52 protein-coding genes and 1 pseudogene (1 of these 53 only partly in view) are annotated in these 57,150 nt (G+C 48.0%); 29 read left to right on the top strand and 24 right to left on the bottom strand.

Annotation, left to right across the window (positions count from 1 at the left end; genetic code table 11):
- Together AC5JR3_RS17245 and AC5JR3_RS17250 are read left to right on the top strand one after the other, a co-directional pair.
- On the top strand, positions 1 to 880 hold the final stretch of the coding sequence (locus AC5JR3_RS17245; protein WP_495847922.1) for a S8 family serine peptidase. 1,217 nt of this gene lie to the left of the window's left edge; the window shows 880 of its 2,097 coding nt (coding positions 1,218–2,097); its start codon lies beyond the left edge, outside the window; the stop codon is at positions 878 to 880.
- A gap of 19 nt (positions 881 to 899) precedes the next feature.
- Complete coding sequence (locus AC5JR3_RS17250; protein ID WP_495847781.1) at positions 900 to 1,574, top strand: acetoacetate decarboxylase family protein; 675 nt, start codon at positions 900 to 902, stop codon at positions 1,572 to 1,574.
- A 329-nt stretch (positions 1,575 to 1,903) separates the two neighbouring features.
- On the opposite strand, the gene AC5JR3_RS17255 is transcribed toward AC5JR3_RS17250, so the two are convergent.
- The 3 genes from AC5JR3_RS17255 to AC5JR3_RS17265 all read right to left on the bottom strand — a co-directional run bounded on the left by AC5JR3_RS17255 (position 1,904) and on the right by AC5JR3_RS17265 (position 5,052).
- The gene (locus AC5JR3_RS17255; RefSeq protein ID WP_495847782.1) at positions 1,904 to 2,329 is read right to left on the bottom strand and encodes a hypothetical protein; all 426 of its coding nucleotides are present in this window, start codon (positions 2,327 to 2,329) and stop codon (positions 1,904 to 1,906) included.
- Positions 2,330 to 2,525: 196 nt separating this feature from the next.
- Positions 2,526 to 4,505 carry an FHA domain-containing protein gene (locus AC5JR3_RS17260; RefSeq protein WP_495847783.1) on the bottom strand — a complete coding sequence of 660 codons (1,980 nt, stop codon included), beginning with the start codon at positions 4,503 to 4,505 and terminating at the stop codon, positions 2,526 to 2,528.
- 7 nt (positions 4,506 to 4,512) lie between these two features.
- A complete protein-coding gene (locus tag AC5JR3_RS17265; RefSeq protein ID WP_495847784.1) occupies positions 4,513 to 5,052 on the bottom strand; it encodes an FHA domain-containing protein in 540 nt (179 codons plus the stop codon).
- A gap of 100 nt (positions 5,053 to 5,152) precedes the next feature.
- Here AC5JR3_RS17265 and AC5JR3_RS17270 point away from each other — a divergent pair, with 100 nt between their 5' ends.
- On the top strand, positions 5,153 to 5,581 hold the full coding sequence (locus AC5JR3_RS17270) for a hypothetical protein (protein WP_495847785.1): 429 nt from the start codon (positions 5,153 to 5,155) through the stop codon (positions 5,579 to 5,581).
- On the opposite strand, the gene nfi is transcribed toward AC5JR3_RS17270, so the two are convergent.
- On the bottom strand, positions 5,564 to 6,232 hold the full coding sequence (gene nfi, locus AC5JR3_RS17275) for a deoxyribonuclease V (protein ID WP_495847786.1): 669 nt from the start codon (positions 6,230 to 6,232) through the stop codon (positions 5,564 to 5,566). The genes AC5JR3_RS17270 and nfi overlap by 18 nt on opposite strands.
- A 287-nt stretch (positions 6,233 to 6,519) precedes the next feature.
- Complete coding sequence (locus AC5JR3_RS17280) at positions 6,520 to 8,079, bottom strand: S-layer homology domain-containing protein (RefSeq protein ID WP_495847787.1); 1,560 nt, start codon at positions 8,077 to 8,079, stop codon at positions 6,520 to 6,522.
- A 435-nt stretch (positions 8,080 to 8,514) separates the two neighbouring features.
- On the opposite strand from AC5JR3_RS17280, the gene AC5JR3_RS17285 reads away from it, so the two are divergent.
- The gene (locus AC5JR3_RS17285; protein ID WP_495847788.1) at positions 8,515 to 9,240 is read left to right on the top strand and encodes a hypothetical protein; all 726 of its coding nucleotides are present in this window, start codon (positions 8,515 to 8,517) and stop codon (positions 9,238 to 9,240) included.
- A gap of 85 nt (positions 9,241 to 9,325) precedes the next feature.
- Here the strand turns inward: AC5JR3_RS17285 and ispD are convergent, their stop codons facing one another.
- Positions 9,326 to 10,015, bottom strand: a complete 690-nt coding sequence (gene ispD, locus AC5JR3_RS17290) for a 2-C-methyl-D-erythritol 4-phosphate cytidylyltransferase (RefSeq protein WP_495847789.1) — start codon at positions 10,013 to 10,015, stop codon at positions 9,326 to 9,328.
- Between the two features lie 325 nt (positions 10,016 to 10,340).
- Here ispD and AC5JR3_RS17295 point away from each other — a divergent pair, with 325 nt between their 5' ends.
- Both AC5JR3_RS17295 and AC5JR3_RS17300 read left to right on the top strand, forming a co-directional pair.
- Positions 10,341 to 11,303: a glycosyltransferase family 9 protein gene (locus AC5JR3_RS17295; protein WP_495847790.1), complete on the top strand. Its 963-nt coding sequence runs from the start codon at positions 10,341 to 10,343 to the stop codon at positions 11,301 to 11,303.
- Between the two features lie 227 nt (positions 11,304 to 11,530).
- Entirely contained in the window at positions 11,531 to 11,764 is a 234-nt protein-coding gene (locus AC5JR3_RS17300; RefSeq protein WP_495847791.1) for a hypothetical protein, read from the top strand.
- A gap of 76 nt (positions 11,765 to 11,840) precedes the next feature.
- Here the strand turns inward: AC5JR3_RS17300 and AC5JR3_RS17305 are convergent, their stop codons facing one another.
- Entirely contained in the window at positions 11,841 to 13,340 is a 1,500-nt protein-coding gene (locus AC5JR3_RS17305) for a protein kinase domain-containing protein (protein ID WP_495847792.1), read from the bottom strand.
- A 267-nt stretch (positions 13,341 to 13,607) separates the two neighbouring features.
- Between AC5JR3_RS17305 and AC5JR3_RS17310 the strand changes: the two are divergent.
- Positions 13,608 to 13,928: pseudogene (locus AC5JR3_RS17310) on the top strand (DUF29 family protein); the annotation flags it as partial.
- Between the two features lie 123 nt (positions 13,929 to 14,051).
- On the opposite strand, the gene AC5JR3_RS17315 reads toward AC5JR3_RS17310, so the two are convergent.
- Entirely contained in the window at positions 14,052 to 15,062 is a 1,011-nt protein-coding gene (locus AC5JR3_RS17315) for a type I glyceraldehyde-3-phosphate dehydrogenase (RefSeq protein WP_495847793.1), read from the bottom strand.
- Between the two features lie 147 nt (positions 15,063 to 15,209).
- Positions 15,210 to 15,920 carry a nicotinate (nicotinamide) nucleotide adenylyltransferase gene (nadD, locus tag AC5JR3_RS17320; protein WP_495847794.1) on the bottom strand — a complete coding sequence of 237 codons (711 nt, stop codon included), beginning with the start codon at positions 15,918 to 15,920 and terminating at the stop codon, positions 15,210 to 15,212.
- Positions 15,921 to 16,049: 129 nt separating this feature from the next.
- Between nadD and AC5JR3_RS17325 the strand changes: the two genes are divergently transcribed.
- Positions 16,050 to 17,654: an Hsp70 family protein gene (locus AC5JR3_RS17325; protein ID WP_495847795.1), complete on the top strand. Its 1,605-nt coding sequence runs from the start codon at positions 16,050 to 16,052 to the stop codon at positions 17,652 to 17,654.
- Positions 17,655 to 17,669: 15 nt separating this feature from the next.
- On the opposite strand, the gene AC5JR3_RS17330 is transcribed toward AC5JR3_RS17325, so the two are convergent.
- Both AC5JR3_RS17330 and AC5JR3_RS17335 read right to left on the bottom strand, forming a co-directional pair.
- The gene (locus AC5JR3_RS17330) at positions 17,670 to 18,182 is read right to left on the bottom strand and encodes a L,D-transpeptidase (protein WP_495847796.1); all 513 of its coding nucleotides are present in this window, start codon (positions 18,180 to 18,182) and stop codon (positions 17,670 to 17,672) included.
- A 317-nt stretch (positions 18,183 to 18,499) separates the two neighbouring features.
- Positions 18,500 to 19,132: a bifunctional 4-hydroxy-2-oxoglutarate aldolase/2-dehydro-3-deoxy-phosphogluconate aldolase gene (locus AC5JR3_RS17335; protein ID WP_495847797.1), complete on the bottom strand. Its 633-nt coding sequence runs from the start codon at positions 19,130 to 19,132 to the stop codon at positions 18,500 to 18,502.
- A 174-nt stretch (positions 19,133 to 19,306) separates the two neighbouring features.
- On the opposite strand from AC5JR3_RS17335, the gene AC5JR3_RS17340 reads away from it, so the two are divergent.
- The 7 genes from AC5JR3_RS17340 (at position 19,307) to AC5JR3_RS17370 (ending at position 25,372) form a co-directional block, all read left to right on the top strand.
- Positions 19,307 to 20,212 carry a DUF2382 domain-containing protein gene (locus AC5JR3_RS17340; RefSeq protein ID WP_495847798.1) on the top strand — a complete coding sequence of 302 codons (906 nt, stop codon included), beginning with the start codon at positions 19,307 to 19,309 and terminating at the stop codon, positions 20,210 to 20,212.
- Between the two features lie 138 nt (positions 20,213 to 20,350).
- Positions 20,351 to 21,256, top strand: a complete 906-nt coding sequence (locus tag AC5JR3_RS17345; protein WP_495847799.1) for a DUF2382 domain-containing protein — start codon at positions 20,351 to 20,353, stop codon at positions 21,254 to 21,256.
- 251 nt (positions 21,257 to 21,507) lie between these two features.
- Positions 21,508 to 21,960: a SufE family protein gene (locus AC5JR3_RS17350; RefSeq protein ID WP_495847800.1), complete on the top strand. Its 453-nt coding sequence runs from the start codon at positions 21,508 to 21,510 to the stop codon at positions 21,958 to 21,960.
- Between the two features lie 193 nt (positions 21,961 to 22,153).
- On the top strand, positions 22,154 to 23,158 hold the full coding sequence (locus AC5JR3_RS17355) for a CobW family GTP-binding protein (protein ID WP_495847801.1): 1,005 nt from the start codon (positions 22,154 to 22,156) through the stop codon (positions 23,156 to 23,158).
- A 242-nt stretch (positions 23,159 to 23,400) separates the two neighbouring features.
- Entirely contained in the window at positions 23,401 to 23,790 is a 390-nt protein-coding gene (locus AC5JR3_RS17360; RefSeq protein WP_495847802.1) for a hypothetical protein, read from the top strand.
- A 126-nt stretch (positions 23,791 to 23,916) separates the two neighbouring features.
- Positions 23,917 to 24,285 (top strand): hypothetical protein, encoded by a 369-nt coding sequence (locus AC5JR3_RS17365; RefSeq protein ID WP_495847803.1) that lies wholly within the window; start codon positions 23,917 to 23,919, stop codon positions 24,283 to 24,285.
- Positions 24,286 to 24,301: 16 nt separating this feature from the next.
- Positions 24,302 to 25,372, top strand: a complete 1,071-nt coding sequence (locus tag AC5JR3_RS17370; RefSeq protein WP_495847804.1) for a WD40 repeat domain-containing protein — start codon at positions 24,302 to 24,304, stop codon at positions 25,370 to 25,372.
- A gap of 88 nt (positions 25,373 to 25,460) precedes the next feature.
- Here the strand turns inward: AC5JR3_RS17370 and AC5JR3_RS17375 are convergent, their stop codons facing one another.
- Positions 25,461 to 25,982 (bottom strand): ferric uptake regulation protein, encoded by a 522-nt coding sequence (locus AC5JR3_RS17375; RefSeq protein WP_495847805.1) that lies wholly within the window; start codon positions 25,980 to 25,982, stop codon positions 25,461 to 25,463.
- A gap of 486 nt (positions 25,983 to 26,468) precedes the next feature.
- On the opposite strand from AC5JR3_RS17375, the gene clpX reads away from it, so the two are divergent.
- Entirely contained in the window at positions 26,469 to 27,809 is a 1,341-nt protein-coding gene (clpX, locus tag AC5JR3_RS17380) for an ATP-dependent protease ATP-binding subunit ClpX (protein ID WP_495847806.1), read from the top strand.
- A 96-nt stretch (positions 27,810 to 27,905) separates the two neighbouring features.
- The gene (locus AC5JR3_RS17385) at positions 27,906 to 28,457 is read left to right on the top strand and encodes an REP-associated tyrosine transposase (protein WP_495847807.1); all 552 of its coding nucleotides are present in this window, start codon (positions 27,906 to 27,908) and stop codon (positions 28,455 to 28,457) included.
- Between the two features lie 42 nt (positions 28,458 to 28,499).
- Here the strand turns inward: AC5JR3_RS17385 and crtH are convergent, their stop codons facing one another.
- Positions 28,500 to 30,041: a carotenoid isomerase gene (gene crtH / locus AC5JR3_RS17390; protein ID WP_495847808.1), complete on the bottom strand. Its 1,542-nt coding sequence runs from the start codon at positions 30,039 to 30,041 to the stop codon at positions 28,500 to 28,502.
- Positions 30,042 to 30,384: 343 nt separating this feature from the next.
- On the opposite strand from crtH, the gene upp reads away from it, so the two are divergent.
- From upp to AC5JR3_RS17405, 3 genes are all read left to right on the top strand, one after another.
- Entirely contained in the window at positions 30,385 to 31,041 is a 657-nt protein-coding gene (upp, locus tag AC5JR3_RS17395; RefSeq protein WP_495847809.1) for a uracil phosphoribosyltransferase, read from the top strand.
- A gap of 136 nt (positions 31,042 to 31,177) precedes the next feature.
- Positions 31,178 to 31,525, top strand: coding sequence for a ssl2009 family thylakoid membrane protein (locus tag AC5JR3_RS17400; protein ID WP_495847810.1), 348 nt, complete (start codon positions 31,178 to 31,180; stop codon positions 31,523 to 31,525).
- Between the two features lie 136 nt (positions 31,526 to 31,661).
- A complete protein-coding gene (locus AC5JR3_RS17405) occupies positions 31,662 to 31,922 on the top strand; it encodes a YggT family protein (protein ID WP_495847811.1) in 261 nt (86 codons plus the stop codon).
- 81 nt (positions 31,923 to 32,003) lie between these two features.
- Here the strand turns inward: AC5JR3_RS17405 and AC5JR3_RS17410 are convergent, their stop codons facing one another.
- Positions 32,004 to 32,441: a hypothetical protein gene (locus AC5JR3_RS17410; protein ID WP_495847812.1), complete on the bottom strand. Its 438-nt coding sequence runs from the start codon at positions 32,439 to 32,441 to the stop codon at positions 32,004 to 32,006.
- Positions 32,442 to 32,664: 223 nt separating this feature from the next.
- Between AC5JR3_RS17410 and AC5JR3_RS17415 the strand changes: the two genes are divergently transcribed.
- Positions 32,665 to 33,303: a hypothetical protein gene (locus AC5JR3_RS17415; RefSeq protein WP_495847813.1), complete on the top strand. Its 639-nt coding sequence runs from the start codon at positions 32,665 to 32,667 to the stop codon at positions 33,301 to 33,303.
- Here the strand turns inward: AC5JR3_RS17415 and AC5JR3_RS17420 are convergent.
- A complete protein-coding gene (locus tag AC5JR3_RS17420) occupies positions 33,300 to 34,205 on the bottom strand; it encodes a shikimate dehydrogenase (RefSeq protein ID WP_495847814.1) in 906 nt (301 codons plus the stop codon). The genes AC5JR3_RS17415 and AC5JR3_RS17420 overlap by 4 nt on opposite strands.
- A gap of 110 nt (positions 34,206 to 34,315) precedes the next feature.
- On the opposite strand from AC5JR3_RS17420, the gene AC5JR3_RS17425 reads away from it, so the two are divergent.
- The 5 genes from AC5JR3_RS17425 (at position 34,316) to AC5JR3_RS17445 (ending at position 41,470) form a co-directional block, all read left to right on the top strand.
- Complete coding sequence (locus tag AC5JR3_RS17425; RefSeq protein WP_495847815.1) at positions 34,316 to 37,015, top strand: PAS domain-containing protein; 2,700 nt, start codon at positions 34,316 to 34,318, stop codon at positions 37,013 to 37,015.
- 104 nt (positions 37,016 to 37,119) lie between these two features.
- Positions 37,120 to 37,509 carry a response regulator gene (locus AC5JR3_RS17430; RefSeq protein WP_495847816.1) on the top strand — a complete coding sequence of 130 codons (390 nt, stop codon included), beginning with the start codon at positions 37,120 to 37,122 and terminating at the stop codon, positions 37,507 to 37,509.
- Positions 37,502 to 39,199, top strand: coding sequence for a diguanylate cyclase domain-containing protein (locus AC5JR3_RS17435; protein ID WP_495847817.1), 1,698 nt, complete (start codon positions 37,502 to 37,504; stop codon positions 39,197 to 39,199). The genes AC5JR3_RS17430 and AC5JR3_RS17435 overlap by 8 nt, the downstream gene beginning before the upstream one ends.
- Positions 39,200 to 39,391: 192 nt before the next feature.
- On the top strand, positions 39,392 to 40,135 hold the full coding sequence (locus tag AC5JR3_RS17440) for a 16S rRNA (uracil(1498)-N(3))-methyltransferase (protein WP_495847818.1): 744 nt from the start codon (positions 39,392 to 39,394) through the stop codon (positions 40,133 to 40,135).
- A 240-nt stretch (positions 40,136 to 40,375) separates the two neighbouring features.
- Positions 40,376 to 41,470, top strand: a complete 1,095-nt coding sequence (locus AC5JR3_RS17445) for a tetratricopeptide repeat protein (protein WP_495847819.1) — start codon at positions 40,376 to 40,378, stop codon at positions 41,468 to 41,470.
- A 137-nt stretch (positions 41,471 to 41,607) separates the two neighbouring features.
- Here AC5JR3_RS17445 and sir read toward each other — a convergent pair whose 3' ends face one another.
- The 8 genes from sir to AC5JR3_RS17485 form a co-directional block, all read right to left on the bottom strand.
- Positions 41,608 to 43,587 (bottom strand): sulfite reductase, ferredoxin dependent, encoded by a 1,980-nt coding sequence (sir, locus tag AC5JR3_RS17450; protein ID WP_495847820.1) that lies wholly within the window; start codon positions 43,585 to 43,587, stop codon positions 41,608 to 41,610.
- A gap of 552 nt (positions 43,588 to 44,139) precedes the next feature.
- Positions 44,140 to 47,382 (bottom strand): carbamoyl-phosphate synthase large subunit, encoded by a 3,243-nt coding sequence (gene carB / locus AC5JR3_RS17455; protein WP_495847821.1) that lies wholly within the window; start codon positions 47,380 to 47,382, stop codon positions 44,140 to 44,142.
- A gap of 231 nt (positions 47,383 to 47,613) precedes the next feature.
- Entirely contained in the window at positions 47,614 to 48,159 is a 546-nt protein-coding gene (locus tag AC5JR3_RS17460) for a Uma2 family endonuclease (protein ID WP_495847822.1), read from the bottom strand.
- 76 nt (positions 48,160 to 48,235) lie between these two features.
- Positions 48,236 to 48,871, bottom strand: a complete 636-nt coding sequence (locus AC5JR3_RS17465) for a Uma2 family endonuclease (RefSeq protein ID WP_495847823.1) — start codon at positions 48,869 to 48,871, stop codon at positions 48,236 to 48,238.
- Positions 48,872 to 49,064: 193 nt separating this feature from the next.
- Positions 49,065 to 50,282, bottom strand: a complete 1,218-nt coding sequence (gene ispG, locus AC5JR3_RS17470) for a (E)-4-hydroxy-3-methylbut-2-enyl-diphosphate synthase (RefSeq protein WP_495847824.1) — start codon at positions 50,280 to 50,282, stop codon at positions 49,065 to 49,067.
- A 176-nt stretch (positions 50,283 to 50,458) separates the two neighbouring features.
- Positions 50,459 to 51,319, bottom strand: a complete 861-nt coding sequence (gene aroF / locus AC5JR3_RS17475; protein ID WP_495847825.1) for a 3-deoxy-7-phosphoheptulonate synthase — start codon at positions 51,317 to 51,319, stop codon at positions 50,459 to 50,461.
- 433 nt (positions 51,320 to 51,752) lie between these two features.
- Positions 51,753 to 52,148: a cation:proton antiporter domain-containing protein gene (locus tag AC5JR3_RS17480; RefSeq protein WP_495847826.1), complete on the bottom strand. Its 396-nt coding sequence runs from the start codon at positions 52,146 to 52,148 to the stop codon at positions 51,753 to 51,755.
- Positions 52,149 to 52,369: 221 nt separating this feature from the next.
- Positions 52,370 to 52,873 (bottom strand): pentapeptide repeat-containing protein, encoded by a 504-nt coding sequence (locus AC5JR3_RS17485; protein WP_495847827.1) that lies wholly within the window; start codon positions 52,871 to 52,873, stop codon positions 52,370 to 52,372.
- 392 nt (positions 52,874 to 53,265) lie between these two features.
- Here AC5JR3_RS17485 and AC5JR3_RS17490 point away from each other — a divergent pair, with 392 nt between their 5' ends.
- The 3 genes from AC5JR3_RS17490 (at position 53,266) to AC5JR3_RS17500 (ending at position 56,661) form a co-directional block, all read left to right on the top strand.
- Entirely contained in the window at positions 53,266 to 55,074 is a 1,809-nt protein-coding gene (locus AC5JR3_RS17490; protein ID WP_495847828.1) for a proline--tRNA ligase, read from the top strand.
- Positions 55,075 to 55,152: 78 nt separating this feature from the next.
- Positions 55,153 to 55,971, top strand: coding sequence for an LmeA family phospholipid-binding protein (locus AC5JR3_RS17495; protein ID WP_495847829.1), 819 nt, complete (start codon positions 55,153 to 55,155; stop codon positions 55,969 to 55,971).
- Positions 55,972 to 56,049: 78 nt separating this feature from the next.
- Positions 56,050 to 56,661: a GerMN domain-containing protein gene (locus AC5JR3_RS17500; protein ID WP_495847830.1), complete on the top strand. Its 612-nt coding sequence runs from the start codon at positions 56,050 to 56,052 to the stop codon at positions 56,659 to 56,661.
- 86 nt (positions 56,662 to 56,747) lie between these two features.
- On the opposite strand, the gene AC5JR3_RS17505 is transcribed toward AC5JR3_RS17500, so the two are convergent.
- Positions 56,748 to 57,110 (bottom strand): ArsR/SmtB family transcription factor, encoded by a 363-nt coding sequence (locus AC5JR3_RS17505; RefSeq protein WP_495847831.1) that lies wholly within the window; start codon positions 57,108 to 57,110, stop codon positions 56,748 to 56,750.
- Between the last annotated feature and the right edge of the window lie 40 nt (positions 57,111 to 57,150).

The following is a 57,150-nucleotide window of genomic DNA, read 5'->3' on the forward strand; positions in this document are numbered from 1 at the left end:
CGATGCGATCGTTGTTTCTGCTTGTACTAGCCTGAATAAAAAAGCAGCTTACAGCAACTGGGGAAGCAATATCTCCGTCTGCGCCCCCAGCAATAATGCCCCACCGGGAATGTGGTTTGAGCAAAAAGGGTTTATTGCTACTGCCCCAGAGGTAACCGTACCCACGCCCGGACTAGGCATTTTCACCACTGACCAACTTGGGGCGGCAGGGTATGACATAGGGGACTTTACTCATACGTTTGGCGGCACCTCCAGCGCCTGTCCCGTCGTCGCTGGCGTCGCGGCATTAGTGCTCTCTGCCAACCCCAACTTAAGCGCCCAGGAAGTTAAACGCATTTTACAAGACACGGCCGACAAAATTGTCGAACAGGATGCCGATCCGCAGCTAGGATTGCGACTGGGAACCTATGACGCGACAGGACACTCGCAGTGGTTTGGTTACGGCAAAGTGAATGCCTTTAAAGCTGTACAAGCTGCCAAACAACGGGTAAGCCAGATGGCAGCATCCCAACAGCTACAGGCAAAAAATGAAACCTCTGTTCCGATTCCTGACAATGAACCCAAAGGCGTCACTAGTGCAATTCGCGTCACCAACTCCGCCCCCGTGCGCGATATCCAAATCGCCGTCAACATTGAGCATGAATTTTTAGGGGATATCGAAGTCAGTTTAAAAGCACCGAATGGTCAAACCGTATTGCTGCAAAACCGCACCTTAGGTACCGCCACTCAGTTGCAAACGACTTACGCTCTAGAAACAACTCCCACCCTCAAGCAACTGCTTAACCAACCCGCCGCTGGTGTCTGGCAACTTTTGGTCGTCGATTATGCGCCTGTGGATACAGGTACGCTCAAAAGTTGGGAATTAACGTTGGGAGTGTAACGAATAAAAATCTTCAAAGATGGCATATCCCCAGGCACCTTGGACACTTAAAGGTTATGCACTCCAGACGGTGCATCTGATTGATGTTGCTGATGCGCGTCCCCTGATTCCCCCAGAGTTGGATATTGTTTCTGTATTTCCAGGAAAAACTATAGGCGGAGTTTACTTGTCCTATTACGGTCAAAGTCCCGTTATGGAGTACAGCGAGTTGATCGTAGCCCCTGGAATGGTCAGTCATTCCGGCAAGGTTGGTGGTTGGGTGTCTCACATTTATGTAGACAATCCTGACTCCGTTGCTGGGGGGCGAGAAATCTGGGGACTACCCAAGGAAATGGCTGACTTTACCTGGGAACGGGATGATAGCTCCGGATCGGGTTACAGCGATCGCGTTACTGTGCGTCAAGGAGAACGGACACTTTGCCGCCTCCGCTACAGCCAGCAAGGATTGGGATTACCCTTGCCATTAAGTTTTTACGGTTTTAGTACTCAAGACTCTAAACTTCTTGCCTACAAAGCCGATCTTGAATCTCGTTTAGGGTTAGTTAGCAGCAACTTAGAAATTCCTTCTGAGAGTCCTTTTGGGAATTTAGGTTTAAAGCAACCTTGGTTAACTGGTCATTGTAAGGAATTGCGCTTAGTAGTTAATGCGCCAGAGGTGGTGCAACAACGAGGAGCAGAGTTTAGTTATCAGTAGATAGATAGCAGTCCTATTTAAGTTGGGAGATGCTAGTACCTGAGATACCTGATTTCTCGAAAAATTCAGTCAGGTATCTCATCTTCACAAATTCTTTGACGTCAGATTTTTTAAATTGGTTTGTAGTGATGGTTTCAGCTCTAACTTAAGAAAATTAACCCTGATTACAAACCTTTAATTATTTGCTTTGTACTACTGATATTTGTTGTAGATGTTTAGAGGCTAGAAGGTACTAAAAATGAAAGTCTTACGCCTCTACTTAAAATTTCTCAAATAAGAACTATCAGTTTATCAATTGGGTCAGGGGATTTCTGTTGATTATTTTGGATCTAAAACCACTGACCACCTTTAAAGCGCCAACGGGGAAATAAAGCCCGCATTAGTGATTGAGAGGCGAGATAAATACTCAACCACACCAAGCTGTAATGGATAAAAAACCACTGCAGCGGCAAACCGCGCGACACATTTGGCAGACCAATAAGTTTCACAAGCAAGGCGAGAAAAATTCCTTCCCAGATACCGGACAAAAGTTGCAAGGCTCCCGGCCAGTCCCGATCCCAGCGAAACTTCTGAATGTAGTTATATAAAATATCCCAAGCTAAACCAAAGAGAGCGACATACAGCAATATCCACAAAAAGACAGGATTGAAACCGGGCCCAACGATGCCTAGATAAAACGGCAAGGTTATTAAAATCCCGACGGTAGCCAGTAGTAGCAATCGAGTTTGCCAGCGACCATATAGAGTAGGAGTCATCTTTTAGAGTCCTGAGTAATGGAGTGTTAGGGACGGGTTGAGCAATGGATGGGGGTTTGCTATAGCTATCTGTTGAATTTGTGAAATTTATTAACGAACCACAAAGGCACATCAGGATACAGAGAAAGTTAAAAAGGAGGGAGTACGCGATTGATTGAGGAATTGCTGTTAATCTACTTCTGCCTTTTAACTTCTTTTATGGAGATTGATTCCCCATCCATTTCAGCCATTGCAAAGGAGAGGTAATCACGTTTAAGCGGTGAAGTTTGGGGGCTTTTGTTTTGGCGATCGCATCTGTAGTTCTTAAGGCAACATACTGTAAACCGAGGAAGCTATCAACCGCTGCATAAGGCCCACCTAAGGTAATGGCTCCTGCCGCATACATCCGCCCCTGGGAATTCCGCATCTCGACTAATTCAAAATCGTTACTAACACTCAAACGCCCCAAAATATTGAGCGGCAAGTTGTAGTGGATAACTAGGTCGTTCAGAAGGGGACTGGCGGTGACTTGGGCATCTAGACCTGTGGCATCAACAATGAAGTTGGCTTCTAGCCGTGTTTGTCCCTGAAATTCTTTGTCTTGAATATAGGTGATGACGCAGTCGGATTCGCGCTCTACCCGTTCGACTTCTCCAAACTCGATTTTGTACCAGCCTTCCTTGATTCCTTCATCGACTATCCGCTGCCAATCTCTACGATCGGCAGTGGTTGTACCTCCCCAGTCGGCGAGTAAGGATTTTCGCTGTTCGGGAGTCGCTTTTTCCAAGACTGCCCGCAACTCGCCTCCCCAGCAAGCTTTCGGCCAGTTGAAGGGTTGAAATTCGTAATGGTGTTTGACAGAGCGTTGGGAAAAACCAAATTTGTTGCCTTGGGGTTTAGGCGATCGCATCAAATGTACTAAGCGAATCTTGGGGTTCTTTTGCCGTGCTTCATAAACTCGCTGCACAATTCGCGAGGCAACAATTCCCCGACCGCGAATCAGCAAAGTACCACCTTTTTGCTCTAAATGCTCGTAAATATGGTCGTGCGGCTCGTAGGCATTGACAACCGAGTTAAAATCCTGCGTTTGTTCCCGGTAGGCTTGCAAGTCTGGAAGGAACTTAATAGCTGGATATCCCGTTGCTAAGTGGACGTAACGGGCAACTAAAAAGGCATGTTCCCGGCGTCCGGTCTGAGTGCGGGAATAAGCGATCGCATAACGCCCATCTGTGGTTTTGCGAATCGACCGGACACTGCCATAGCGGAATATCTGCTCCCAACCAATGCGCTTGGCTTCCCGGTCAATGGAGTCAAAGACATTCCTCGCCCGTGGAGTATAGGTTTCTGCAAAGGTCGGTTCGGCAAAAATCTGCCATAAATAGCGAAATGACTCACCCACGCGTCCCTTCAAGAAATCTCGCCCTGCCTCGCGCAGCGCATAACTAGGCCATCCCCAAATATTATCTGGGCAAGAATCGGAATTTGAGCGCAGCCGCTCGTGCAAGGGAATTTGCGAACTGAGACACAGTTGCTGATAACGACCATAGGGCAGAGGTTCGACTCCCAAGGCGGCAACCTGCGGAATTTTTACCCCAGAAATCCGCAAAAAATCTACCCAAATAAAACTGCCTAGTCCTGCACCGACGGTGGCGTAATCCACCTCATCAACTGATAACCCGGTAGCATGAAGGTCTTGCACCTCTACTTCCATCCCTTGGAAGCTGGGTGGGGGAAATTTACTGGCGACCGGGGCAACGGCTGGGGGTGCAGATTGCGTGGGATCGGGGAGTTGAGTCTCTGGGTTAAAGAAAATCGCTGAAGCCCCAGAGGGGGAAGACACTTGAGTTGTAGGACTGAAGGTAACGCTAATTTGATAGGGGCCTATTTGTATGATGTCCCCACTGGCAAGAGAGGCAGGATTGTTTGCCTGCACACGAGTGCCATTAACAAAGACCCCATTGCGACTGTTTTGGTCAATGACAACTAGCGTCTCGTTATCCAGGTCAATTAATCCATGAAAACGAGATACTTCTAAACTATTAAGTATCATCCGTGAGACAAGACGTCCGGCGATCGCTGTCGGCATTTGATTGAAGTCGCGCCCGAAGGCAATCGGGACACTCAACAGCGGTTCTCGGCGATCGCTTGTAGTGGGGTCTTCCCAACTCAATTGAATTCGCAACGGTGCAGAATTCATCTTCTTTTTACCCTGAATTACTGATCGGAGTCATCAAGACACTGGCGGCAGCGGCTAGAGAAGTACCGCACCACTGACATCCCCAATCCAATCGCTCATAAGCTGAAGTGCGATGACAACGAGGACATTCCAATCCATAGGTCACCTCTGGGGAGTGTTGAGGTTGGATAGAGGGAGTGGGTGGCACCAGCATCGTAGGAGGAATAATCGGCGCAGAAAGTAGAACCGCGACGACCTTTACTTCGGCTTGCCCTAAGTAAATGATGCTACCTTGACTTAAAGAGATTTCCCCGTGAGTGACTTGTTCTCCATTAACGACTGGGGGATTACTCTGGCGCAGGTTACGCAGGGCAAAGTTGTGAGTTGTCGTGTTGAAAAAAATTTCAACATGCAATCCGGAGATAGTCGGATCGCTCAACACTAAATCGCACCGAGCCGGGTCACGACCAAGGCGGACTGTACCAGGACTTCTACTGCGCTGTTGGTTGTAAATTGTCTCTCTTTTTATTTGACCCTTTTCTTGCCACTCTAAAGTGAGTTCATGCATTTTCAAGAACCTCTTCGCTTTCCTCAAAATACTGCAATTACTAATAATTTGGGGGCTAATGTCCCTTAATAATTCTTTGTTTTATTAACTATTTACAATTATGAAATTAATCACTTTTGTCATGGCTACGGTGTTGATTCTGCTGTGCTGGGTTGCACCTAGCAGGGCAGAAAATCCGGCACCGACGAAGCAAGGAAGCGGTGGCAGCCAAGAACAACTACAACCGCTAAAAACTTATTTCCTGAATGTTTTGCCAGGAGGTGGGCGACAATTTATTAAATTTGTTCCACCTGTAACAAAACTTCTTGTTTCCTCCCAATCAGGAGATACAACGATTCGATTTGGCAGTAAGGCTCAGGCTTATATCAGCAAGCCAGGAAATCCTCAAGAAGTGAGTGCAGACATCTCTTGCCCAATTCAGCAATTATGGGCAGAAAATCCCCACGAAAAACCAGTACGCTTGCGAGTTGATGTTTATGCCGCCTCTTCGCCTACGGAAAGTGCGCCAACCTTACCGAACTCGGCTTGAGGCGAGTTTGTCTGCCCAACGGGTGGTTTCGGGCAAGCGGTATTTAGGGGTGCAACACAGGACGTAATCAATCGCCGTTGGTAGGCTGATGCGATGACCGACGGAGATATAAAGTGGCTTAACACCTGTACGCGATCGCAATACTGCCCCAATGGTTTCTCCTTTATACCGTAGCGGTTGCCAATTGCCTTTTTCCTCCGCCAATTCGTCATGTTTACCAACCAGCAAAGACTTGGCAACGCCAATTGTGGGCAGGTCTGCGAGTACTCCCAAATGGGACGCTATACCAAAGCGGCGAGGATGAGCAATACCCTGACCGTCACAGAGAATTAAATCCGGTGTCGTTGCAACCTGTTCCAAGGCATCGACAATGGCGGGAATCTCTCGAAAAGAGAGGAATCCGGGAATATAGGGAAATGAGGTGGGGCGGCGAGCGATCGCTTGTTCCACTAGCTGCAACTCTGGAAAACTTAACACGGCAACTGCTGCCTTCGTCACCGCCCCTCCTTCCTCAAATCCCACATCCACTCCCGCCACATACCGCACCTCTGGTAAGCGATCGCTAGTAATCACTTCCGGTTGCAATTGTTTTTGGACAATCGCCGCATCTTTTGGTGTGAGTGACCATTCGTGGCGTTGCTGAATTTCCATCCGTATTTAGCGCTAAGGCCCAAGAGAGACTTTAAACCGTAAAGGCGAGATCCCCAATTTTTAAAAAATTGAGGATCTGAAGGCACTAGCAGTGCAGATTTTTATTGAACCTGATCACAAAAAAAATCTATTACTAGTAATAGCAACAGCTATTATTTACAGCTTATAGAGTGCCTTTAAAAAAGAGCGATGTCCTCTTACTCAAGAAACAATTTAAGCAGATGTTAAAAAAGGTAAAGGGTAAGCCTAGACTTACCCTTTAGTGTTAAAGAGATGCGATATCGCTACTAACGGCGACCTCCGGGCGTCCGACCGCCTTCATCATTACTGCCGCCACGGGGTCGAGAGTTCCCCGGATCGCAACCTTCTGCACCGTTACCGATGCCTTGATTGCAGTTTTGCCGACGAGCGGGGTCGGGGCGATCGCCTTCTGTCTGTACCTCTGTCTGTGTTTCCGTTTGTGTTCCTGTCTGTGTCTGTGTTTCCGTAACAGTACCAGTAGTGACTTGTCCGGTACTCGCGTCTGTCACCACAACGTAGGGCGAGGAGATGGCTGTCACTTCTCCAGTACTCACTAAGGCTTGATAGATAAAGGCGGCGACTTCTGCCCTGGTAGCTACCGTAGTCAGGCTCAAAGACCTGACATTCGGGTAGTTCACCACTATACCCCGCTGGGTGGCAGCGGCAATGAGATTGCGGTAGCTAGTGGGAATGTTGGTAGCATCGCCATAAAACCCTAAAAGAGTTTCGCTAGAACCATTGAAGGAATAATCTAGACCCTGAGTCAGCGCGACCATAATCTCTAGCCGCGTTAAGCCGCGATTGGGATTAAACTGAGTGCCGGATGTCCCGCTCAGAAAGCCCATCTGATACGCTTCCTGGATCGCACTGTATCCCCAGTAGCTGCTTGAGACATCCCGGAAGTTGATGGCGTTACGTTCTTTATTCTTCTCAAACGCCTTGCGAATCATGGCGGCAAATTGCGCCCGTGTTACGGGTTCATTGGGACGGAAGCTACCATCAGGAAATCCTTCAATAATTTCCCGTGCCGCCAATTCTGTAATAAAATTGCTTGCCCAGTAGCTGCTTGATACATCCGTAAAGCTGATGCTGGCACTGCTCTGCTGCATCATCCTGCTAGTAGCTGCCGCTGTTTGCTGTTGAGTGCTGCTACCCATAACAGCTTGAGCGCTTTGGCTGCTGCTACCCATAACAGCTTGAGCGCTTTGGCTGCTGCTACCCATAACAGCTTGACTACTTTGGCTGCTGCTACCCATAACAGCTTGACTACTTTGGCTGCTGCTGCTACCTGTAACAGATTGAGTGGTTTGAGTTCTGCGGGTTGTCGTCTCTTGTCGGCGTGTGAGTTCCGTCGTTACCTGAGCGGTGATTGTCTCGCTCAATTCTTCATCCAGCTTGACTGTCGAACCCGTGGCGTCAGTGCGATAAGCCCAGAGTTGTTCCTCACTGGCTACAACTACCAACCAACCAGGAACTTGAGCTTGAGTACAAATTTCCTCTCCTAAACCGAGACAACCATCTGACCAGGTTTCTTGTTGAACTTTTACGATCGCTAGTTCGGAAAGTTGTTTGCCACTCTGCTCTTGCACGTTTTCTAAAACGGCTTTGGCGATCGCTTCTGGTAAGGACTGGAGAGTTTCTTCTAATGATTGACTTTGGGCAAGCTGGATCGGGGACTCAATACTACTTGCTTGTGTTGCCATCTCAGGCGCATCTGAAGACGGCGTAACGGAGGCGTTAAGCGCGAATGTCTCCAAAGGGGCGATCGCTAAACTAGCTGCCGCCAAAATGATTCCATAACGGGCAGCGAAAAATCTCTTATTCATAAACCTCAATACCACTGCAAATCGTTCAACCTGACCTAGGGGATTAACCAAGGTTCCTTCCACCCATCTTTTCAGCAAAAATTTCACATTACCGGAAATAACATGAAGGTTATTTAAAGCTTTTCCCCTTCTTTTGCCGATTTTTCAATTTCTAGGTTAATTCCCCTACCTAGCCGCACCGACACAACTAATTTATGCCATCTCACCCCAATCTTAATCAGTAGGTTTACAGGCAATTATTTAATGGTTCGCTAAATGTTCCGTAAATTCCGACTCCCTACTGGAGTAACGAAAAAACTACGCTAGAAGCAGGTTGAGAGCTGGAGGTAAAGACTATATAAAAATTACTTGTTGAGAGAAAAAAGCTCAGAGTTTAATTCACAAATTTTCAGTAGTTCTTCGATTTTAAGGTTGTAGTTTTATCCATCATGACGGATGCCTTTAACTACAGGCATTGCTTTAGACAAATTAGATTTGATCAAAATCAGGGAAGAGTCAACGATGAAGGTGCGACCGCTAGTGAATTTTGGAGTAAGTTTGGTGATGTTGAGCGCCGTTTCGCTACCAGCGCTAGCTCAAGTCCCTACAATCAACCAATCTGGTGCTGGAGAATCCAACCCGCAACGGGGATACGCCGCCTATACATCTCCAGCCGCTCTATTTCGCTCTTTAATTCCCTCCATTCAAGGCCAACTTCCTCAAGGTTTGGTCATGCGTTTACCCGGTGTCGTTCCCACCCAACTGAACAACGGGCTGAGATATCGCCCTGAAATTCAGACCTCTCCAGAATCAGGCTACTTTGCAGTCAAACTCACTGATCTAGATTGTCCCGAACCTGTAATGGGAGTGTGTGATGGAGGCACATTTTTTGTTGCCCATCACCATTTTGATTCCAGCGAGTTGCTGCAAGAAGGTCAACAAAATGGTACGAAACTTAACCTCGGTGGGGGAATTACCGGATTTTATCGGTCACACTCTCACCCCAATAAAGGTTTGATACGAAGAATGGTTTGGGAACAAGATGGACTGGTTTATGGGGTAGCCTCTCGGTCAATGTCACAACAGCAACTGATCAATGTTGCAGCATCGATGGCAAACAGTGTCCCCATTTACGACGTTACCCCTGGTTTTGAGTTTTCTAGTATCAATACTGGGTTCTAAAAACCCTTGCCAATATTGGCAAAAAACAGATTTTCTCCTCCTTCAGTAGAGTGCCTCGGCTTAAGATTTTAAGTCGAGGTTTTTTTTATGTATCGTCGAGGCGCTGACGGAGAATAAATTCAGCGATCGCTAAATCAACAGGTGTTGTCACTTTAAGATTCGTCTCTTCCCCTTCCACAATTTGCACCGATAACCCGCAGCGTTCAAACAACGCCGCATCATCCGTCACTTCCCAGCCTAAGTTGCGCCCTTTATCGTGACACTGCTGCAAAAGTTTCACCTCAAATCCCTGGGGAGTCTGGGCTGCCCATAGCTGTCGGCGATCGGGGGTAGATTGAATCACACCCGTTTTGTCCACCACTTTGATGGTGTCCTTCACAGGTACAGCGGCAATTAAACCCGGACATTCTTGCAATACAGAGGCACAGCGATCGAACAGAGCGGGCGTGGCTAAACATCTTGCCCCATCGTGAATCAACACCCGTTCTGCATCCTCAGGGAGGGCTTGCAAGCCGTTGTAAACCGATTCTTGGCGCGTTGTACCACCTGTAATAAACTGCACGGGTTTAGTCAGCGACAAACCAGCAATAATTTCCTTAAAGTCCGCAAAGTCGCCAGGTTGTCCGATAATGCCAATCCAAGCAATCTGAGCAGATGTCTCCGCCGCCGTCAACGTCCAAGCAAGCAACGGTTTACCGAGTAAGGTCAAAAGCAGCTTATTGCGACTACTTCCCATCCGTCGCCCCATCCCTGCTGCTGGAATTAATAAATGCATGTTTTTTTTAGTCCTGAGTCGGTGAGTCCTGAGTCCTGAGTTTTGATGAGGAGATGGGGAGATGAGGAGAATGTAGAGACAAGGGCATTCGCCTCTGGGAGCGGAGGAACACCCGGAGTAGGGGCACGGGAAGCCCGTAGCTCTACTGACGATGCCGTACCCCTACTGACCAACTCTCTTCACCCTTCATACTTCATCCTTCATACTTCACCCTTCATACTTCATCCTTCACCCTTTCTCCCCGTTTCTCTAATTCCTCGCCCCGAAATTGTGCGACTAGGTATATGTTCCCCTAAAATTAAGCTGAATATATAAGTCAATTGAGATGAGAATACTAGCCCTTGTCCCTGGTGGAATTGGCGATCAAATTCAGTTCTTTCCGACCCTTGATGACCTAAAGCGGTTTTACCCAGGAGCCGACATTAATGTCATTGTGGAACCGCGAGCAAAGGGGGCGTATCGGGTTTGTAAGTCGGTCGATGAAGTTATAACGTTTGATTTTAAAGGACGTAACGGTTTAGCAGATTTTGGCAACTTGTTGGGGATTATGCGCGATCGCGAATGCGATGTTGCCCTAACTCTAGGAACTAGCTGGTCAACAGGGCTTTTGCTCTGGATGAGTGGTATTCCCACTCGTATTGGCTACTCGGCTGGCATTCGGGAGGGATTTTTTACGACCACGGTACCGCTAAAAACTGAGCAGTACGTGGGGCATATGTACCACGATTTACTGCAAGGATTGGGCATCAATTCCCCTTGCCCTGATTTGAGTGTGAGTGTTCCCAAACAAGACATTCAATGGGCAGACGGCGAGCAGCAACGTCCAGGCATTGCAGAGAGTGGCTACATTCTTATTTATGGCGGTGCTAGTCAACTGGCACAAGCCAAAGCGATGGACAACGTCTACCCGGCGGCTAAGTGGCAGCAAATTATTCAAGATATTCAGCAAAAACAGCCGGATATGCCGATTGTCTTGCTCCAGAACCCAGAGAATGCCGAGTTGATCGGACAGATAATGAGTGCTTGTCCAAGTCTAAAGGTAATATCTCCGCCGGATATTGGTAAGTTGGCAGCAATGATCGCAGGTGCCAATTTGCTGCTGTGTACGGATAGTGCGCCGATGCACTTAGCCGTGGCGGTGGGAACTTACACCATTGCCCTGTTTGGCCCAACTGAGGCGAAAAAGCTCCTACCCAATAATGACAAATGTTTTGGATTGCAATCTCCTAGCCGTTGGATTGCAGACATTAAACCGGAGGACGTAATCGAGCAAATCTGGCGTGGCTAGATGAGCGGTATTTTTCCAGTGCGATGGTGTCCTCAATGGGGAATCGGGTGATCTCGCTTCCCATTGAGGACTTGCTGCTCAACTTTCGGTATCGCGCCATCAGTGCAGTAACTGAATGCGTTGGGGACATTTTGTTGTTTTAGCTTGACGCCGGAAGCCCCACACGATAGTTGCAGGTGATTTTGAGGAAATCGCTACCATACAGAAATAGCGTTAAATAAAGTCTTATGAGTCTGGAAAATTCTTCTCCCAATTCCCCCGAAGAGTTTGCCGTGAACTGCGCGGAAGCCTGTGTCAACGGCTGTATTTTGGGGGACAAATGCCCCAATCAAGAATATGCAACGGAGGCGTCAAAGTTCATTAGCGAAACGCCCTTGGACTCGATGCTAGATATCGCGGAGAAAGCGCGCCTCAAAAAACTTACCGCTCCCCCACAATGGGTGATTCCTGACTTCCCGTAATCGGCGTCAGGCGCGATAGGGATGGGTGAAGGATGAAGTATGAAATATGAAGTATGAAATATGAAGGAGGAGAAATTTAATCACCTCCCCCCATTCCTCCCATTCCTCCCATTCCTCCCATTCCTCCCATTCCTCCCGTTCCTCCCGTTGTTCCCCCTCCCATAGAGGAAAGACCCCACCCTAGTGCTAAAACTACTAGTCCAATCAAGGCTAAAACAATGCCTGTAATCAAAAATCCTGCGATCGCCCACATCCGTTGATGGCGTTTAAAATCCTTTATACTCTTCCAACGGCGGCTTTTCCATGCCCATTCGTTGCCTTTAATCCCCAAAACCACTGACATAATCGGCCAGGTAGTTCCTAAGGTAAAAGGGATAGTCACCATACTCAGGTCAGCCCAGGAAATCAACCCAATCCATACTTGATTGGTTAAACACCAAAATCCGGGCAGAAAAAACGCTCCCCAGTTCCAGCCTTGAATCTCTTCCGGTACTTTTACCGAACTGTCAAATACTTGCCCCTGTCCGGATCTGTTGGTTAGTGTTTCAGAGAAGCCCGCCTGAGATTGAGTCACCACAGGCGGCTTGCGAGCTGCATGGCTGTAGAGTTGCGTTGGGGGAACGGTAGAGGTGCTATCTAGTTGTCGCAGTAGTTCGTCTGCTGACTGAAAGCGATCGATCGGTTGGGCGGCAAGTATGCGGTGCAGGATAGCATTGAAAGTTGGACTCAGATGGGGGAGATGCTGCTCCCAATCCCACTCCATTGTCTGCAAGTTGATCAGTTCCTGGGGCGGTTTGCCGCTGAGTGATACTAAGACGGTTACACCCAAGGCATATAAATCACTATGGGGAGCAGCAATGCCAAGACGCAGTTGTTCATCGGGTGCGTAGCCAATTTTCCCTAAGCGAGTCCCCCCACTAGAGCTTATGAAGGAAGAATCTGCCACCTGAGCGCCCGCTAGTGCCATTTGCTTGACGCCACCGAGGTCAATGAGTACCGGGAGATTGTCTTGAGCGCGACAGATAATGTTATCGGGAGAAATATCCCTGTGAATAATGCCCAATGAGTGCAGGTAGCTCAACACGGGTAACAGTTGCCGCATTAGCTGGATAACTTCCGTTTCGCTGAAGGTGCGCCCCTTGGCAAGTCTCTCCTCTAATAGAGTTTGATAGGTTTTTCCTTCCACATAATCTTGGACTAAAAACAGGCGTCTCTCTTCTCGAAAAAATTCCCAGAAACGGGGAATCTGGGGAGAGACGAGTTTGTGAAGCATTTCCGCTTCCTGTTGAAATAGTTCCTCAGCTTTTTGTAGCGCAAAAGTGCCTTGATTGCTGGGGGTGAGTTCTTTGAGAACGACTAGCTCATTAAATCGTCCTGTATCTACTGCTAAGTAGGTTTTACCAAAGCCACCGTGTCCTAGAGGATAGCGAATAATGTAGCGATCGCGTAATTTTGTTCCTGCCCTCAGCTCTGCATGGGAAGTGTTCAGCTCAGGCAAATCTGCTCCACAGCAAGAACAAAAGCGTGCATCAACAGGATTTTGCTGCCCGCAACCGCTGCAAGTGACTAACTTCATGCCGCTATTCCCTCAGGGTGACATTTTATATTTATTCATGTCTACCTACTTATAACTATTTTTTTAAGCGATCATCAACCACCCTGGTTATAAAAAAACATTCATGCCAGCCTTAGGGAGATTTATTGCCTAATAATATTAATTGCTCAAGCAGGATGAGAGTGATGTTTATGCTGATCATGATTCAGCTGCCCAGAAGTAATAATTAGCGGAAATAAGAGTTATCTAAAATGATTAACCTGTCATTTATAAACAAAGCAGGCTTTTGAGGAGATTAATTTATTTAATTTAACTGAAGAATTAGAGGCAATGGGTAGGAGGGAAAAACGTGATTTTTACAGCAGCTTGAATTTTGTTAATGTATCTACTGAAAGTATAGATATCAGCCTAAAAACCGTTCTAATAGTTGGCGAAGCACTATTTTGAGAACATTGGCTAAGGATTAAGAGAGCTTTTCAGGATAGCCTTAGCTTACAAGGCTACTTCAATGAAGTTTTCTCCGAATCTTACCAGGATGCAAAAGAATTAGCAGCAGATTCATCAGGTTGGCATTGGAAGCTTTCCCTGATAAATCTGCCTGCACTTTAAAAGAGATCCTCAACCCTAAATATTACTTGAGTAACAATGTGTTATGAGCGATCGCCTCAAAAAAAACCTGGGAATTAACTCCCAGGTTTATAGCTCAAGCTAAGTCAGGTTGAATAGTGATTCTTACTGCCAATTTTGAGCCATGATTTCTGCTAGATCGACAACCCGCTGAGAGTAACCCCACTCGTTGTCATACCAAGCAATAACTTTCACCATGTCGCCGCCCATCACCATCGTCAGGCTACCATCAACGATAGAAGAAGCATCGTGACCTCTGTAGTCAGAAGAAACGAGTTCTAAGTCGCTATATTCCAAAATACCTTTGAGTTCGCCTTCAGCCGCTTCTCTCAAGACTTGGTTGACTTGTTCGACGAGGGTAGTCTTCTCGACTTGAACCACCAAATCAACGACAGATACGTTGGGGGTGGGTACCCGCAAGGCGATACCATTTAGCTTGCCTTTCAGGTCGGGGATAACGAGAGCAACCGCTTGAGCTGCACCGGTGGAGGTCGGAACAATGTTCATTGCCGCCGCCCGGGCCCGACGCAGGTCACGGTGACTGGCATCCAAGAGACGCTGGTCGCCCGTGTAGCTGTGGGTGGTGGTCATCGTTCCTTTGATAATATTGAATTTCTCATTCAATACTTTGGCAAAGGGAGCCAGACAGTTGGTGGTACAGCTGGCATTACTAACAATGTCATGCTTGTTGTGGTCGTATTGTTTATGGTTCACGCCCATAACAAAGGTGGCAATGTCTCCTTTGGCAGGAGCAGTAATCATTACTTTTTTGGCACCCGCTGCTATGTGCTTACCAGCTCCGTCTCTATCGCGGAAGACACCAGTGGCTTCAATCACCAAGTCAACGCCCCAAGAGTCCCAGGGCAAGTTCAGCGGGTTGCGATCCGATACACATTTGATAGTTTTACCGTTAACAATCAGTGAGTTGTCATCTGCACCGATATCGGCATTCAGCTTGCCCAACATTGAATCGTATTTCAATAGATGAGCGTTGGTTGCAGGGTCAGAAGTGTCATTGATCCCTACGATATCTAATTGACTGTTTTCTCTGGTCAGCCAGCATCTCATGAAGTTGCGTCCGATGCGGCCGAACCCGTTGATCGCTACTCTAATCACTGCGTCTTGCCCTCTGTTTTCAGCTCAGTAAACTCTTCATAATGACCCCAATCATATCGTAAAGACTGCTCATTTCTACCCAGTGATTTGCACTAACCTCTTCAAAAAGATTGAGGGGAGCGGGGAATAAACAGTCATTCAAGCCCCTCAGCAGTTATAAAGGTGGCAAGCAAGAATGTAGTCTCGAACCGTTTCGGGGACTAGGTGGCGAATTGATTTACCGTCACGGCAGCGGGAGCGAATTAGGCTAGATGAAATTTCCACCGGGTGCATTTTCAGCAACTGCCAGCGTAGGGGGATGTTTTGGGTGGCTAGCTGCTGGGCGATTTGGTGGCATTGAGCGTCCTGAGTTGGAGAGGTAAGTGTGTGTAGGTGAAGCCGCTGACGTTGGATTTGTTCTTTGATCGCTTGCTGCCATTTTTGATCATCTTGCTGGGATGACATCGTTGTGGTGGTGAGGCGAGGGGCGACTAACCATTCACAGGCGGGGACGAGGCGATCGCGCTGATACCAGCGAGGCAATGTCTGAAAAGCATCAAACCCAATAATCCAATACCAATGGCGATCGCTAAACTTCTCCTGGAGGTCTAGCAGCGTCTCTATAGCATAATCAGGCTGGTTTTGGTGGGCGTTAGTCGGTGCAAGCACAAAGGCGCTTTGGGAGGCAATAGCACGAGAGAGCATTGCCTGACGCTGCTCAAAACGCTGCTCAGACGGCAATGATTTGTGGGGAGGATGGCGAGTTGGCACCCAAATCACTTGCTCTAGCTCTGCCTGAATCAAGGCAGTTTCCGCCATCAACAAATGTCCCCAGTGAATCGGATCGAAGGTGCCTCCGAAAATTGCCACATTCTGCATTTTAGGGACTAGGGGCTGGAGATTAAAAAGCGGGAGTTGGGGATGGGATCACTCTCTAGAGATTTCTGGTATTCTCAAAAGCCAGTAGGTACCTAATAATTTTATTTCTGGCAACCCAAAGTTAGCTCAATGGCGATCGCAATTGATTTTGGCACAAGCAATACGGTAATTACTCGCTGGAATTTAGCAACCCAGCAGTCGGAAACACTACGCTTACCAGGGCTTTCTCAGCAACTGAGTCAAAATCCACCGCTGATTCCCAGTTTGCTCTACGTCGAAGATGCGAGTCAGGGTAAGGTGGTAGTTGGGCAAGCGGTGCGCGATCGCGGTTTGGATTTAACGTCTGAGCCACGATTCTTCCGTAGCTTCAAGCGGGGGATTGGTGCCGATATTCAGGGCTTTTTACCTGAACTTGATGGCACGATTGTCACCTTTGAGCAAGTGGGAAAATGGTTTCTCACGAGTTTAATTGAGCAGCTCAACAGCAATACCGCCAACGCTAGCGATTCACTAGTGTTAACGGTTCCCGTTGATAGCTTTGAAACCTACCGCCATTGGTTGACTGATGTATGTAAATCCTTACCTGTTGAACAGGTGCGGATAGTTGATGAACCGACAGCCGCTGCTTTGGGCTATGGCATTGTTGAGGGGGAAACGTTACTGGTGGTTGACTTCGGCGGTGGAACGCTGGATTTGTCGCTGGTGAGATTAGACAATCTAGACTTAGACGCGGGTAACAAGCCGATGGGCTTTATCCTCAAATGGGGCGAGAAGCTACTCGGTGAAAGTTCTAAGCAAAAGGTGAAGACGGCTCGCGTGTTGGCAAAATCTGGGCAAAATTTGGGAGGCTCGGATATTGATCACTGGTTAGTTGATTACTTTGCCGAAACTCAAGCCATAATGCGATCGCCACTGACAATCCAACTTGCCGAACGGCTCAAAATTCAGTTGTCCTTGCAAGCTGAAGCCCAAGAAGCCTACTTTAATGACGAGACCTTTGAGAGTTACGAGCTAAAACTGACTCGCGATCGCTTTGAGACTATCCTCAGAGGACATCAGTTCTTTGACAATCTTGATGAATCGATGACCCAGGTGTTGCAGCAAGCACGGCGACAGGGAATTGAGCGAGAAGATATTGATGCGGTGTTGTTGGTGGGTGGTACGGTACAAATTCCCGCTGTTCAAAACTGGGTACAACAATACTTTGAGGCGGATAAAATTCGTTCACAAAAACCCTTTGAAGCGATCGCCCAAGGCGCACTACAACTGGCTCAAGGAATTGAAGTTCAGGATTTCCTCTACCACAGCTACGGCATCCGCTATTGGGATAAGCGGCAAAAATGCCACAACTGGCACGCTCTAATTAAATCTGGGCAACCTTACCCGATGAGCGATGGGGTGGAACTCTTCTTAGGAGCATCTGTGGAAAACCAACCCAGCATTGAGCTGATTATCGGGGAATTAGGCGCAGATACAGGCGGTACGGAAGTTTATTTTGATGGCGATCGCTTAGTGACTCGCAACCTCAGTGGTGGTCAAAGCGCCGTTAAACCCCTCAATGACCGTGATGGTGCCAAAACCATCGCCACACTAAACCCACCCGGATTCCCTGGTAGCGATCGCATTAAGCTCCTGTTCTGGGTCGATGCTCAATGCTCCTTACGCATCACGGTTGAAGATTTACTGACCAATCAAACCTTAGTGCAAAATCAGATTGTGGCTCAGTTGAGCTAGCTAAAACATCAATTCTTATTTATGAATCACCACAGGCGTTCCGACTGAAGCCCAGTTGAACAACCAAGCCGCATGATTGGGGGCGACATTTACGCAGCCGTGACTCATGGGTGTACCAAACTGACTGTGCCAGTATGCCCCATGAATGGCGTAACCGCGATGGTAGTACATTGTGTGAGGTACATCGGGGACATCATAACCAGGCCCCCGCATCCGGTTGGTGCGATGCTTTGATTGAACCGTGAAAGTGCCAGGGCGTGTGGGAGTGCCGTTTTTGCCTGTAGACACAACGACCGCATAAATGGGGCTACCACCTTCCCAAGCAATCAAGCGCTGCTTTGAGATATCAACTTGAATCCAGCGGTCTTGGGAGTTTTGCAGCGTCACCATTTTCTGAGCGATTTGATCGCCCAGAGAACTGGCTAGAGAAGATAAGGATAAGCTTCCTACAGAGATCGCAGCTAAGGCAACACTTACCAGTTGGGTTTTGTAATGCCGTAGCGGTTTGGTAGAAATGAGGCGTTTCATGGGTTTATTTTCTCCCCAAAAAAGTTTTCATAGCTTTTGGACTGAAAACCTCTCTTTAGCTCTGAGAATCTTTTAATTTTTAGAGTTTATAACACCAGCGTACCTCCTGAGAAATACTTTCTCGTTCTCGCTAAAGATAGCTGTTTTTTGGGAAAGGATGGAGTAGGGAAGAAAGGATGAAGTATGAAGGGTGAAGTATGAAGGGTGAAGTATGAAGGGTGAAGTATGAAAGGTGAAGTATGAAGGGTGAGTGTAGTTATCCCCTGCTCCCCTGCACCCCATCTCCCCTGCTCCTCAGCTCTCCTGCTCCCCATCCCCTAAGTAAGCTTGTGCATCAACGTCTTGGCTCGTTGAGAGATGGCTTCCCAATCTCCGTTGGCGATCGCTGCTTTAGTAAATAGATCGCCAGAAAGACCAACGGCGATCGCGCCAGCGGATAGAAACTCTGAGGCATTATCTACTGTGACGCCACCTGTGGGAATCAATGGGATTTGACCCAACGGGCCTTGCAGAGCTTTGATATAACTTGCTCCCCCCACTGCTTGAATCGGAAATACCTTGACGCAACTTGCCCCCGCATTCCAAGCCGTGACAATTTCCGTCGGAGAAAGGGCTCCAGGGATAATTGGGACTCCCGCCACCGCCGCCGTCGCGATTTGTTTGGGGTCTACGTGAGGAGTAAAAAGAAATTGCGCCCCAACATCAATGGCTTGTTGGAGTTGCTCTGAGTTCATGAGCGTACCTGTGCCAATCGTACAGGTAGGCAGTTCTGAGCGTAGTTGTTTAATGAGTTCAGGAGCGCGATCGCTATTCCATGTAATCTCAATCAGGCGTATTCCCCCTTTTGCAACCGCGTGAGCCATTTTTAAACCCATTTCTAACTCATAGGTGCGGATAACAGCGATTGTCTGCTGTTTTCGCAATAATTCTAGCCATGATTGATGAGACATAGTTGAGAGCGATCGCGTTTGAACGTTACTAGAAAACAGCTTCTCAGTTGAGAAATCACCTTGTCAAAATATATCTATCTACCAAAGTGAATCAGTCGATAGAAAGATGAGACAAACAAATTAAATTCCTAGCATGATTGCAAGTAGAAGATTACTGGAGAAATTATTTAGTTTATGGCTCTTTTAAAAATCAGAGATTACTATCCCAATTACAAAGACGAGATTTTCGGTGGCGATGACATCAAAGGAATGGATGTTTATTCCAGCGTTAATAATGACAAAATCGGTACAGTTCATGATGCCCTAGTCGGAGACGATGGTCGTTTCCGTTACTTGGTAGTAGATACTGGATTTTGGGTCTTTGGTAAAAAAATATTGTTACCTGTGGGTCAGTGCAGAATTGACTACCAACAGAAGCGCGTTTACGCAACCCAACTGTCGAAAGAACAGGCAGAAAACCTGCCTGAATATCGCGACGATATGACGGTGGACTACGACTACGAAGAAAACGTCCGCAACATCTATCGCGCCCCTGCCGTGGGTGGTAGTGCAATGGGTACAGCGGCTACTGCTACTCAAGCCAACACTGCGGCTACTGGCTACACTGCAAATCAGGCAAGCTATACAGGTTATGACCGTAATACCTACGACTATGACCGTGAGCCTCACCTGTATGACATGAATGAGCAGAATCATCAGACCCTCAAACTATATGAGGAGCGCTTAGTTGCTAACAAGCAGCGCCGCCAAGCTGGTAATGTCGTAATCGGCAAGCATGTCGAGACAGAAGTAGCTCGGACATCTGTTCCTGTAGAGAAGGAGCGAGTCGTAATTGAGCGTTCTAATCCTACTGGCGCTCGTAGCGTGGCTCCAGGTGAAGCTGATTTCCGGGAAGGGGAAGTTGCTCGCATGGAAGTGTACGAAGAAACGGCTGATATTCATAAGGAAGCTGTTGTGCGTGAAGAAGTCAACATCAGAAAAGAAGTTGACCGCGACACCGTTAATGCAGAAGAAACACTGCGTCGCGAAGAGCTAGACGTTGATGTTGATGGCAATCCTGTTGTGCGGCGCGATCGGTAATCTTTGCGATATACCTCGATAAGCTAAGTCTTCAAGAATGCTAAAGCATTGATTGAAGAATGAGCATAACAAGATGGCAGGCAGGGCAGTTTTTGCTCTGCCTGTCCTTTTAAATCGCTTGTAAAAAGGAGTAAAAAGATGTCGTCTGTAAATGTTAATAAAACAAGCCGAATTAATTCACTTTTAGACAAAGTTAGAACGAAACTGCAAGATTTTGAAGTAAAAAATCTGCAAGGTAAAACCCTAGGAACAGTTAGAAGTTTAAGAATCGATCCCGAACGCCACATTATCCTCATCGTCTCTCCGTTAAACCCGGAAGCAGGCGATGGTCGCTTTCAAGTCAACAGCAAGCATATCCAGAAAGTCGATCCGATGGCTCGTTCTTTGTTCATAGACACTGAGCGAGCAGATATTGAATACCTGCAACCACAAAACACTCCTGAAATCCAGTCAGCAAGTACATCAACACAGACAATGACTCCCCCAACCCATTCTGAAGGCTCAGATTCACTACTTTCTCCCGAAACACCTGCTCCAAACAATGACTTACTGGAGGGAGAAAGCATCAACAACTTTGAGGACGAAAGTTTATCAGACGAGACAGAGTTGCCGAAAGTTGTAGAAGAAGAAATTATCCGTTTGTTAGAAGAAAAACTGGTTGTGAACCGCAGCAAACGGAAAGTCGCCGAAGTTGTGGTGCGAAAAGAAATTGAAACCCGCATGGTAGAAGTCCCGGTGCGACGGGAAAAACTGATTGTCGAACAAATTGGTGACGATCCTAAACAACTTGCAGAATTTGATTTAGGTGACGGGGAAATCACAGGGATTGATCTGAATAATCTCCCGAAATCAGAGACACAGACAGAGACTCGACCAACGGTTAGGGGGGAATTTGTTTCTCCCCAGGCTGTCAGCGACCTCTTAGAAGCGATCGCCACGCAACGAAACCACGGCTGCGCCAAGATCCGGATAGAACTCGTACTGTCAGACCCAAAACATCAAGAAACCTATCAACAGATGTTTGACCGCTGCTCTCGCCGATAAAGAGGAGTTTTTGGTTGTTAGTTGTTAGTTGTTAGCCAGCAATTTCCACAGCTCCTCTAATTTTTTTAGGTAAGCATCCAAGGTTTTCCTCCTCCAACAACTAACAACTAACAATCAACAATTGTTCCCCCGGCTCTCTCTACAAGCCCGTGAGACATCACAGGTCTGAACACAATTTGTCTAGATTAGGGGCATTGACCAGCAACTTGTTAGGATCGAAGTAAGTACTTCTTCCTTGTTTGCAAACCGTTATGTCATCACCCTCAACTCCCTTACCAAATTCTCTTGCTCGGATTGTGGAGCGTTTCCAGCGGCGTAGTAACCCCAAACAACGCTACGAGCAGCTTCTCTGGTATGCCAAGCGGCTAAAAGAAATGCCAGAAGCTGATAAAACTCTGGATAATAAGGTTCCCGGTTGCGTGTCCCAAGTCTTCCTTACTGCTAACTTGGAAGATGGCAAAGTGATCTATCAGGGCGATTCTGATGCTCAGTTAGTCAAAGGGTTAGTCGCCCTATTAATTGAAGGACTTAGTGGTTTGACCCCAGAGGAAATCATCCAAGTCCCTCCTGATTTTATTCAGGAAACGGGTTTAAACGTCAGCCTCACTCCCTCCCGTGCCAACGGCTTTTATAACATTTTTCAGACTATGAAAAACAAGGCACTGGGTTATCAGTTGGGAACCTCTTCTCAAGCTCTCAGTTGAAACTAAGGCTGAGTTAGTGAGTCAACCATCAATTGGATCTTGAAAGACCACTAAGTAGGACATGTAAATATTATTGGTTTGTAGTGAGGGCTAAATTCTCAAAATAGGGTCTAAGCTCTGACTACGAAACAATCTTAAAAGTTTTACATGACAACACAAAGTTTGATTTATTTTCGCCTACTTAATGAGAGCAATGAGCAATTTTAGCTTAAAAGCCCAGCCGGAACGAGTGGCGATCCCTAAGCAGAGAATGCCCGTCATCGTAATTGCTGGCTTTTTGGGCAGCGGTAAAACGACGCTGCTCAACCACATTCTACAAAACCGCTCTGGTTTGAAAGTAGCGGTTTTGGTGAATGAATTTGGCGAGATAAATATTGATAGTCAACTATTAGTCTCTGTTGACGAAGACATGATGCAGCTCAGTAATGGCTGCATTTGTTGCACGATTAATGCTGGATTAGTTGAGGCGATCTACAACGTACTGGAACGTAGAGAGTGCGTTGACTATCTGGTGATTGAAACGACAGGAGTTGCTGACCCACTCCCAATTATCACAACATTTTTGGGAACAAGATTGCGAGATTTGATCCGGCTAGATTCAATTTTGACAGTAGTGGATGCCCAGACTTTCACACCCAGCCATTTTGATAGTGATGCCGCTTTCAATCAAATTGCTTATGGCGATGTCATTTTGCTCAATAAAATGGATTTGGCTTCCCCAACTCAAGTTAATGAACTAGAAGCCTATATCTGTAGTATTAAGCCTGGAGCAAGAATTTTGCCAACAGAATATGGCAGAGTTCCTCTCCCTTTAATTCTCGATGTGGGGCGCGATGAGTCAGCTCCTGAGAAATTGAGCGATCGCCTTCCCCATAACTCTCACCACCACGAGCCTTCAGAACACCTTGCCAATGATGGGTTTGTTTCCGTTTCCTTTCAAAGCGATCGCCCCTTGATCTTAGAAAAATTTCAAGCCTTCACCGATTGCCTTCCTGAAGAAGTTTTTCGCGCCAAAGGGGTTCTGTGGTTCCGCGAAAGTCGCTTGCGCCATATCTTTCAACTGAGCGGTAAACGCTGCGAATTTAAAACCGATTCCTGGCAACAAAAACCTAGCAACCAACTCGTTCTCATCGGACGCCATCTCAACGCGTCCCAACTGCAAGAGCAATTAGAGAACTGTTTAGAACCCGTTAGCTAACATAAGATTGGCTCCTAGCGATTGGAGACAAAGAAACCATTCCAGAAACGCAGTAACGCCCCTACCCATTGGGTTCAATAATTTGCGTAAATCATGCATTCATCGGGAAAACTGAGGATTACCACAGACTTTCCATAGCAATTTCACCCCCTCCTCCTGGGAACACTAAATAAGAGTCAGATGCTGGTTTTGTATCTGCCTTAGTTTCAACCACCTTGCAAGTCAATCAGGAGACGGCGGCGATGAAATTCAAGTTAGTTTTGCCCCTAATTTTGCTCTCAGGGCTGGCAATGTCAGCAACAGCTCTGGCTGAAGATGTTTTTGCCAAATACAATCTGCGCGGAGGGATGACAAATGGAAGAACCGTTATTTATAACAATACGCCAGCCCCTACGAATGTCCGAGTCAGGTCAGTGGACATCGTTGTCACTAATAGCGTTGGCAAACCTGTACCGGGTGCCCAAATTAAGGTATATACACCTGACAACAACACAACTCCCTGGATCACAGGAAATAGCAATATAAAAGGTACCTTTACTTTTACTCCAAATTCATCAAAATTGGGACTATGGTCGGCACGAGTGCAGAAGTCCCAAGACACCACCATTATTTACATCCCTATCCAAAATTAAAGACAAAAAACATCAGGAAGACTGCCAATAATGTCTGCTGCATACAATTTTCTGCCTAGAGAATAATTGAATGGGAACACTAAATCAGCTAACCTGTCTGTTCAGACATGTTTCTAGGTCTGAGTGATGAACAGATTGGCGTTATTTCTGCTTTCTAGTCCTACCGTTTTTGGCTCGATGCTGTCGATGTTCATGATGGTCAGCCCCGCTCATGGGGCGGAACCCGTTCCTCAGGGGCAACAGAGCGTGTCCTGCCAACGCCCTCCCCAGATTAGTCAGTTGACCTGCGCTCGGATGTCGCAAGCAACGAGGGAAGTAGTTTTCACTGCCCCAACTGAGGAATCAACAGTTTCTCAAACTGAAGGTGATGCGGAATTGCCAATGCTGGAATTCACTGAAGAAGAAAGCGATAGGGCAGTAGCTTTATATGGTTGCGACTGCGTTGCTTGCCTCAACGCTGTCCGTCAGATGCGGGGTTTACCTCCCGTCAGCTAAGAGAGGACGTTAAGGCGTGTATGGTTTAGATACTGACGAACCTTTACTTGTAGAGGAATGGCAAGGAACGCTCGGTGATTATGTCACCGCGATCGCTTGGGCATCAACGAGCAATTCTTTGGCTGCTAGTTCTGCGGCGGGAGAGGTGGTGTTGTGGACACCTGATGCCCTGATTGAGTTACAAACCAGTACTGAGCAAGCAATAGACTGTCTGGGTATTTCCCCAGATGGGCAATTTCTGGTGGCGGGCGGCCAAAATGGACAGGTTAGAGTTTGGCACCTAGCCTCAAGGGAGGTGATAGCGGACGAAAGCTCTCTTCTCCCTGCTACCTCTAAACACTGGGTTGATCGGCTAGCTTGGAGTCCCAAGGCGAATCACTTAGCAGTTAGCTGCGGACGTTCGGTACAAGTGTGGGATACCCAGTCTCATCAAATCATTGCCACGCTGCCGTTTGAGGCATCGTCGGTACTAGGAATTTCTTGGCATCCAGAAGGGCAGTACTTAGCAGTCTGTGGTCATCGTGGGGTCAAAATTTGGCATGCCCAAGATTGGGAGGAGCCGCCGTATATTCTAGATGTTCGCGCTGCCACTATAGCGATCGCCTGGTCGTTTGATGGCAAGTATCTAGCGGTGAGCAATATGGATCGCACCCTGATGGTGTTGGATTGGTACAACCCCAGTGATCCTTGGGTAATGCGAGGCTTTCCTGCCAAGATTCGTCAGCTTGCCTGGTCGCAGAAACTCACCACCGACAGCGGTGCGCCCCTCTTAGCGGCTTCCTGCGCGGCGAGTATTACGATTTGGGAAAAGCTGGAAGATGATCGGGCGGGCTGGGATACGCGGGTGCTAGAACTGCACGAAGATATTGTGCAAGCGATCGCCTTCCAACCTCATACCTTTGTGCTTGCCTCAGCCGCTGATGATGGTTATCTGTGTCTTTGGCAGTCAGCTCAGTCGGCTACACAAGTTTTCCCCGGTGCGTCGTCAGGATTTTCCTGCCTCGCTTGGCATCCCCAAGGTAATTACTTGGGCGCTGGTGGTCAAAATGGCGAGTTACTAATTTTGTCTCAATATACGGAGGCTTAAAACTTTAATGAAATCCATTAGTTGCGATAACATCTCAGTTATTTAACATTAAGTTTAATGTATTTGTTACCTAACTACTTAAAGTAACTTAATGTAGTTGCCCACCATTCTCGCTATGGGCGATCGCTCTTGAACAAGACCAATTACTTGGTAGTGCTGAAGGCCATCCCATCCGAATCGCTTCTGGACAGATGGTATGAATGGTTAGTTGACAGTCAATTAGTTGAAATCCTTCTTTTTCCACCTGTTTTATGCCTTGCTTCAAAATTGAGTCGTTTTTAAACTCAATTGTCTGGTTGCACTGAATACAAACTAGGTGGTGGTGATGATTTGGGAAGGGCTGATTGAGTTCGTAGTGTTTGTGTCCCTCTGCTAACTCTAGTTCTCGCAGAATTCCCATCCGAGCCATCAACTTGACACTTCGATAGATCGTAGACAAGCTAATGGGTTCTCCCCTCTGTTTTAGGACGTTGTAGAGTTCTTCTGCACTTAGATGACTTCCTCCTTGGAGGTTTTGAAAAACATGCAGAATTGTCTCCCGTTGCGGGGTCAAGCGCCAACCTTTGGAGTTGAGTTCGGCTTTGAGTGATGCGGCTGTATAAGGAGCCATAGTAACCCTCTAAAAAAAAGCCATTATCAATAATGATAGTTAATTGCGCCTCCTATTTGCAACAAAATTAGATAATTGACAATTAATCTCAGCCTGTTATTGAGAATTGTTTCACCGTCAATTGGCAAAATGGGGAGCAGGGGAGCAGGGGAGCAGGGGAGCAGGGGAGCAGGGGAGCAGGGGAGCCGAGGAGAACCAATAACCGAATTCACCCTTCATACTTCACCCTTCATACTTTCTCCCCTACTCAGGACTCAGGACTCAGGACTCAGGACTCACTTCCTTCCCCATTCCCCAACTAAAATGGTAGTAACACCTATTTTCATGATGATTTGAGTTGTAATGTTGCTCTTTTACTACTGGAAGTACTAGAACAAGACAAGCGATCGCAAATTTGTTTTGTCTCTTCTGCTCAAGAGTCATGTCAATACAGCCAAACCTGCCCACAAGGGTAGGGCTGTAAACCTCTTCTTTGCACAAGGTTATATGTCTAAACACGACTCCTTTTTGAGATGTTCTTTTTGCGGCAAATCTTCTGAGCAGGTTCGCAAACTAATTGCTGGCCCTGGCGTTTACATTTGTGATGAGTGTGTAGAACTGTGCAACGAAATTTTAGATGAGGAACTGCTAGACTCAGCGAGCGACACGATGATCCAGACGCCGTCGCCCTCTGAGCAGTACGCCGCCTACACTAACCGCAAAAAAGCACGTCTTGGCAATCAAATTAAGAAGCCAACAGAAATCAAGCAAGCGCTAGACGACTATGTTATCGGTCAGCAGCAAGCAAAAAAAGTTTTGTCAGTGGCAGTATATAACCACTACAAGCGCCTAATGATGGAGCCAAGCGAGGCGGATAAAGAGACATTGGATGAAAATGTGCAATTGCAAAAGTCTAATATCCTACTAATTGGGCCTACGGGTTGCGGTAAGACGCTGTTGGCGCAGACTTTGGCAGAGTTGCTGGATGTGCCGTTTGCGATCGCTGACGCCACAACCCTCACCGAAGCGGGATATGTGGGGGATGATGTAGAAAATATTTTGCTGCGGCTGCTGCAAGTTGCCGATTTTGATATAGAAGCTGCCGAACAAGGCATTATCTATATTGATGAAATTGATAAAATTGCTCGTAAAAGCGAAAACCCTTCGATTACACGCGATGTTTCTGGCGAAGGGGTGCAGCAGGCATTGTTGAAAATTTTAGAAGGAACAGTGGTGAGTGTCCCGCCCCAAGGTGGACGCAAGCACCCTTACCAGGAGTGCATCCAGATTGACACCAGCAAAATTCTGTTTGTCTGCGGTGGTGCATTTGTCGGTTTAGACAAAGTCGTAGAACAGCGCACCGGGAAAAAATCTATCGGGTTTGTGCAGGGCGATGAAGCCCAAGCGAAACAGCCGTCAAGCGTTGACCTCTGCAAGCACCTAGAACCGAATGATTTGATCAAGTTTGGGTTAATTCCCGAATTAATCGGTCGCTTGCCCATTGTGACAGCCGTAGAACCCCTTGATGAAGACAGCCTGATTTCCATCCTTACAGAACCGCGCAATGCTCCGGTAAAGCAGTATCAAAAACTGTTGAAAATGGACGATGTGCGCTTAGAGTTTCAAGCCGATGCCTTACGCGCGATCGCCCAAGAAGCCTTTCGCCGCAAAACCGGAGCCAGAGCCTTACGTGCCATCCTGGAAGAACTAATGCTAGAGGTAATGTACGAACTCCCCTCCCGCAAAGATGTCAAACTTTGCACAATCACCAAGGAAATGGTAGAAAAGCGCTCCACCGCCGAACTGCTGCTGCATCCCTCCTGGCGAACAAAGTCAGAATCGGCGTAGTTGTAGGGTGCGTTAGCGACAGCGTAACGCACCGCTTTGCTGAAGATGGTTGTGTTTGTGTGCCATCCTGAAAGCATCACTCCTCGGCACAACCTCATGCCTAACTATCGGAGACTCGCGGTTGCAGGCGGCACCTACTTCTTTACCCAAGTAACTTACCAGCGTCGCACTTGGTTGTGCAATGATATTGCTCGTGCTACTTTACGAGACGCGATTAATACGGTGCGTCAAACCTATCCGTTTTCAATCGATGCTTTCGTTCTCTTACCCGATCATCTCCACTGCATTTGGACTTTACCAGAGGGAGATAGCGACTATACCACGCGCTGGCGATTAATCAAAACACTTGTCACGAAACGCTGTGCAACTGAGCTGGCGCTTAATGCCAAGGTAACGGATTCACGCTCAAAACGTAAAGAAGGGAATCTTTGGCAGCGTCGATTTTGGGAACATCTGATTCGGGATGAGGTGGATTATGCTAGACATTGCCATTATATTCACTACAACCCAGTCAAACATGGCTTGTGCCAGACACCGATACAGTGGCGTTTTTCGAGCGTGCATCGATTTGTGGCGCAGGGAATTTATCCAGAAGACTGGGGAGTGCATCAGATGCCTGCTATACCAAGTCAGTGGGTGGGTGAGTAGTTTTTTATTGGGTGCGTTACGCTTCGCTAACGCACCCTACGGTTACTCAATCCCTAAATCCACAGCGACGCGATGAGCGCAGGCAAATCCTGAAAACGCTACTGCATTCAATCCCTGTCCTGGAAATGTACTATCGCCAACGCAGTAGAGTCGGGGGATAGACGTGCGGTTAAATGGCATCCCCAGCAACCCCATTAACTTGCGGCTGGGAATTGGGCCATAAGTTCCATCCTCACGCCCTAGAAAGCGGCGATGAGTGCGAGGCGTGCCGACTTCTTGGTAGTCTTGGGCAGCAACTAAACCGGGAAATAGTTTCTCTAAGCGATCGCATAACTTTGCCGCCGCCGCTTCCTTCTTTTCCTGGTACTCACTCGGCGACAAATCTTGCCAATCTTCAATCCAACTCGGCGTGAAGGTATGGATAATATGATGTCCCGGCGGTGCTAAATCCGGATCGAGTAGTGTCGGAATTGAGACAAAAATCGTCCCTTCTGCCTCCTCCATTTTGTCCCACTCTTCTAGCAAAATGTGGTGACACTCTGTTCCCGGCGGTAATACCTCTGCCTTAACCCCCAAGTGCACACTCAAGAAGCTGGGGGATTTTTGGTAACGCTTGCGCCATTTCCGTTCCTTTGCAGGCATTGATTCGGCTGGTAATAATTTGTCGAAGGTATCCCAGCGAGTAGCATTGGAGACAATTCGCTTGGCTCGGTACTCTTCCCCTGTCGCCAGTTGCACGCCGACGGCTTTACCATTCTCCGTCAAAATCTTACTAACTCTGGCTTTATAGCGAATCTGACTCCCGGCTTTTTCCAGCCCTTCTGCCAACTTTTGGGCAATTTGTCCGACGCCACCCTTGGGGTAATTGATGCCGCCGTAATGGCGATCGGAGAAGACCATCCCGGCATTGATCATCGGTGTCCGATCCGCAGGTACCACTGACCAGCAGTAGCACTCCATATCGATAAACTTCAGTAGCTGCGGATCGGTAATGTGCTTACGCGCAATATCCCCCGCATTCTGCGGCAAGTACTTCACCAATCCCAAACAAGCGAAGGGATGCTGGAAAAACACCCGCATTAGATATCCGGGTTCCTCCAAAGACAGCAACTCCATCGCATTCAAGCAATTAAATACCGTCCAGCACTCATCGTAAAACTTACGAATTCCTTCTCGCTCGTGAGGGAAATAGGCGGTTAGTTCTTGCAAAAACTTCTCATAATCTTTGTGAACTTTTAGCTCTAACCCTTGGGGAAGGTGATAGTGAATTTGTACTGGATCGGGAATGGTTTCCACACTGACATTCACCGCATCCAGCGCCCTAGTGAGCAAGTTGGTGGTGCCTTGGCTGCCAAAGCCAAAAATCATCGACGCCCCAACATCAAAGCGGTAGCCCTCGCGCTCGAAGTAACCTGCACTCCCACCAGGAATCAGATACCGCTCCAGAACCAAGACATTTGCACCTTTGGCAGCAAGCTGAGTTGCCGTCACTAGTCCCCCAATCCCGGAACCAATGACAATGACATCAAACTCAGATGCTTTGAAGCGATCGCGCTGCTGAGAGGTCGTAGAAGTCGCCGTCATAAAGTCAGTAAACTTACAGAATTGCCTGGATTTATAGTTTAGCTGGGATTGGCTGGCGACTGGCAAAACACAACGGACGATTAATAAATTCCCACTCAACACTCAATCAAAAAAAAAGCGGGGGCCAACTGGCGATCGCCTGCCGGTCCCACCTGCTGATCCTTAATGAGAGGAGAACACTGAAAATAACTATAGACTTATTGATAACTCTTGTCAACATAAATGCAAGTATTTTTCAATAGCCTGGGTAACTGAGCAAGATGATGTTTGACAAACACCAACAGGGACAGCAGGAAGGAAGTATGATGATTCAGGTTTTTGAGCAAGCATTCCCGATCTTTTTATGAGTCTGCAACTGCGTGTTTATGTTCCTGAGCATCCACTCATCAAGCACTGGCTGGGTGTTGCCCGTGATGCTGGTACCCCATCCGTCTTGTTCAGGAGCGCTATGACAGAATTGGGACGCTGGCTGACTTATGAGGCAGTTCGTAACAACTGGTTTCCCACAGAAGAGATTCAGGTGCAGACACCGCTTGCTCCTTGCCTAGCAACCGTCATTAACCCAGAAGTTCCGGTAGCCGTAGTGCCAATTCTGCGGGCGGGACTAGCATTGCTTGAGGGTGCCCAGAGTTTGCTCCCCCTAGCGTCTATTTACCATCTGGGTTTAAAGAGGAATGAAGAAACCCTAGAAGCAAGCTGTTACTTAAATAAGCTTCCAGAGCAGTTTGCTCCTCAGACACGGGTGTTGATTCCAGAACCGATGCTGGCAACAGGGGGTTCGATTATGATGGCGATGTCGGAACTGACAAATCGAGGGGTCGATCCGGCACTGGTGCGGATCGTCTCGGTAGTGTCAGCGCCTCCAGCATTGCAAAAGCTAGGTGCAGCTTATCCCAGCTTAAATATTTACACCGCCATGATTGACGAAGGGTTAAATGCCCAAGGGTTTATCGTCCCAGGGTTAGGAGATGCAGGCGATCGCGCCTTTGGCACCTTCTAAACCCGCTGATCAACGTTACAAGTTGCATCCTAAACAGTTGAAGTTGGCGGCGATCAGATGACTTCAACTCATTGGTCATCGGGGTCATCAACCGCTAATCTTGAGAAAAAGCTACGTTGAGAACAGAAGGTTTAAGATGAGTCAGCGCGAGGGTTTTTCAAGTGGATTTCTAGCTGGAGCCATAGTTGGCAGTCTAGTTGGCGGGGCGATCGGGGCGCTGATTGCTTCCGGACGTGGCAATGACGACACAGAGACGGGTGAAGAGCCATTACTCAAAAAGCAGCGTCGTTCAGAAGCCAAAGCCCTGAGAGGAAAACGGCGTCAGCTCAATGCCGAAGAAAGTATTGAAGTTGCACGTCGCAGCTTAGAAGATAAAATCGCCCAACTCAATAGCACCATCGATGAGGTTCGGACGCAGTTAGGGACAGTAAATGGTAACGTTGCGGAAATAGAGTCAGAGCAGTCACCCAGGCAAGAGCTGTAGAATTTCCTCTAGTCTCAAGTGCAAGTACTTTAGTATTGGTACGGTTTCTCGTAAACCGGAAGGCGGTGATATCCGTTAAACTTACTTCAAGGATTCATCCTTAAATAAAAATTACTTCAAGGAAATTTGTTTGATTATGAGTGCTACAGAGCTGCTAACCGACAGTCTCGCTAATTTTCTTCAGATCTATCTGATACTAATCTTTGTACGGATTTTGCTCACCTGGTTCCAAGGAATCAACTGGATGAGCCAGATTGCTGCATTTTTAAGCCCGATTACTGATCCTTACCTGAACATTTTTCGGTCATTCATTCCCCCACTGGGCGGATTAGACTTATCTCCAATTTTGGCGATTATCGTGCTGCAAGTAGTTACAGGACTCTTTGCTAGCCTCTAGCGAACTACACACCCTTAGAAGCTCTCGATTAATGGAGAAACGGTTACTGGCTAAAGCGCCAGTAAAATTTCTCCTTCCACTTTAGCGACGTACTCTGCCTGTAAAACCAGAGGCTTTAAATTGTTCAAGTTTTAACGGAGTCGCCATACTAGTCGGCACCGTAATTCTTAGATCAAAATCACTGACACCGGGAGGGACTTCATCAATTGAACCTAAGCGGGTGCGGTTTTGCAGGACGGGGTTATTGTTCGCGTCGTAAATGCGCCCAAAGATATCGGCATTAACAACCGGTTTGCCAGAAGTGTTCTCGGCTTTGCCTGTAACAAGGAAGCAATCTGCCGCTCTTCCGGAACCACCACCAGGTATCACTGTCCCTTCTGCCAATTCTGGAGGACATTCATGATAATCCAGGTCAAATAGTTCAATTTGGGTTAGAGCAAAAGCTTCAGGGGAAAATACCCAACTGGCAAGCCAGAATGCACAAGAAATTGTAATGACAGCTAAGGCTCGAAGTCGCATTTCTTTGCACCGTTATATTTCTATTGATGTGCTGATTTCCAATCCTCAGCTTACCTCAATGTCGGCAGTAGGCTCCCCCCATGATCTTTGACTCTAGGACTTCGCTGCTCTGCAAAAGCTAGCTAAGTCTGAGGATGGGGAATGTTTTCGGTATACAGGTTATTCTGAATAATTATCAGACCTTGCCACGGGATTGGTGAAAGTGAAACTTTCCTGACGTGCCATGACTCCAGCTAAGATTGCAGCCGCTTTGCAAACAGCCTTTCTTGAATGTGAGGCGGCTTTTTGTTCTCTGAATGAAATGCAGAAACAAATTTTGTTGAGTGTTGTCACTGAAGTCTTAATGGGGGAGATAGGGGGCGAAATGAGTATTACAGATCCCAACATAGATGCAGACAATCCCCTCAATGATCTCTCATTAGAGCAACGACAAGCCTTGCTCCAGTTTATTAGGGAACAGGAAAGTCAAGACCGTCCTTGGAAAATCAAGTTGCTGAATGACTGGTTGCACGACCGCGATTCGGGAACCGTGCAGTTTATTCGCGATCTTTATGGCCCTCAATGGCTGAATCGCATTAAACCCACCCATATTGCCCAGTTATTTGAGCAAGCCAAGTCAGCTTCGGCACTCAAACTCAATATTGGCGATCGCATTGAAGTCTCCAACGCCTTATGGGAGTGGGTACAAGAAGATGGCCCCTGTAGTCGGGAATGGTTTCCCTGTGAGGTTATTGCCCTTTCTCAGCACTCTGATAATGATGCCACCTACAGCAACGCCATCGTCCGTTTTGATAACGGCATGGAATTTGAGATTCAAGGGCTTTATCAGTGGAATCGCTATAATTGGCGTTGGTCTGATTAGGGCAATAAGCCCAGGTGCTGTTTCAGGGAGTGACGCATCACCTCTACAGGTGGGTTTTGTCCTGTCCAGATTTTAAAGGCAGCGACTCCTTGCTGCACGAGCATTTCTAAACCATCAATGGCGATCGCGCCCTGTTCTTGAGCCTGACGCAAAAACTGGGTGGGATTGGGAGTGTAAATTAGGTCGTAGGCGATCGCCTCTGACGGCAGTTTCCCGATTAAAGCAGCATCCAACGGTGACGCTTCGACATGGGGAGACATGCCCACAGGGGTGGCGTTGACAACTAGCTTGGCTTGCGGGAGGAGATGGGGAAGCTCACAAGAGTGATGAATAGATAGTGCCGCTTTTAGAGAGGAATTTGCCCAACGTTGCTGGAATTGCTGAAGTTTTTGCCGATCGCGCCCGACAACGCGAATTTCCCTACAGCCGAGTTCAGCACAGCCCACAACCACTGCACGGGCGGCACCCCCATTTCCTAAAATCAAGGGGGTAATTTGTCGCCAATCCCAGTCATAAGCTTTTAGGGGGGCAACAAATCCTTCAACATCGGTATTTGTGCCACTCCAACCGTTATCGGTGCGCCAGACAGTGTTGACGGCTCCAACCCCCTTTGCCACATCAGACACATCCGATAAGAAGGGCAAAATGGCTTGTTTGTGGGGAATAGTGATGCTAAAGCCCACTAAACCAATAGCTTCAAAACCAGCGATCGCCCTAGCTAAATCTGCCGCTTTTACAGGTAAGGGAAGATAGACATAGTCCAAGGCTAATTGCGCGATCGCGGCATTGTGCATTAGGGGCGAGAGAGAATGCTCAACGGGGTCGCCAATAACGCCTAGTAGTTTCGTTGTACCTATAATTAGCATCCTTAAAGCATAAAGCGATCGCGGCAACTTTATCATTTCTCTATTCAGTATTTATACAGAATTAATGTCAGGGCTTTAGAAATTAAAATTGAAACAAATTCAGCAAATATAGCTGAAAAATTTCCGCTCTCAGGCATATTTTCAGCATGAACTTGGTCAATGATTCCACGCTGCTCAAGCTGTTTGTCGAACATTCTCCGGCGGCTATTGCCATGTTCGACCGGGAGATGCGCTATCTATTGGTGAGTCGTCGGTGGCTAACGGATCGGGGTTTTGAACACCAGGACTTAGTTGGGCGTTCGTATTACGAGTTTGGCTGTGGAGATTTAGAGCAAGACTCTTTAAGGCTGAAACGGTGTTTAGCGGGAAGTAGCGAAACTTGGGAAGTGCATGAGCCTAATGAGAATGGCGTGATGGAGTGGATGAAGTGGGAAGTTTCACCCTGGATAGATAGTCAGGGGGAAATTGGCGGTGTGATGATGATGCGATCGCCACTACCCTTCAGGAATGCCGAGGGAGAATGTAGCAGCGCGGCGCGATCGCCTGATGCTGAGGTGGCGATCGCGACCAGTACTTTTGTTAGCAACACCAGCTTTGAAGAACGTTTGCGGACAGTCATTCAGAGTGCGCCCATCACCCTATTTGTCTTAGATTGTCAAGGCAAAATCACCTTACTCGAAGGAACGGCGACAGAGGCTTTAGGACTCGAAGCGGATGCAACTGTAGGACATTCAGTATTTGAGGTGTGTCAGCATTTCCCCCTGATGCTGGACGATGTGCATTCTGCGATGGCGGGGGAAGCGTTGACCTCTTTGATGGAAATTGGCGAGTTGACCTTTAAGATCCATTATTCGCCTCTGTGCGGCTTCGACAATGGGGTAACGGAGGTGATTGTTGTAGCGACCGACATCAGTGAACGTCGGCAAGCTGAGGAGGCGCTACGAGAAAGCGCCATACTACGCCAAAGCGAAGCTAAAAATCTTGCCCTCCTCAATGCCATCCCCGATGCAATCTTTCGCCTTCACCGCGATGGAACCTACCTGGAGATGCGGACAGACGCCAAGAAAGAGCTATTTGCCCCTCTCAGTCAACAAATTGGGGAAAACATCTACGACATATTACCGAAAGATGTTGCCGAGCAGCAGATGCATTATGTCCATCAAGCCCTGCAAACTGGGGAAACGCAGATCTTTGAGTACGGGCTAGTGGTAGAGGGCGAACAGCATGATTATGAAGCGCGGCTGGTGATGAATGGGCAAGATGAAGTACTAGCGATCGTCCGAGACATTACCGAGCGGAAAAAAGTTGAGCGCTTGAAAAATGAATTTGTCTCTATCGTCAGCCACGAATTAAGAACTCCCCTCACATCCGTGCAAGGTTCTTTGAGTCTGATTGCTGGGGGAGTTGGGGGCGTGATTCCCCCAGAAGCGAAAGCACTGGTTGATATTGCTTACAAAAATAGCGAACGCTTGATTTTGCTGATCAATGACATTTTAGATATTGAGAAAATCAAGTCCGGGCAAATGGACTTCCATCTCAATCCTCTGGAAGTCGTTCCCCTGGTAGAGCAAGCCATTGAAGTCAATCGGGCTTATGCCGAACAGTTTGGCGTGAAGTTATTAGTAGAGCCTGCTTCTAATGAACTGAAGGTGAATGTAGACCGCGATCGCCTGATGCAAGTCTTGACCAATCTCCTCTCTAACGCCATCAAATTCTCTCCCTCTAACGAGACAGTGACAATTTGTGTTTCCCGTTATGGGGAATGGGGGAATCAGGAAACCATGTCCCTACCCCCAAAAAATCAGGACTCAGCACTCTCTTGCCCCTTTATCCGTATCGCCATCCTTGATAATGGTTCTGGCATTCCGGCAGAATTTCAGTCGCAAATTTTTGAAAAATTTGCCCAAGCCGATGCCTCAGATACGCGACGACAGGCAGGAACGGGCTTGGGTTTAAGTATTTGTAAAGCGATCATCGACAAACTCGGCGGACACATCGGTTTTGAAAGTCGAATAAATGGGGGGACAACCTTCTATTTCGATTTACCGGAGTGGAAGGTTGCGGCACACTCACCATTGCCAATATCTGCAATTAGCCCCAGCCCCAGGATCTCTGTCCAACCTCGGATTTTGGTTTGTGAAGACGACCCTGATATTGCCACACTACTCAGCTTGATTTTGCAGCAAGGCGACTTTGCCACCGACATCGCCTATGATGCTGCACAAGCCAAGCAGCTACTGACAAAAAATCGTTATGCGGCAATGACTGTAGATTTGGCGCTTCCCGATCAAAGTGGGATTTCTTTAGTTCGCGAACTGCGAGAGCAAGAAAGCACCCAGCGATTACCGATTATTGTGGTTTCTGCCAAAGCTCAGCAAGGGAGGGAAGAACTTAGAGGCGGTGGCTTTGCTGTAATTGACTGGTTGGATAAACCCATCGACCAAGAGCGATTAATGGCAGCAGTTAGACAGGCGTTTATAACGCCAGCAGGTAGGAAGCCCCAAATCCTGCATGTTGAAGATGACCCGGATTTAACGCAAGTCATCTTTGCAATTTTGTCTAATCTGGTGGAAATTGACACGGCTGCCAATCTCCAAGAAGCCAAACAAAAACTGCAACAAAAAAGCTTTGATTTAGTTATTCTTGACCTAAGTTTGCCCGATGGTTCTGGGTTGGAGTTGTTACCGTACCTAAACAGTCAGTCTCAATTTCCGATCCCGGTGCTAGTTTTCTCGGCAAAAGAAGTCAGCATGGAGTCGGCTAACCAGGTAGCGGCTGCCCTGGTTAAGTCCCGCACCTCAAATCAGCAATTGCTCGATACCATTCGTTCTTTGATCGACTCGTGACATACAGACATAGAGGGAGTCTATGTATCCACACAATAAATCAAAGATTATGGAGTGGGGCTAATGCTCTTTTTAAACTCCCTCAGCAAGTTAAACATAACTTTATGGCACCTCCTCTGACTCGTATCCTGTTTGTGGAAGATGACCCTGATATCCAGACGGTAGCTAGTTTGGGGCTGCAAGCGGTTGGGGGGTTCACGGTGAAAATTTGTTCGTCTGGAAAAGAAGCAATTCAAGAAGCCCCCCTATTTGCACCTGAGCTGATTCTGCTTGATGTCATGATGCCGGGGATGGATGGAATCACTACCCTCAAAGCGCTACGGGAATTGCCGTCAGGGGTCAATACCCCAGTTATTTTCTTGACTGCTAAAGTCCAAACTCATGAAGTGGCGTACTACAAGCAACTTGGTGTGCTGGATGTCATTGCTAAGCCCTTCGACCCAATGACTCTCTCGACAACCATCAATCAGATCTGGTTGAAGTATCATGGCTGAGACACTTAAGGATGTTCAAGAACAGCTCGATAATTTACGTCAGAGATATACCCAGCATCTCCCAGAGCGGGTTGAGCAAGTTGCCGCGACGTGGAATCAATGGTTGCAAGGTCAGCAGACAGCATCAGAGGAAGAGGCTATTAGTTATGTTTCGACGCTGCACCACCTGACTCATCGATTGGCGGGTTCAAGTGCGACCTTTGGCTGCAATCAGGTCTATGATGCAGCACGGACAATGGAGATGTTTTGTAAGTCGATCTTGGAAGGAAGCAAAGTACTAACGACCCAACAGCAAGTTGAGATGGGTAGTTTGCTGGCGACATTAAGGAGTGCCGCGATCGCCCAGCTAGCCAGCGTTGACAAGGTAGACTTTCCTGAGTTGCCCTTGACACAACCAGAGTACCCTCAAATTATTGAATCGGTGAGCGAATCCCATGATCGGCTAATTTTTTTGGTGGAAGATGACCTGGAGTTGGCTCAAGATTTGGCATTACAAATAAGCTGCTTTGGGTATCGGGTTCAATCTTTTAGCGAGTTTAGTGAGTTTGAGAAGGCACTGGCTCAAACAACCCCAGCGGCGGCGATTGTGGATGTGGTCTTTCCTGAAGAAAAGCTTGCCGGTCCCAAAACGATCGCGGCAATTCAGCAGGCGCGAGAGCAACCATTGCCTGTGTTGTTTATCTCCTGTCGCAGTGACTTGATGGCTCGCTTGCAGGCAGTACGCGCAGGAGGACAGGCGTATTTTTCCAAACCGATCGAGGTGGGAGAGTTAATTGACGCCCTCGATCACTTAACGGCTCGGAAAACGACAGAGCCATACCGCATTTTAGCGATCGAAGATGATGCTTCTTTAGCTGCCTACTATGCGTTGACGTTGCAAAAGGCGGGAATGGTGGTGGATGTGGTCACCGATCCCTTGGAAGTGATGTTGCCGTTGATTGAGTTTCGCCCTGACCTGATTTTGATGGATATGTATATGCCCGGTTGCGATGGTTTGGAATTGGCAGCGCTAATTCGCCAACAACCTGCCTATGTGGGAATACCGATTGTATTTCTTTCTAGAGAAACGGATTTTAATAAACAGCTAACGGCGATCGCTTTGGGAGGAGATGATTTTCTCACTAAACCGATTCACCCCCACCATCTGATTGCGTCCATTATTCCCAGAGTGCAGCGGTCGCGTTTGTTGCGATCGCTAATGGTCTGCGATAGCCTGACAGGTTTGCTTAACCACACCGCAGTTAAGGAGCAATTGAGTACCGAGGTAAAACGGGCTAGCCGACAGCAAACTCCCCTGGCATTTGCCATGATTGATATTGATGGCTTTAAAAATGTCAACGACAACTACGGTCATCTCACAGGCGATCGCGTTCTCAAAAGCCTCTCACGTCTGTTGCAGCAGCGTCTGCGCTCCACTGATATCAAGGGTCGTTACGGAGGAGAAGAATTTGCGATTATTCTCCCTAATACCGATGGTGCCAATGCCTTGGAGATTCTCGATCAAATGCGCTCAGACTTCGCCCAAGTGCGACAACAAGCAGAAGGCACAGAGTTCTCTGTCACCTTTAGCTGTGGTATCGCCACCTTCTCCAACTATACTGATGCGACTCAACTCAATGAAGCCGCAGACAGGGCACTGTACGAAGCTAAAAACCAAGGACGAAATCGGGTAGTGCTGGGGGAAGTGTGAGGATAGTCCTGAGTCCTGAGTTCTGAGTCCTGAGTAGGGGAGAAAGTATGAAGTATGAAGTGTGAAGTATGAAGTATGAAATAGGCGATTGGAGTAATGGCTAATCGTCGTCAATTTTTCTCTCCCCTGCACCCCTGCACCCCTGCTCCCCTGCTCCCCATCACCTCGACTTACCGACTAAATAAATAACAAATGACTAATAATTTACAGCGATTAGTTATTGAACCGACGCAGCAGCGAGATCGGGAGATTTTTTTGACGACCTCGCAGCAGCATTATTTGGGGCGGGTGTTGCGGCTAAAGGAAGGCGATCGCTTTATTGCGATGGATGGGAAAGGGCAGTGGCTGCTGGCTTGTTTGGATGCGACACTCACCCAAGCACGCGTGATTGAAGTAGTTGCGGTGGAGACAGAGTTACCTGTGGCGGTGACGCTGGTGGTGGCTTTGCCGAAGGGGAATGGTTTTGATCAGGTGGTGACTCAGGCGACGGAGTTGGGGGTGAGTTGTTTCGTGCCTGTAATTAGCGATCGCACGTTGCTCAAACCCAGCCCTCGCAAGCTTGAACGCTGGCAGCGCCTTGCTCAAGAAGCAGCGGAACAATCGGAACGGCAAGTTGTGCCCACAATTTTGGAACCTGTTGATTTTCGGCACTACCTGGTAGGATTGAACGCCACCAATACTGAGAACATCCAACAATATATTTGTGTGGCGCGAAATCAGGCGGCAATGCATCTTCAAACAGCCTTGAATGCTACCCGTAGCCCCTCAATTGCGCTCGCAATCGGCCCAGAGGGGGGATGGACAGCAGAGGAAGTAGAAATGGCGATCGCGGCAGGCTTCCAAAGCGTTTCTCTAGGACAACGCATCCTCCGCGCTGTCACTGCCCCGATTGTTGCACTTTCTTTAGCTGCTGCTGTAATTGAAGGATATTCCTGAGTGCTGAGTCCTGAGTGCTGAGTCCTGAGTAAAGAAGAAAGTATGAAGGGTGAAGTATGAAGGGTGAAGTATGAAGTATGAAGTATGAAGTATGAAGTATGAAGGGTAAGAGGTTCTCCTCTGCTCCTCTGCTCCTCTGCTCCTCTGCTCCTCTGCACCCCTGCTCCCCTGCTCCCCCGCACCCCCGCTCCCCCGCACCCCTGCTCCCCTGCTCCCCCGCTCCCCCATCACCCCATTCCCATGATTGAGCAAGTTGCCGACGCATTTAAGCGCGAAGATTACAAAACGGCTGCCCGCCTCCTGAAGCAGCTTGTAAAGGAGGAACCCAAAAACTTTTGGGTACGATTTTATGTGGGTCGTCTTCATGAAGCCACAGGTAAGCTAGACGAGGCAGAAGCGGTTTACCGAAAGCTACTGCAAGGGACAACTAATCCGAAGATCATGTCGCAAGCGCGTCAGGGACTAGCACGCTTAGAAGCGATGGAACAAGAACAGCGCCAACAAGCGCTGACTCAAGCAACGGCTGACCCTAACAGTGGAGAACCGGGTGTTTTGGTACTAGAACCAATCGCCTCGGAACATAGAGCGATCGCGGCTCAACAGTTTGCCCGGATCATGAAGCTAGACCCCTACACGGCGCGGCTACAACTGCCTAGTCGCGGTTGGCGTCTCTATCGTACGGGAGCGATCGGAGAGCTGCAATTCTATACAAAGACGCTGCAACAAGCCGAGATTCCTTGCTTTTGCACTGCCTTGAGCGCTATTCAAAACATCAATGTCTTCAGTGTCAGTTATTTCAACAACGTCGTACCTCAAGCCAGTGTTGTTTGCCAAAATGACCAGGGTCAACTGGGAGGGCTAACCTTTAACTGGTCAGAAGTAACAGCACGGGTAGAAGGGCTTGTACCGATTTTTGAAGCCGTTTTAGACCAAGATGCCCGTCGTAAATTACTCCGGAAGACAAAAACCCTAGATTATGTCCAGTTTTGCGACCTGCATTTACCAGCGCGAAATAGTATCCTCCGCTTATGCGATCGCCATTACCAGTTTCAGCAAGGCATTGCTTTTTCCTCACAACAAGAAGCTGTCCAACCGATCGCTCAGGCGACAACGAGAATAAATTGGAACAACTTACTAGATTTCCTCAGCCAGCAACTCCCCCAAACCCCAAGAAGCTCTGATTTCACTATCTTTGCCGAAACCGCTGTTGACTTTGCCGAAATGCTAAGTCATCTCCCTTCTCATATCAACTTATCTCGCCGAGAAGACACCCCTAAAGATTCCGTCTGGGATTCAGCTTTTCAGTTATACAGCGGGTTAGTTTTCTTGAAGTAGCGATACGCGCTTTTCGGGCTTGGGTGAGAGAGCAACAGCGTGGGTGAGGATTAGAGCAAGAGTGAAGCTATTATTTCCTCAAAAAAACCTGCCATCGACAGCTATCGGCGGCAGGTGTGGATTTAGACTGAAATTGATTAGGCGTCAGCTTGACTGTTTAACAACGCTTCTAAAGCTTCTGTTGCTAGATCAGTCATGGAGCGACCTTGCTTTGATGCAGCAGATTTCACGCGTTCGTAGAGTTCGTCACGAACACCAATGCGGTAGCGTGTTTTACCTGTAGTTTTTATTGTGCTTGATGCCGTGGGAGGGATGACCTCATTCACTAAGCCTGTATCAGATTGAGAGTCAACGGAAGGAGACTCGTAGGTGATGGTGAATTCGCGGATGGCATCTAAACCAACGCGATCGCAAAAATCTCCAAAACTTTCACCCGCATTTTTTTCTTGCTTAAAGAAGGTAAAAATAGGTGCCAGGAAAGTTTCCAGCTCATGAATCGGCATCCGATCCACATAGGTTTGTGCCAAACGGGTCTGATTTGGAGAACCTCCGAGCCAAACTTGGTAAGTATCCGGTGCACTACCCACAAACCCTAACTCTGCCATGTAAGGTCTGGCGCAACCATTCGGACATCCGGTCATCCGCACGGCGAAATACTCGTTCTGTAAGCCGAGTTGATCTAGCAGTTCCCGAATCCGCTTGAGTATTCCAGGGGCGGCTCGTTCTGACTCAGCGATCGCCAAGCCACAGGTTGGGAGGGCTGGGCAAGCCATTGAATAGCGTACTAATGGCTCAATGCCCTCTGGAGAGATTTGGATGCCGTGCTGGTCAAGCAGACGCTCAATTGCTAGCTGCTGCTCTGGCTCAATCTCGTAAATGATGATGTTGTGGTTCGCCGTGAGCCGCATTGGGAAAGCAAACTGCTGAGTAATTTCCCGCAAAGCACTTTTTAGGCGGAAGGTGCCTTCATCTTGTACTCGACCATTTTCAATGGAAAGCCCCAGGAACAGTTTCCCGTCTCCTTGCTCGTTCCACCCCAAGTAATCGTGGTACTTGAAAGACGGTAAGGGTTTGTAAGAGGCGATCGCTTTACCGAAGTATTCTTCAACTTTCGCCTTGAACTTCTCAACGCCCCAATCGTTGAGCAGGTACTTCATCCGCGCATGACGCCGATTGGCGCGATCTCCATAATCCCGTTGCGTCGCCAGAATCGCCTTCAGCAAGTCGTAAACATCCGCTTTATCGACATAGCCAATGGCATCAGCCATGCGAGCAAAGGTCTCTTCTTTATTATGGGTACGCCCTAAACCACCACCCGCGAGAACATTAAATCCTTGGAGTTCGCCTTGGTCATTTGTGATCACCACCAAGCTGACATCTTGAGTATAGATATCAATTGAGTTGTCTCCCGGAACGGTTACAGCACACTTAAACTTCCGAGGCATGTAATGTTTCCCGTAGAGTGGCTCCTCTTTGTCCGGGATATTGGTGCCGTTGGTATCCCGCAGTCGGGCTGCTTTGATCTCTGGATCTTCTTCAGCACTGATGGCTTTTTCGCCATCTAGCCAAAGCTCATAATAAGCGCCTGTCTGAGGGGTCAATAGGTCGGCAATTTTGTTGGCGTATTCCCAGGCATACTGATACTCAACAGCGCTTTTGTAAGGAGCAGGGGGAGCCATGACATTGCGGTTCAAGTCGCCGCAAGCGCCCAAGGTTGACCCCATGTTGCGGATAATTGAGGCGATCGCTTCTTTTAAGTTCTGCTTCAGGATGCCGTGAATCTGAAAGCCTTGACGCGTAGTCACGCGGAGGGTCTTGTTACCGTACTCCTCAGATAACTGATCGAGGGCAAGATACAACTCCGGTGGCAGAAACCCCCCTGGAGAACGAGTCCGCAGCATAAACTGGTAGTCTTTCTCCTGCCCTTTGACCCGATTATCCCGGTTATCTTGTTGATAAGACCCGTGAAACTTAAGAATTTGCAGGGCATCTTCTGAGAAATGCGTCGTGTCTTGCTGCAGCTCAGTTGCCACCGGTTCGCGCAAGTAATTACTACGTTCTTTGATTCCTTCTACCTTGGAAGTTTTGCGGACTGGGGAAGTCTGAGTATTAACCATTTGAGCTACAAGTCTGAACGGGTAAACGCTATTTCCGGTAAATCGGTCGGAAAAGGTGTGAATATATTTATCCTAATACTAGTTTCCCTGAGCTTGGCGATCGCGTGCGAAATCCTAAGACAAACTCAACAATCACGCCAGTCAAAAGGGGGCTAGGGAGGTATTAAGACCTATTGATATTAATGAAAAAAGGACAGACAGATTGCCTGCCCTACCAGCCTAGGAATTTTTTGAGATTAGAACATCTTACTTGTGAAGTACCTCAGCTTGTTTCGACAACTGCGGCTGACAAGGACGGTTTTATTCGTCTTTTGGTGCCGCTTCCTTCGCTGTATGTCAACTTGAGGAGTTGCTGTAGCGACGGTAGCGATCGCGTTTGTACGGGGTTAAGTAGGTGTAAGACGCTACAGATATTTTCCTGGCTTCCCCTTTTTTAAGCCCTATTGGGGAGGAGCTATGTGTAGCCTCTTCAAAGGGAAATGGTATTTCAACAATTGTCTTTGTCGGCGCTAGAAATGCCTCTACAAGCCGCGATCCTCACTTCTAGTGTGCTTAATCGTAGATATAGTCTTGCAATGCCTTCACATCCAGAGGTTCTGATTGCAAGGAGCGAATTGCTGCTGCCGTTGCTTTTGCACCAGCAATAGTGGTGATGATGGGGATTTTGTAAGCCAAGGCAGTCCGACGAATTAAGCGTCCATCTGCTTGTGCCTCTTCCCCAGATGGCGTATTGACAATTAGCTGAATTTGCTTGTTTTTAATCGCATCTAGCACATGAGGACGCCCTTCGTGGAGTTTTAACACCAGTTGAACCTCGATTCCGTGTTCTTTCAGGACTTTTCGGGTGCCTTCCGTGGCAATAATGCCAAAGCCTAGTTCGACAAAGTCTTTGACCACGGAGACAACTGCCTGTTTATCCCGGTCACTTGTGGAGACAAACACGGTACCCGATAAGGGTAGACGCTGACCTGCCCCTAATTCCGCTTTGGCAAAAGCTTTGCCAAAATCAGTATCAATGCCCATCACTTCCCCAGTGGAGCGCATTTCCGGGCCAAGGATGGTGTCTGTTCCCGCGAATTTTTCAAAGGGCAGCACGGCTTCTTTGACGGCAATATGACGAGGGCTTGGCTCTTTCGTAAAGTCCAAGGACTCCAGAGTTTTCCCAGACATGACGAGGGAAGCAATTCCAGCTAAGGGGACACCAACTGCCTTGGAGACAAAGGGCACGGTACGAGAGGCTCTGGGGTTAGCTTCGATGATGTAGACTGTTTCACCCTGAACGGCGTACTGAATATTCATCAGCCCAATGACGCCAAGTTTCTTTGCCAGTTGCTGGGTGGCGGTGCGGATGGTTTCTAGGGCGGCGGGAGCAAGGGAGGTGTGGGGAATGGAACAGGCGGAGTCACCGGAGTGGATACCTGCTTGTTCGATATGTTCCATGAGACCACCGATGACGACTCTGCCCGTATGATCGGCGATCGCATCCACATCCACTTCAACGGCATTTTCCAGGAATTTGTCAATTAGAATCGGATGATCTGGCTCGACTTGGACGGCATAGGTCATATAGCGCTCCAACTCCGTATCCGAGTAGACGATTTCCATGGCTCGTCCCCCTAAGACGTAGGAAGGACGCACCATCACGGGATAACCAATCCGTTGGGCAATCTCCAAGGCTTCGCCGTAGCTGCGGGCAATCCCGTTAGGAGGTTGCTGGATATCCAGTTGGCGCAAAATCTTCTCGAATCGCTCCCGGTCTTCCGCCGTATCAATAGAATCGGGAGATGTCCCCCAGATTTTAGTGGCGAGTCCTGATCGTTGATTGTTGAGGAATGTTTGCAGGGGAACAGCCAGTTTTAGTGGAGTTTGTCCGCCGAATTGGATGATGATCCCTTCGGGATTTTCTTCTTCGATGATGTTGAGCACATCTTCTTTGGTGAGGGGTTCAAAGTAGAGGCGATCGCTAGTGTCATAATCAGTGGAAACGGTTTCAGGATTTGAGTTGACCATAATCGTCTCAAATCCTTCTTTCCGCAAGGCATAGGAAGCATGACAGCAGCAGTAATCAAACTCAATGCCTTGTCCAATTCGGATTGGCCCTCCTCCTAAAATCATCACCTTGCGTTTATCAGACGGGATCAGCTCCGATTCTGACTCGTAGGTAGAGTAGTAGTAAGGGGTAAATGCCTCAAATTCTGCCGCACAGGTATCTACCACTTTGTAAGCGGGTACAATGCCGAGTTGTTTGCGATAGTCTCGCACTTCATCTTCTGTCGTTTTAGTAGCAAAGGCAATTTGGCGATCGCTAAATCCTTGCTGCTTTACCTGCCATAGTTGTTCTTTGGTCAACTTTTCCAAAGAAGTTTGTTTGAGGAAATTTTCGGTCTGTAATAGTTCCTGCAGCTTGTCCAAAAACCACAAATCGATCCCCGTAAGTTCGTAGACTTCTTCCACCGTCATCCCCAGCTTCAAAGCATGACGAATGGTAAAGATCCGCTCTGGGTGGGGAGTACGTAAACCTGAGCGTACTTGCTCTAAAGAGGGAAGTTTTTCTTTGCGATCGCATCCCCAACCGGAACGACCTATTTCCAGCGATCTCAGTGCTTTCTGGAAGGATTCTTGGAAGGTACGCCCAATCGCCATTGCTTCCCCAACTGACTTCATCTGGGTAGTCAGTACCGCCTCAGCACCGGGAAACTTCTCAAAAGTAAAACGGGGAACTTTCGTTACTACATAGTCAATGGTTGGCTCAAAAGATGCTGGGGTTTTCTTGGTGATGTCATTGGGAATTTCATCTAGGGTGTAACCGACTGCAAGTTTGGCAGCAAATTTAGCAATGGGAAAACCAGTTGCTTTTGAGGCTAAAGCAGAACTGCGGGAGACGCGGGGATTCATTTCAATCACCACCACTTCCCCATTCACCGGATTAACCGCAAATTGAATATTCGATCCCCCGGTTTCTACCCCAATCTCGCGGATGATCTGAATCGAGTAATCCCGCAGGCGTTGGTACTCCTTATCCGTCAACGTCTGCGCTGGAGCAACTGTAATCGAGTCGCCTGTATGGATTCCCATCGGGTCAATGTTTTCAATTGAGCAGATGATCACAACGTTATCAGCCAAGTCACGCATCACCTCCAGCTCATACTCTTTCCAGCCGAGAAGCGATTGCTCTACTAATATTTGAGATACAGGGCTAGCTTCTAAACCGCCCAGTGCCATCTCCTCGTATTCCTCCTGGTTGTAGGCAATACCGCCGCCACTGCCACCCATGGTATAAGCAGGGCGAATAATCAGGGGATAAGTGCCAATTTCTTGGGCAATTGTCTTCGCCTCATCCAAATTACTCACAATCCCTGAAGGACAGGTTGCCACACCAATCCGCGCCATAGCTTCTTTGAAAAGCTGACGATCCTCAGCCATTTCAATGGCGGCTAAGTCTGCCCCAATCAGAGCAACGCCGTATTTTTTCAGAACCCCATTTTTTGCTAGGGTGACAGCAATATTTAAAGCCGTCTGACCCCCCATAGTAGGCAAGAGGGCGTCCGGGCGTTCTTTGTCAATCACCTTCTCTACAATTTCCGGCGTTAGCGGCTCAATGTAGGTGCGATCGGCAATTTCCGGATCGGTCATGATGCTAGCTGGGTTGGAGTTCACTAGCACCACTTCGTAACCTTCTTCTCGAAGTGCCTTACAAGCCTGAGTGCCTGAGTAGTCAAATTCGCAGGCTTGTCCAATTACAATTGGACCAGAACCCAGAAGCAGAATTTTATGGAGATCGTCGCGGCGAGGCATGTTTAGTTCGTCCGTCGTTGCGTTAGATTTTTTAAGTCCAGATTATTTTAAGGGCTTGCACTACTCTTATTTTGTTGCCGTTTTATCCAGATTCAGTGACTTGAGGGAAAATCGCCCTGCCTTGAAAGTCCACTAGTCTAGATCGAGAATAGCTTTCATCGAATGTTTGTTAGTGAAAGCTGATGGGAGTCTTGCTTCTGATACCTTCAGACATCACCTTAATCTCGCCCATCAAGCCAATAATTCATCCACTGCCACACTAAAACCTGGTAAGACAAATACAGTGTTGCTCGTTTCGCCCCTAGTGAATAATAGTCTTTGCCGATCAGTAATGACCACAATCCAGCCACTATCCGGCAGAACGAACCAGACTTCTTGACCACCCGATTGCAAATATTCGTTCGCCTTAGCAAATACTTCCTCTGCTAAGTCTGTTGAATAGACAATCTCAGCAATCAGCAGGAAACTCTGAGGCAAAACAGCCGCCTCGCCAAACTCTGCTAGCAATTCGGGAGTGAGATAAGCAACATCAGGACGACGACCTTGTTTATTGGTACGACAAGGGGCTTCTGTGTAAACTACTCCTCCTTGGCGAGTAGAGTTCAGGTAGTTTCTCCAGTGAAAGTACAAATTGCCTTGAATCCGACCATGCTTGAGTGTCATTCCCTGCTTCTCCACCAATTGCCCATCCACCCATTCCATACCGTCAGGAGGATTGAGCATCCAGTCTTCTAAGGAAAAGATTTCTGATATTTGGGGAGCGATAGAAACTAGCATTGCTTTTTTGTGGCAGGGCTTATTTCTATTATGACGTTGTGGGGCGATCGCCTGAACTTTTGTTCTCTGAGCGCTTTTACTGTTTTATCTGGCTTCTCACCCAAGAGCGAAAGGAACGAATTAAACTCGTTTCTCCCATCGTTTTCTTGAGTTCCAAAAACCGCATCACCTCAGACGGTGTCAACAACGGCAAAGCCTCAGAACGTTCTCTAAGCTGATACTCTTTCCCTACCAATCGATAGATAGTCAAAGCGCAAGCATCATAGCGCCAAACCTCCGGTACTCCTAAAGCGGCATAGATAGCCATGCGATTAATTGAACTGCTGGTAATATCAATCTCTATCGCTAAATCGGGCGGTGGGTCTTGGTTAAGGTCGATTTGCTCTTTATGGCGCACCAAGCGTTCATTCTGAATGTAGAAACAACTATCTGGTTCTAGTCCTTTCACCAAGTCTTCTCTACTACAGGTACGAGAACCAAGACCACGAATTTCTATATTCAGTTCTTCCGTTAGCGCATCCACAAATCGACTAATGATGTACTTATAACTTTCATGAGGGTCTAACGGTACCATAATTTCCAGCAACCCCTGGTTGTAAGTGAGGCGCGTTCCCGGCTGGGACTCCATTTCTACAACCAACCGCTGATAAGTTTCCCAGCTAATATCCTTGAGTAAGACTCGGTTGACAATCTGGGTTAAGGTTGTTGTCATAGGACATCCCTTGCTTAAGTGAGCGTTAATTTTGAAGCGGTGCCTTTGGTGAAGGATAAACCACTGACAGTGACAAATTGGACAGATTTCAAAGCTTCTAGTCCAGTCATAATTCTCTTTCCTATAGCAGTTGAATAAATAAAAGACTGCATCAGCGATGCAGTCCTTCCCTCCTAATGGCTAATCTTGCTTGTTAAGGATCGACCCAGCGATCGTCAGCTTTGATTAAATTAATCAACTCCTCAACGCCCTGAGACTCTGGTACCTTCTTGATTTCTTCTCTACCGCGATACAAAGAGATGAAACCGGGCTGCTTCCCAACATAACCATAGTCTGCATCTGCCATCTCACCGGGGCCATTGACGATACAACCCATCACAGCAATATCCAAACCTGTCAGGTGCTTAGTGGCTTCCCGGACTTCGTGTAGCACATCTTCTAAATTAAACAATGTGCGACCGCAAGACGGACAGGCGACGTATTCCACCATCGTCTTCCGCAGTCCTAGGGCTTGCAAAATGCTGTAGCAGACGGGAATTTCTTTTTCGGGGGCTTCGGTGAGGGAGACGCGGATAGTATCGCCAATGCCATCCGCTAGCAATGTCGCAATTCCAGCCGTAGACTTAATCCGTCCGTATTCCCCATCACCCGCTTCGGTGACACCGAGGTGCAAGGGGTAGTCCATCCCCAACTCATCCATGCGTCGCACCATCAGGCGATAAGCGGCTAGCATCACGGGGACTCGTGAGGCTTTGAGGGAGATAACGAGGTTGCGGAAGTCTAGGGATTCGCAGATGCGAATAAATTCCAGGGCAGATTCTACCATTCCTTCGGGAGTGTCGCCGTAGGTAAATAGCATCCGTTCAGCAAGGGAACCGTGATTGACGCCGATTCGCATCGCCTTACCCTGATCGCGCAAAGAAACCACGAGAGGTTCTAAGGTTTCGCGAATTTTTGACCCAATTTCCTCAAATTCTGCCGGGGTGTATTCAGTTCTGTCAGCTTTTGGCTTTTCAAAAACATATAAGCCTGGATTAATCCGCACTTTATCAACGTGCTTGGCAACTTCCAGGGCTATTTTCAAGCCGTTGTGATGCACGTCAGCAACTAACGGTACCGCTTGGTAAGTTTGGGCTAATTTCTGCTTAATTTCCGCTAAAGCCTTGGCATGAGCCATGCTGGGCACGGTGACGCGGACTATTTCGCAGCCAATCTCGTGCAGGCGACGAATTCCGGCAACAGATCCCTCGATATCCAGGGTATCTTCGTTAATCATCGACTGCACGACCACTGGATGACCACCGCCGATGGTAACGTTGCTAACTTTCACCGGGCGAGTTTGGCGGCGATTAATCGTTGTATCAACAGGAGGTTGAGTAGAAGCAGCTTTGGGCGTTGGAAGCGTTTGCATATACACAGAACTGAATTTCTGAGCGTGAGAGTATTTAGTATTTTTCTCTATTCTCTCCTCTCAGAGTGCCACAGGTGGGGCGAGTTTGGGTTAAGGGGGGAGAAAGGAGAATCTGTTTATCAAAAAGTGGAGTTTTGGGGGAGCTATAAAACCCCCAGCAAATCAAATATCTCACCTCAAGATACAACAGCTAGCTGAGGCAACTTATGAATTTCAGGGATAATGCGCCCTACTGCTGCGGCTAAGGGTCGCAAGCCATGAACCAAATCCACCATATCTTCTAAAGACAACGCCTGACGCGCATCGGAGACTGATTGTTCTGGTTCTGGGTGACATTCGATAATTAAGCCATCCGCACCACAAGCAATGGCAGCTTTTGCTAGGGGTGCTACTAGTTCCCGTTTACCAACAGCGTGGGAAGGATCGACAATGACGGGTAAGTGGGTAATTTGCTTGAGGGCGGCTACTGCACCCAAATCCAGCACGTTACGGGTATAAGGATCGAAGCTGCGAATACCTCGTTCACACAGCACTACATCAGGATTTCCGTGGCTCAAAATGTACTCGGCTGCCATCACAAACTCTTCAATGGTTGAGGCAAGTCCCCGCTTTAGCAAGATAGGCTTTCCAGCACTTCCTAAAGCTTTCAGCAAGTCGAAGTTTTGCATGTTGCGACTACCGACTTGTAGCATATCGGCATGGGCAGCGATGTCTTCAATTTGCCCAATCGACATTACCTCCGTCACGACAGGAATATTGTGACGCTCTTTGACGGCGGCTAAAATTTCTAGTCCTTCTAGTCCCATTCCCTGGAAGGCGTAGGGAGATGTCCGAGGTTTGAAAACGCCACCCCGCAGCGCTTGAACGGGTGCGTGCTTGAGCTGAGTGGCAACGGTTTCCATTTGTTCTCGATTCTCGACGGTACAGGGCCCGCCAATGATGGCAAGTTCTGTCCCTCCGATGGCGATATCTTTGGATAATTGAACGACTGTTTTGTGTTCGGGGTGAGATTGGCTGGCAAGTTTGGCGTTTAACATTGGTGAGATTCCTTAGAAAAAAAGTGGGGGGGGGAAATAAAAAACCCGGTTCCCTTGCGGGTTCCGGGTTGAAGTGCTGCATCGCAAGACTTTACTTACCCGGAAGTAATTCGGGGCCAAAAGTAAAAGCTGTAAAAGTAGCTACTGGGAGCAGTTGTCATGAGTGCAGTTTCTTAGAGAGTAATGTGCCTTAAAAAAACAAAAGACCGCAGATTTTGTTCTGCGGTCCACCGGGTCTCCATGCAAAGCTGGATTCACTGCCGGTGAACCTGGGTAAACCAATAATAAAAGTAGTAGCTGCGGTTAAACATTATTTGCGCCCAGAAGAATACTTGGCTAAATCTTGCTAATGCGCCTAACACTAACAAGCTTTATAGGAAGAAGTCAACACCTATTGAGGTAAATTGCCAGATGGGTTAGGTATATCTTCAATTCATGACAATTGTGGCTTGGGTACGAGGTTTTTGGCGGCAATTTGCTTACCAAAGGCATCACAGATTAATGGCCCCGTCAGACAAGTAACAACGACGTAGACCATAATCGCGTTAAATAACCCGACGGTAATTAGATTGGATTGCTGGGCAAACAGGGCAATTACTAGCACTAACCCAGCGCGAGACATGGTTAGCCCAAACATGACCATTGCATCGGCAAAGGTGTAACTGAAGACTTGACTTGCCACCCAAGCGGCGAAAAACTTCGCTCCCACTGCCCCGATAATTACAGCGATCGCTACTCCTAAATTCTCTGGATTAGTCACTAAAATCCGGGGATTGCACAGCACCCCAACAGAAATCAAAAAGGCGGGGATAAATAAGCTATTGCCCACCAGCACTCAGGTAAAGAATTCCGGGTAGGCATTAAAGCCGAATTTATAGCGGGTTCTTCCTTGCCTAAAATACAGGCTAGGCGGAGCTAAAAACCCATCCCCAAACCCCGGATTGGGAGGCATCATCCGTTTTTTTTATTGATAGGTTCCTATCAAATAACAGCAGAAATTGATTTTTTATTACCCATGATTTTATACATTAAAACTTCACAAGTTTGATTTTAACAATCATCGTTTCTAATACTTCCATCCGGCATGATTGTATTGCAAAACTTAGCACTACTCAGATCAGAGCCATTTAAATGAGCATGATTTAAGTCTGCCTTCCGCAGGTTAGCCCAATTTAAATGAGCGTGGGTTAAATCTGCATTGTTCAAATTTGCCCCCCCTAAATGACTGTGTTCAAGAATGGCTCCTTGAAGATTGGCATTAAACAGGTCTGCCTTAATTAAGCTAGCTCTCCGCAGGTTAGCACCCCGTAAGTCTGCTCCCTCCAGAATGGCTCCATTGAGAACGGCTCGACGCAGATTTGCTTTCGTTAAATTAGCGCGATGAAGATTTACTTTAGTCAAATTTGCTTCAAATAAGTTCGCTTTGCAGAGATTTACATTGAATAAGTTAGCTCTGCTTAAGTTAACTTTCTCTAAATTGACCTTTCTTAAATTGATTTCGTGAAAATCTCGTTCGCCTAACAAATAACGCCGTTTGAGTTCGTCAATATCCATAGCAATTGTCTCTTTAAACTACAGAACCCTACTGTTAAAACTTTAAATCGTTTTCTAAAAAGGGGAGACTGTCTTGAGAGCTAGTCTTGAGTGCTGAGGGAGTTGGAAAGCAGGAAAGCGACCCAAGTTTATCGATCCTCGGTTGGCATCTCAAGAGCGGTGAAACTCAATAAATCGCCAAAGGTTGTCGGTGTGGGGTTTGACGCTGTTTAACCCTACCTACCCGAAAAGATTTTTTAGTCAACCAGGGAGCAACTCAATCATTCATTCCTGCATCATCACCCGCCAATTTACCCAGTCCCTAGGATGATTGTGCCTAGGGGTTCTCTATCAGTGCCAAAAACGTCTAGAGTGAAATGATAATCGTCCGGTCACAGTAAAGGGTACAAGCAATGCGACTGTCTCAGATGCTCTTCGTCACACTTCGGGAAGATCCAGCTGAAGCAGAAATTCCCAGCCACAAACTTCTCCTACGCGCCGGTTATATTCGTCGCATTGGTAGCGGTATTTATGCTTACTTGCCCCTGATGTGGCGGGTGCTCAAAAAAGTTTCTCAGATCGTGCGGGAAGAAATGGACGCCACCGGGGCGCAAGAATGTCTGCTCCCCCAGCTACAACCGGCTGAGTTGTGGCGCGAATCCGGTCGTTGGGATACCTATACCCAGGCGGAGGGGATTATGTTCGCCTTCCAAGACCGCCAAGAGCGGGAGTTGGGACTAGGGCCTACCCATGAAGAGGTAATAACCGCGATCGCCAAGGACACGATCCGCTCCTACCGCCAGCTTCCAGTGTGTTTGTATCAGATACAAAGCAAATTTCGCGATGAAATTCGCCCCCGGTTTGGGCTGATGCGAGGGCGGGAATTCATCATGAAAGACGCCTACTCCTTCGATAGGGATGAAGAGGGTCTGAAGAAAACCTACGAGGATATGTATCAGGCTTACAGCAATATCCTGCGGCGAAGTGGGTTAGCTTTTCGCGCCGTCGAAGCCGATTCTGGGGCAATTGGTGGCTCCGGTTCCCATGAATTTATGATTCTGGCAGAAGCTGGGGAAGATGAGGTGCTCTACACCGATGATCAGAAGTATGCTGCCAATGTGGAAAAAGCAGTTTCCTTACCAGCGGATGTGGAGCAGTCGCGATTTACAACCTATGAAAAACGGGAAACCCCCGATAGCGAGACGATTGAAAAGCTTTGCCGAATCCTCCGGTGTTCGCCAACAAATGTGGTGAAAAATGTCTTGTATCAAGCGGTGTATGACACAAATATCACTGTACTGGTACTAGTCAGCCTCCGGGGCGATCAGGAGGTGAATGAGGTGAAGCTGCAAAATGAACTGGCGAAGTTAGCCAGTCAGTACAATGCCAAAACCCTGATCTCTTTAGAGATTCCCGCCGCCGCTTTGCAGCAACTCTGGGCGTCTAAGCCCCTCCCTCTGGGATATATTGCGCCGGATCTGGCAGACGACTACATTAGTCCGAGCAAGAATGTCGCCCCTCGCTTTGTCCGCTTGGTGGACAAAACAGCGGTGGAGTTGAAAAATTTCGTTACAGGTGCAGGTGAAGTTGGGTATCACTTTGTCGGGGCAAATTGGGGAGAGGACTTCTCCCAGCCACAAAACGTAGTCGATGTGCGAAAAGCCACAAAGGGCGATCGCTCTCTCCACGACGCTAACCAGAAGCTGACAACAGCTCGCGGAATTGAAGTGGGGCATATCTTCCAGTTGGGAACCAAGTATTCCCAAGCCATGAATGCCACCTACACCAGCGAACAAGGCGAGGAACTGCCTATCTACATGGGCTGCTACGGGGTCGGGGTATCCCGATTAGCACAAGCGGCGGTGGAGCAGTCCTACGACAAAAACGGGATAATTTGGCCCGTGGCGATCGCGCCTTATCAGGTAATTATCTCTGTCCCCAATGTTGGCGATCGCGAGCAAATAGCAGCGGCCCAAGAGCTTTACAATCAGCTCAATCAAATGGGAATTGAAACCCTCCTTGATGACCGCGACGAACGCGCGGGAGTAAAGTTTAAAGACGCTGACTTGATTGGGATTCCTTACCGAATTGTTACGGGGCGATCGCTCAAAAACGGCAAAGTAGAAATCGTAGAACGTGCCACTGGCAAAGCTCACGAAATTTCTCTCCAGGACGTGCCAAGCACCCTGAAAACATGGATTGACAATGCACTGATCGCCTAAAGATCATCTAGTACTGTTGAATTGAAGCCTCAATTAGCCATGCTGCCTTGAACCGTTAGCCATTAGCCAATCCCCGTAATGGAATTCCTCACTATCTTCCTCTCTGGATTACTCGCCCTCATTGCCCCTGTCGGGTTCGTTGCCGATCGCGTCATTGAAAATGCTTTGCGCTCTCGGTTTGAGAACATCGAACAGTTGCAAGTCCGCGTTGATAATGCCCCTAGTTATCAACTTCTGCAAGGCAAAGTAGAGCGGGTGCGGGTGGCGGGGCGGGGAGTCCATCTCACGCCAGACCTGCGCCTAGCGGTTTTGGAACTGGAAACTGACCCGATTAACCTAGATCTACAATCTCTGCGGCAAGGTCGCCAACAATCGGCTACCGCCGCATTTCGGCAACCTATACAAGCAGGCGTGCGTCTAGTCTTAACTCAAGAGGATATCAACCAAGCCATTCAATCTCCAGCGATTGCTGCGCGACTCAAACAAGTTACCAGCCGCATCATATCGGTGCCAGAGGAACGGTTTGAATTACGCAACTCCCAAGTGGAACTGCTAGGTGATAATCGATTACGGTTTCAGGTGCAATTAGTGCAAGACAACGCCGAACCTGTTAGTCTCAGTCTTGAGTCGGGTATCGGCATTGTATCGGGGCGGAGCATCCAGCTAATAGAGCCAGTTGCATCCGTCAATGGCACCGCCTTACCACCGCAGTTGGTAGCGGGGTTTGCCGCCGGAGCGGGTAACCGCTTCAATCTCCGTAGCTTGGAGGAGGCAGGCATCGCGGCACGAATTCTAGACTTGGATATTACCGACAATCAGTTAGAAATTGCCGCGTTTGTTCGTGCCGACGCCGCCAGAGCATCTACCGCCAGCCCTGAGGTTAAGCTGGAGCCATAAAGAGTCACCTCAACTGTCGTTATTTCGTGAAACTTCCCCAGGTTCAGTTGGGTCTAGTTCTCACAGGAGGTTTTGAAAATGCAAGAGCAAGACAAGATTCGTCGCATTCCCGTTGGTGTTGTTGCCGGACTAACTGCTGCTTTACTCGCCGCCGGGGGGGGTGGTGCTTGGTGGGCATGGAATTCCCTCAACTCTTCAACGGCCCCACCGTCAGCGCCAACGGTTTCTCCGTCACCGCCAGCAACATCCCAGGCGACTGAAACAACAGCTCAGATTTACTGGCTGAGTGATTCGGGTAACGAAATTCAGGTAGTTCCTAGTACGATTACCTTGGAGGAAACCTCTGACCAGCCTAGTGAGATCCTGGAAGTGGCGGTCAAACGTTTGTTAGCCGGCCCAGTTAACCCCGCCAATACAACAACTATTCCCCAAGGAACTCAGCTTCGCAGTCTCACGGTTGAATCAGACGGAGTGCATGTCGATTTATCAGAAGAATTTACAACTGGGGGCGGTAGTGCTTCTATGACGGGGCGTTTGGCACAAGTACTTTACACCGCGACCAGTTTAGACCCTGCGACTAAAGTTTGGTTTGATGTGGAGGGACAACCCTTGGAGGTCTTGGGCGGTGAAGGGTTAGTAATTGACCAACCCATGACGCGCAAAAACTTTGAGGAAAACTTTCAGCTTTAGGTAATGAGTTTTTAACTCGTAAAGGGATGAGTTTTGGGAATGAAAATGTTGAGTGGAAAATGTCTTTAGTTTAAACCTCAACACTTTCATCCCTTATTAGCTAGGCTAAAGTCACGGAAGTGACGGGCTTGCTCCTCAATGCGAGTGGCAAGGCGATCGCAAACTAAGTTGCATAGCTCAAAGATCAGCTGATCTTCCACTTTGTAATAAGCCGATGTGCCTTCACTTCGGCGGCTGAGAATACCCGCTTGCAGCATCACCTTCAAGTGCTTCGAGACATTGGCTTGAGACGTTTCTGTTGCCTCAACCAACTCTTGCACGCATTTTTCGCCCTCGCGCAGCAAGTTTAAAATGCGTAGGCGCATCGGTTCACTTAAAATACTGAAGTATTCAGCGACTTGTTGCACAACTTCCTGAGGTACAGGACTGACGATTTGGATTTGTTGCATCGACATAATCCGAAATGAGCGCGATCCCCAAATTTTAGCA

This window comes from Kastovskya adunca (genome assembly GCF_059505785.1).

Excerpts from the sequence above, each read along its gene's own strand:
- aroF (WP_495847825.1), bottom strand. The coding sequence starts at position 51,319 with ATGTTAAACGCCAAACTTGCCAGCCAATCTCACCCCGAACACAAAACA.
- AC5JR3_RS17500 (WP_495847830.1), top strand. The coding sequence starts at position 56,050 with ATGCAAGAGCAAGACAAGATTCGTCGCATTCCCGTTGGTGTTGTTGCC.
- AC5JR3_RS17505 (WP_495847831.1), bottom strand. The coding sequence starts at position 57,110 with ATGCAACAAATCCAAATCGTCAGTCCTGTACCTCAGGAAGTTGTGCAA.
- AC5JR3_RS17490 (WP_495847828.1), top strand. The coding sequence starts at position 53,266 with ATGCGACTGTCTCAGATGCTCTTCGTCACACTTCGGGAAGATCCAGCT.
- AC5JR3_RS17300 (WP_495847791.1), top strand. The coding sequence starts at position 11,531 with ATGAGTCTGGAAAATTCTTCTCCCAATTCCCCCGAAGAGTTTGCCGTG.
- AC5JR3_RS17385 (WP_495847807.1), top strand. The coding sequence starts at position 27,906 with ATGCCTAACTATCGGAGACTCGCGGTTGCAGGCGGCACCTACTTCTTT.
- crtH (WP_495847808.1), bottom strand. The coding sequence starts at position 30,041 with ATGACGGCGACTTCTACGACCTCTCAGCAGCGCGATCGCTTCAAAGCA.
- AC5JR3_RS17325 (WP_495847795.1), top strand. The coding sequence starts at position 16,050 with ATGGCGATCGCAATTGATTTTGGCACAAGCAATACGGTAATTACTCGC.
- clpX (WP_495847806.1), top strand. The coding sequence starts at position 26,469 with ATGTCTAAACACGACTCCTTTTTGAGATGTTCTTTTTGCGGCAAATCT.
- AC5JR3_RS17265 (WP_495847784.1), bottom strand. The coding sequence starts at position 5,052 with ATGCATGAACTCACTTTAGAGTGGCAAGAAAAGGGTCAAATAAAAAGA.
- AC5JR3_RS17250 (WP_495847781.1), top strand. The coding sequence starts at position 900 with ATGGCATATCCCCAGGCACCTTGGACACTTAAAGGTTATGCACTCCAG.
- AC5JR3_RS17415 (WP_495847813.1), top strand. The coding sequence starts at position 32,665 with ATGACTCCAGCTAAGATTGCAGCCGCTTTGCAAACAGCCTTTCTTGAA.
- AC5JR3_RS17345 (WP_495847799.1), top strand. The coding sequence starts at position 20,351 with ATGTCGTCTGTAAATGTTAATAAAACAAGCCGAATTAATTCACTTTTA.
- AC5JR3_RS17295 (WP_495847790.1), top strand. The coding sequence starts at position 10,341 with ATGAGAATACTAGCCCTTGTCCCTGGTGGAATTGGCGATCAAATTCAG.
- AC5JR3_RS17270 (WP_495847785.1), top strand. The coding sequence starts at position 5,153 with ATGAAATTAATCACTTTTGTCATGGCTACGGTGTTGATTCTGCTGTGC.
- AC5JR3_RS17285 (WP_495847788.1), top strand. The coding sequence starts at position 8,515 with ATGCCTTTAACTACAGGCATTGCTTTAGACAAATTAGATTTGATCAAA.
- nadD (WP_495847794.1), bottom strand. The coding sequence starts at position 15,920 with ATGCAGAATGTGGCAATTTTCGGAGGCACCTTCGATCCGATTCACTGG.
- AC5JR3_RS17440 (WP_495847818.1), top strand. The coding sequence starts at position 39,392 with ATGACTAATAATTTACAGCGATTAGTTATTGAACCGACGCAGCAGCGA.
- AC5JR3_RS17420 (WP_495847814.1), bottom strand. The coding sequence starts at position 34,205 with ATGATAAAGTTGCCGCGATCGCTTTATGCTTTAAGGATGCTAATTATA.
- AC5JR3_RS17330 (WP_495847796.1), bottom strand. The coding sequence starts at position 18,182 with ATGAAACGCCTCATTTCTACCAAACCGCTACGGCATTACAAAACCCAA.
- sir (WP_495847820.1), bottom strand. The coding sequence starts at position 43,587 with ATGGTTAATACTCAGACTTCCCCAGTCCGCAAAACTTCCAAGGTAGAA.
- AC5JR3_RS17375 (WP_495847805.1), bottom strand. The coding sequence starts at position 25,982 with ATGGCTCCTTATACAGCCGCATCACTCAAAGCCGAACTCAACTCCAAA.
- AC5JR3_RS17335 (WP_495847797.1), bottom strand. The coding sequence starts at position 19,132 with ATGTCTCATCAATCATGGCTAGAATTATTGCGAAAACAGCAGACAATC.
- AC5JR3_RS17360 (WP_495847802.1), top strand. The coding sequence starts at position 23,401 with ATGAAATTCAAGTTAGTTTTGCCCCTAATTTTGCTCTCAGGGCTGGCA.
- AC5JR3_RS17400 (WP_495847810.1), top strand. The coding sequence starts at position 31,178 with ATGAGTCAGCGCGAGGGTTTTTCAAGTGGATTTCTAGCTGGAGCCATA.
- AC5JR3_RS17465 (WP_495847823.1), bottom strand. The coding sequence starts at position 48,871 with ATGACAACAACCTTAACCCAGATTGTCAACCGAGTCTTACTCAAGGAT.
- nfi (WP_495847786.1), bottom strand. The coding sequence starts at position 6,232 with ATGGAAATTCAGCAACGCCACGAATGGTCACTCACACCAAAAGATGCG.
- AC5JR3_RS17355 (WP_495847801.1), top strand. The coding sequence starts at position 22,154 with ATGAGCAATTTTAGCTTAAAAGCCCAGCCGGAACGAGTGGCGATCCCT.
- AC5JR3_RS17350 (WP_495847800.1), top strand. The coding sequence starts at position 21,508 with ATGTCATCACCCTCAACTCCCTTACCAAATTCTCTTGCTCGGATTGTG.
- AC5JR3_RS17260 (WP_495847783.1), bottom strand. The coding sequence starts at position 4,505 with ATGAATTCTGCACCGTTGCGAATTCAATTGAGTTGGGAAGACCCCACT.
- AC5JR3_RS17460 (WP_495847822.1), bottom strand. The coding sequence starts at position 48,159 with ATGCTAGTTTCTATCGCTCCCCAAATATCAGAAATCTTTTCCTTAGAA.
- AC5JR3_RS17485 (WP_495847827.1), bottom strand. The coding sequence starts at position 52,873 with ATGGATATTGACGAACTCAAACGGCGTTATTTGTTAGGCGAACGAGAT.
- upp (WP_495847809.1), top strand. The coding sequence starts at position 30,385 with ATGAGTCTGCAACTGCGTGTTTATGTTCCTGAGCATCCACTCATCAAG.
- AC5JR3_RS17305 (WP_495847792.1), bottom strand. The coding sequence starts at position 13,340 with ATGAAGTTAGTCACTTGCAGCGGTTGCGGGCAGCAAAATCCTGTTGAT.
- AC5JR3_RS17425 (WP_495847815.1), top strand. The coding sequence starts at position 34,316 with ATGAACTTGGTCAATGATTCCACGCTGCTCAAGCTGTTTGTCGAACAT.
- AC5JR3_RS17365 (WP_495847803.1), top strand. The coding sequence starts at position 23,917 with ATGAACAGATTGGCGTTATTTCTGCTTTCTAGTCCTACCGTTTTTGGC.
- carB (WP_495847821.1), bottom strand. The coding sequence starts at position 47,382 with ATGCCTCGCCGCGACGATCTCCATAAAATTCTGCTTCTGGGTTCTGGT.
- AC5JR3_RS17495 (WP_495847829.1), top strand. The coding sequence starts at position 55,153 with ATGGAATTCCTCACTATCTTCCTCTCTGGATTACTCGCCCTCATTGCC.
- AC5JR3_RS17340 (WP_495847798.1), top strand. The coding sequence starts at position 19,307 with ATGGCTCTTTTAAAAATCAGAGATTACTATCCCAATTACAAAGACGAG.
- ispG (WP_495847824.1), bottom strand. The coding sequence starts at position 50,282 with ATGCAAACGCTTCCAACGCCCAAAGCTGCTTCTACTCAACCTCCTGTT.
- AC5JR3_RS17410 (WP_495847812.1), bottom strand. The coding sequence starts at position 32,441 with ATGCGACTTCGAGCCTTAGCTGTCATTACAATTTCTTGTGCATTCTGG.
- ispD (WP_495847789.1), bottom strand. The coding sequence starts at position 10,015 with ATGCATTTATTAATTCCAGCAGCAGGGATGGGGCGACGGATGGGAAGT.
- AC5JR3_RS17445 (WP_495847819.1), top strand. The coding sequence starts at position 40,376 with ATGATTGAGCAAGTTGCCGACGCATTTAAGCGCGAAGATTACAAAACG.
- AC5JR3_RS17430 (WP_495847816.1), top strand. The coding sequence starts at position 37,120 with ATGGCACCTCCTCTGACTCGTATCCTGTTTGTGGAAGATGACCCTGAT.
- AC5JR3_RS17435 (WP_495847817.1), top strand. The coding sequence starts at position 37,502 with ATGGCTGAGACACTTAAGGATGTTCAAGAACAGCTCGATAATTTACGT.
- AC5JR3_RS17255 (WP_495847782.1), bottom strand. The coding sequence starts at position 2,329 with ATGACTCCTACTCTATATGGTCGCTGGCAAACTCGATTGCTACTACTG.
- AC5JR3_RS17405 (WP_495847811.1), top strand. The coding sequence starts at position 31,662 with ATGAGTGCTACAGAGCTGCTAACCGACAGTCTCGCTAATTTTCTTCAG.
- AC5JR3_RS17280 (WP_495847787.1), bottom strand. The coding sequence starts at position 8,079 with ATGAATAAGAGATTTTTCGCTGCCCGTTATGGAATCATTTTGGCGGCA.